Annotated in this window: 51 protein-coding genes (2 of these 51 only partly in view); 22 read left to right on the top strand and 29 right to left on the bottom strand. The window is 69.8% G+C overall.

Annotation, left to right across the window (positions count from 1 at the left end; genetic code table 11):
* Positions 1-802, bottom strand: the 5' portion of a protein-coding gene (locus ACIBO2_RS14935) for an ROK family transcriptional regulator (RefSeq protein ID WP_358539468.1). 374 nt of this gene lie to the left of the window's left edge; only the first 802 of its 1,176 coding nucleotides appear in the window; the start codon lies at positions 800-802; the stop codon falls past the left edge of the window.
* Between the two features lie 107 nt (positions 803-909).
* Between ACIBO2_RS14935 and ACIBO2_RS14940 the strand changes: the two genes are divergently transcribed.
* From ACIBO2_RS14940 to ACIBO2_RS14960, 5 genes are read left to right on the top strand one after another with little or no spacing between them, the layout of a single operon-like run.
* Positions 910-2,004 (top strand): sugar ABC transporter substrate-binding protein, encoded by a 1,095-nt coding sequence (locus ACIBO2_RS14940; RefSeq protein WP_358539465.1) that lies wholly within the window; start codon positions 910-912, stop codon positions 2,002-2,004.
* Positions 2,004-2,723, top strand: coding sequence for an ATP-binding cassette domain-containing protein (locus ACIBO2_RS14945; protein ID WP_357950274.1), 720 nt, complete (start codon positions 2,004-2,006; stop codon positions 2,721-2,723). Before ACIBO2_RS14940 ends, ACIBO2_RS14945 begins: the two co-directional genes overlap by 1 nt.
* Positions 2,720-3,904, top strand: coding sequence for a sugar ABC transporter permease (locus tag ACIBO2_RS14950; protein WP_363995534.1), 1,185 nt, complete (start codon positions 2,720-2,722; stop codon positions 3,902-3,904). The genes ACIBO2_RS14945 and ACIBO2_RS14950 overlap by 4 nt, the downstream gene beginning before the upstream one ends.
* On the top strand, positions 3,901-4,776 hold the full coding sequence (locus ACIBO2_RS14955; protein ID WP_358539459.1) for an ROK family protein: 876 nt from the start codon (positions 3,901-3,903) through the stop codon (positions 4,774-4,776). Before ACIBO2_RS14950 ends, ACIBO2_RS14955 begins: the two co-directional genes overlap by 4 nt.
* Before the next feature lie 29 nt (positions 4,777-4,805).
* A complete protein-coding gene (locus tag ACIBO2_RS14960; RefSeq protein WP_397297373.1) occupies positions 4,806-5,615 on the top strand; it encodes a class I SAM-dependent methyltransferase in 810 nt (269 codons plus the stop codon).
* A gap of 546 nt (positions 5,616-6,161) precedes the next feature.
* Here ACIBO2_RS14960 and serA read toward each other — a convergent pair.
* The gene (gene serA / locus ACIBO2_RS14965) at positions 6,162-7,751 is read right to left on the bottom strand and encodes a phosphoglycerate dehydrogenase (protein ID WP_357950263.1); all 1,590 of its coding nucleotides are present in this window, start codon (positions 7,749-7,751) and stop codon (positions 6,162-6,164) included.
* Between the two features lie 241 nt (positions 7,752-7,992).
* On the opposite strand from serA, the gene ACIBO2_RS14970 reads away from it, so the two are divergent.
* Positions 7,993-8,847 (top strand): hypothetical protein, encoded by an 855-nt coding sequence (locus tag ACIBO2_RS14970; RefSeq protein ID WP_358428958.1) that lies wholly within the window; start codon positions 7,993-7,995, stop codon positions 8,845-8,847.
* 60 nt (positions 8,848-8,907) lie between these two features.
* On the opposite strand, the gene ACIBO2_RS14975 is transcribed toward ACIBO2_RS14970, so the two are convergent.
* From ACIBO2_RS14975 to ACIBO2_RS14985, 3 genes are read right to left on the bottom strand one after another with little or no spacing between them, the layout of a single operon-like run.
* On the bottom strand, positions 8,908-11,466 hold the full coding sequence (locus tag ACIBO2_RS14975) for an ABC transporter permease (protein WP_397297376.1): 2,559 nt from the start codon (positions 11,464-11,466) through the stop codon (positions 8,908-8,910).
* Positions 11,463-12,143: an ABC transporter ATP-binding protein gene (locus tag ACIBO2_RS14980; protein WP_357950254.1), complete on the bottom strand. Its 681-nt coding sequence runs from the start codon at positions 12,141-12,143 to the stop codon at positions 11,463-11,465. Before ACIBO2_RS14980 ends, ACIBO2_RS14975 begins: the two co-directional genes overlap by 4 nt.
* Complete coding sequence (locus ACIBO2_RS14985) at positions 12,140-12,652, bottom strand: PadR family transcriptional regulator (protein WP_358539446.1); 513 nt, start codon at positions 12,650-12,652, stop codon at positions 12,140-12,142. The genes ACIBO2_RS14980 and ACIBO2_RS14985 overlap by 4 nt, the downstream gene beginning before the upstream one ends.
* A gap of 88 nt (positions 12,653-12,740) precedes the next feature.
* On the opposite strand from ACIBO2_RS14985, the gene ACIBO2_RS14990 reads away from it, so the two are divergent.
* The 4 genes from ACIBO2_RS14990 (at position 12,741) to ACIBO2_RS15005 (ending at position 16,685) form a co-directional block, all read left to right on the top strand.
* Positions 12,741-13,289 carry an FHA domain-containing protein gene (locus ACIBO2_RS14990; RefSeq protein WP_397297379.1) on the top strand — a complete coding sequence of 183 codons (549 nt, stop codon included), beginning with the start codon at positions 12,741-12,743 and terminating at the stop codon, positions 13,287-13,289.
* A gap of 143 nt (positions 13,290-13,432) precedes the next feature.
* Entirely contained in the window at positions 13,433-14,977 is a 1,545-nt protein-coding gene (gene dacB, locus ACIBO2_RS14995) for a D-alanyl-D-alanine carboxypeptidase/D-alanyl-D-alanine-endopeptidase (RefSeq protein ID WP_397297381.1), read from the top strand.
* A 379-nt stretch (positions 14,978-15,356) separates the two neighbouring features.
* On the top strand, positions 15,357-16,091 hold the full coding sequence (locus ACIBO2_RS15000) for a CAP domain-containing protein (protein WP_358539438.1): 735 nt from the start codon (positions 15,357-15,359) through the stop codon (positions 16,089-16,091).
* Positions 16,092-16,286: 195 nt separating this feature from the next.
* A complete protein-coding gene (locus tag ACIBO2_RS15005) occupies positions 16,287-16,685 on the top strand; it encodes a hypothetical protein (protein WP_358539436.1) in 399 nt (132 codons plus the stop codon).
* 13 nt (positions 16,686-16,698) lie between these two features.
* On the opposite strand, the gene ACIBO2_RS15010 is transcribed toward ACIBO2_RS15005, so the two are convergent.
* The 4 genes from ACIBO2_RS15010 to ACIBO2_RS15025 are packed head-to-tail and all read right to left on the bottom strand — an operon-like array spanning position 16,699 to position 20,022.
* On the bottom strand, positions 16,699-17,478 hold the full coding sequence (locus tag ACIBO2_RS15010) for an ABC transporter permease subunit (RefSeq protein WP_358539433.1): 780 nt from the start codon (positions 17,476-17,478) through the stop codon (positions 16,699-16,701).
* A complete protein-coding gene (locus tag ACIBO2_RS15015) occupies positions 17,475-18,233 on the bottom strand; it encodes an ABC transporter permease subunit (protein WP_358539431.1) in 759 nt (252 codons plus the stop codon). The genes ACIBO2_RS15010 and ACIBO2_RS15015 overlap by 4 nt, the downstream gene beginning before the upstream one ends.
* Positions 18,230-18,982: an ABC transporter ATP-binding protein gene (locus ACIBO2_RS15020; RefSeq protein ID WP_397297384.1), complete on the bottom strand. Its 753-nt coding sequence runs from the start codon at positions 18,980-18,982 to the stop codon at positions 18,230-18,232. The genes ACIBO2_RS15015 and ACIBO2_RS15020 overlap by 4 nt, the downstream gene beginning before the upstream one ends.
* Positions 18,979-20,022, bottom strand: coding sequence for an ABC transporter substrate-binding protein (locus ACIBO2_RS15025; RefSeq protein WP_358539426.1), 1,044 nt, complete (start codon positions 20,020-20,022; stop codon positions 18,979-18,981). The genes ACIBO2_RS15020 and ACIBO2_RS15025 overlap by 4 nt, the downstream gene beginning before the upstream one ends.
* Before the next feature lie 218 nt (positions 20,023-20,240).
* Between ACIBO2_RS15025 and ACIBO2_RS15030 the strand changes: the two genes are divergently transcribed.
* Complete coding sequence (locus ACIBO2_RS15030) at positions 20,241-21,422, top strand: amidohydrolase family protein (protein ID WP_397297387.1); 1,182 nt, start codon at positions 20,241-20,243, stop codon at positions 21,420-21,422.
* A gap of 20 nt (positions 21,423-21,442) precedes the next feature.
* Here ACIBO2_RS15030 and ACIBO2_RS15035 read toward each other — a convergent pair whose 3' ends face one another.
* Positions 21,443-22,588 carry a helix-turn-helix domain-containing protein gene (locus tag ACIBO2_RS15035; RefSeq protein WP_358539421.1) on the bottom strand — a complete coding sequence of 382 codons (1,146 nt, stop codon included), beginning with the start codon at positions 22,586-22,588 and terminating at the stop codon, positions 21,443-21,445.
* An 88-nt stretch (positions 22,589-22,676) separates the two neighbouring features.
* On the opposite strand from ACIBO2_RS15035, the gene ACIBO2_RS15040 reads away from it, so the two are divergent.
* Positions 22,677-23,615 (top strand): adenosine deaminase, encoded by a 939-nt coding sequence (locus tag ACIBO2_RS15040; RefSeq protein ID WP_358539418.1) that lies wholly within the window; start codon positions 22,677-22,679, stop codon positions 23,613-23,615.
* A 126-nt stretch (positions 23,616-23,741) separates the two neighbouring features.
* A complete protein-coding gene (locus ACIBO2_RS15045) occupies positions 23,742-24,326 on the top strand; it encodes a class I SAM-dependent methyltransferase (protein WP_358539415.1) in 585 nt (194 codons plus the stop codon).
* 53 nt (positions 24,327-24,379) lie between these two features.
* Here the strand turns inward: ACIBO2_RS15045 and ACIBO2_RS15050 are convergent, their stop codons facing one another.
* On the bottom strand, positions 24,380-24,937 hold the full coding sequence (locus ACIBO2_RS15050) for a peroxiredoxin-like family protein (protein WP_358539412.1): 558 nt from the start codon (positions 24,935-24,937) through the stop codon (positions 24,380-24,382).
* Positions 24,938-25,005: 68 nt separating this feature from the next.
* On the opposite strand from ACIBO2_RS15050, the gene ACIBO2_RS15055 reads away from it, so the two are divergent.
* A complete protein-coding gene (locus tag ACIBO2_RS15055) occupies positions 25,006-25,629 on the top strand; it encodes a TetR/AcrR family transcriptional regulator C-terminal domain-containing protein (RefSeq protein WP_358539409.1) in 624 nt (207 codons plus the stop codon).
* Between the two features lie 20 nt (positions 25,630-25,649).
* Here ACIBO2_RS15055 and ACIBO2_RS15060 read toward each other — a convergent pair whose 3' ends face one another.
* The 8 genes from ACIBO2_RS15060 to ACIBO2_RS15095 all read right to left on the bottom strand — a co-directional run bounded on the left by ACIBO2_RS15060 (position 25,650) and on the right by ACIBO2_RS15095 (position 35,486).
* Positions 25,650-26,837, bottom strand: coding sequence for a low temperature requirement protein A (locus ACIBO2_RS15060; RefSeq protein WP_358539406.1), 1,188 nt, complete (start codon positions 26,835-26,837; stop codon positions 25,650-25,652).
* A 106-nt stretch (positions 26,838-26,943) separates the two neighbouring features.
* On the bottom strand, positions 26,944-27,156 hold the full coding sequence (locus tag ACIBO2_RS15065; protein WP_358539403.1) for a hypothetical protein: 213 nt from the start codon (positions 27,154-27,156) through the stop codon (positions 26,944-26,946).
* Positions 27,157-27,337: 181 nt separating this feature from the next.
* On the bottom strand, positions 27,338-27,574 hold the full coding sequence (locus tag ACIBO2_RS15070) for a hypothetical protein (protein WP_358539400.1): 237 nt from the start codon (positions 27,572-27,574) through the stop codon (positions 27,338-27,340).
* Between the two features lie 666 nt (positions 27,575-28,240).
* Positions 28,241-29,224 (bottom strand): ketol-acid reductoisomerase, encoded by a 984-nt coding sequence (ilvC, locus tag ACIBO2_RS15075; RefSeq protein ID WP_357950756.1) that lies wholly within the window; start codon positions 29,222-29,224, stop codon positions 28,241-28,243.
* Positions 29,225-29,246: 22 nt separating this feature from the next.
* Positions 29,247-29,771, bottom strand: a complete 525-nt coding sequence (ilvN, locus tag ACIBO2_RS15080) for an acetolactate synthase small subunit (RefSeq protein WP_225292071.1) — start codon at positions 29,769-29,771, stop codon at positions 29,247-29,249.
* Positions 29,768-31,504, bottom strand: coding sequence for an acetolactate synthase large subunit (locus tag ACIBO2_RS15085; protein ID WP_358539397.1), 1,737 nt, complete (start codon positions 31,502-31,504; stop codon positions 29,768-29,770). Before ACIBO2_RS15085 ends, ilvN begins: the two co-directional genes overlap by 4 nt.
* A gap of 202 nt (positions 31,505-31,706) precedes the next feature.
* Entirely contained in the window at positions 31,707-34,340 is a 2,634-nt protein-coding gene (locus ACIBO2_RS15090; protein WP_358539394.1) for an EAL domain-containing protein, read from the bottom strand.
* Positions 34,341-34,577: 237 nt separating this feature from the next.
* Positions 34,578-35,486: a 2-hydroxyacid dehydrogenase gene (locus tag ACIBO2_RS15095; RefSeq protein WP_358539391.1), complete on the bottom strand. Its 909-nt coding sequence runs from the start codon at positions 35,484-35,486 to the stop codon at positions 34,578-34,580.
* A gap of 29 nt (positions 35,487-35,515) precedes the next feature.
* Between ACIBO2_RS15095 and ACIBO2_RS15100 the strand changes: the two genes are divergently transcribed.
* Complete coding sequence (locus ACIBO2_RS15100; protein WP_397297393.1) at positions 35,516-36,610, top strand: PQQ-dependent sugar dehydrogenase; 1,095 nt, start codon at positions 35,516-35,518, stop codon at positions 36,608-36,610.
* A gap of 22 nt (positions 36,611-36,632) precedes the next feature.
* Here ACIBO2_RS15100 and ACIBO2_RS15105 read toward each other — a convergent pair whose 3' ends face one another.
* From ACIBO2_RS15105 to ACIBO2_RS15115, 3 genes are all read right to left on the bottom strand, one after another.
* Complete coding sequence (locus ACIBO2_RS15105; protein ID WP_358539386.1) at positions 36,633-38,426, bottom strand: VanW family protein; 1,794 nt, start codon at positions 38,424-38,426, stop codon at positions 36,633-36,635.
* 327 nt (positions 38,427-38,753) lie between these two features.
* Positions 38,754-39,416 carry a response regulator gene (locus ACIBO2_RS15110; protein ID WP_358539383.1) on the bottom strand — a complete coding sequence of 221 codons (663 nt, stop codon included), beginning with the start codon at positions 39,414-39,416 and terminating at the stop codon, positions 38,754-38,756.
* Positions 39,413-40,987 carry a sensor histidine kinase gene (locus tag ACIBO2_RS15115; RefSeq protein ID WP_358539380.1) on the bottom strand — a complete coding sequence of 525 codons (1,575 nt, stop codon included), beginning with the start codon at positions 40,985-40,987 and terminating at the stop codon, positions 39,413-39,415. Before ACIBO2_RS15115 ends, ACIBO2_RS15110 begins: the two co-directional genes overlap by 4 nt.
* Positions 40,988-41,176: 189 nt before the next feature.
* Here ACIBO2_RS15115 and ACIBO2_RS15120 point away from each other — a divergent pair, with 189 nt between their 5' ends.
* The 4 genes from ACIBO2_RS15120 to ACIBO2_RS15135 all read left to right on the top strand — a co-directional run bounded on the left by ACIBO2_RS15120 (position 41,177) and on the right by ACIBO2_RS15135 (position 44,735).
* The gene (locus ACIBO2_RS15120; RefSeq protein ID WP_358539377.1) at positions 41,177-42,151 is read left to right on the top strand and encodes a tripartite tricarboxylate transporter substrate binding protein; all 975 of its coding nucleotides are present in this window, start codon (positions 41,177-41,179) and stop codon (positions 42,149-42,151) included.
* The gene (locus ACIBO2_RS15125) at positions 42,151-42,663 is read left to right on the top strand and encodes a tripartite tricarboxylate transporter TctB family protein (protein WP_357950184.1); all 513 of its coding nucleotides are present in this window, start codon (positions 42,151-42,153) and stop codon (positions 42,661-42,663) included. Before ACIBO2_RS15120 ends, ACIBO2_RS15125 begins: the two co-directional genes overlap by 1 nt.
* Positions 42,664-44,190, top strand: a complete 1,527-nt coding sequence (locus ACIBO2_RS15130) for a tripartite tricarboxylate transporter permease (RefSeq protein WP_358539374.1) — start codon at positions 42,664-42,666, stop codon at positions 44,188-44,190.
* A 95-nt stretch (positions 44,191-44,285) separates the two neighbouring features.
* Positions 44,286-44,735 (top strand): VOC family protein, encoded by a 450-nt coding sequence (locus tag ACIBO2_RS15135; protein WP_358539370.1) that lies wholly within the window; start codon positions 44,286-44,288, stop codon positions 44,733-44,735.
* A 154-nt stretch (positions 44,736-44,889) separates the two neighbouring features.
* Here the strand turns inward: ACIBO2_RS15135 and ACIBO2_RS15140 are convergent, their stop codons facing one another.
* Both ACIBO2_RS15140 and ACIBO2_RS15145 read right to left on the bottom strand, forming a co-directional pair.
* Positions 44,890-45,222 carry a hypothetical protein gene (locus ACIBO2_RS15140; RefSeq protein WP_358539366.1) on the bottom strand — a complete coding sequence of 111 codons (333 nt, stop codon included), beginning with the start codon at positions 45,220-45,222 and terminating at the stop codon, positions 44,890-44,892.
* A 135-nt stretch (positions 45,223-45,357) separates the two neighbouring features.
* The gene (locus ACIBO2_RS15145) at positions 45,358-46,599 is read right to left on the bottom strand and encodes a helix-turn-helix transcriptional regulator (protein ID WP_358539363.1); all 1,242 of its coding nucleotides are present in this window, start codon (positions 46,597-46,599) and stop codon (positions 45,358-45,360) included.
* 894 nt (positions 46,600-47,493) lie between these two features.
* Between ACIBO2_RS15145 and ACIBO2_RS15150 the strand changes: the two genes are divergently transcribed.
* Both ACIBO2_RS15150 and ACIBO2_RS15155 read left to right on the top strand, forming a co-directional pair.
* Positions 47,494-49,074: an IS200/IS605 family accessory protein TnpB-related protein gene (locus ACIBO2_RS15150; RefSeq protein ID WP_397297398.1), complete on the top strand. Its 1,581-nt coding sequence runs from the start codon at positions 47,494-47,496 to the stop codon at positions 49,072-49,074.
* A 75-nt stretch (positions 49,075-49,149) separates the two neighbouring features.
* Positions 49,150-50,286, top strand: a complete 1,137-nt coding sequence (locus ACIBO2_RS15155) for a hypothetical protein (protein WP_358539356.1) — start codon at positions 49,150-49,152, stop codon at positions 50,284-50,286.
* A gap of 25 nt (positions 50,287-50,311) precedes the next feature.
* On the opposite strand, the gene ACIBO2_RS15160 is transcribed toward ACIBO2_RS15155, so the two are convergent.
* Entirely contained in the window at positions 50,312-51,226 is a 915-nt protein-coding gene (locus ACIBO2_RS15160; RefSeq protein ID WP_397297400.1) for a TIGR03564 family F420-dependent LLM class oxidoreductase, read from the bottom strand.
* Between the two features lie 93 nt (positions 51,227-51,319).
* On the opposite strand from ACIBO2_RS15160, the gene ACIBO2_RS15165 reads away from it, so the two are divergent.
* Positions 51,320-51,979 carry a TetR/AcrR family transcriptional regulator gene (locus tag ACIBO2_RS15165; RefSeq protein ID WP_397297402.1) on the top strand — a complete coding sequence of 220 codons (660 nt, stop codon included), beginning with the start codon at positions 51,320-51,322 and terminating at the stop codon, positions 51,977-51,979.
* Positions 51,980-51,997: 18 nt separating this feature from the next.
* Here the strand turns inward: ACIBO2_RS15165 and gatB are convergent, their stop codons facing one another.
* From gatB to gatA, 4 genes are all read right to left on the bottom strand, one after another.
* Positions 51,998-53,503 carry an Asp-tRNA(Asn)/Glu-tRNA(Gln) amidotransferase subunit GatB gene (gene gatB, locus ACIBO2_RS15170; protein WP_358539349.1) on the bottom strand — a complete coding sequence of 502 codons (1,506 nt, stop codon included), beginning with the start codon at positions 53,501-53,503 and terminating at the stop codon, positions 51,998-52,000.
* 50 nt (positions 53,504-53,553) lie between these two features.
* A complete protein-coding gene (locus ACIBO2_RS15175; RefSeq protein WP_397297405.1) occupies positions 53,554-54,153 on the bottom strand; it encodes a DUF4276 family protein in 600 nt (199 codons plus the stop codon).
* Entirely contained in the window at positions 54,150-55,157 is a 1,008-nt protein-coding gene (locus ACIBO2_RS15180; protein ID WP_358539344.1) for an ATP-binding protein, read from the bottom strand. Before ACIBO2_RS15180 ends, ACIBO2_RS15175 begins: the two co-directional genes overlap by 4 nt.
* 92 nt (positions 55,158-55,249) lie before the next feature.
* Positions 55,250-56,260: the 3' portion of an Asp-tRNA(Asn)/Glu-tRNA(Gln) amidotransferase subunit GatA gene (gene gatA / locus ACIBO2_RS15185; protein ID WP_397297407.1), read on the bottom strand. Its footprint extends 480 nt past the window's final position; only the last 1,011 of its 1,491 coding nucleotides appear in the window; its start codon lies beyond the right edge, outside the window; it ends in the stop codon at positions 55,250-55,252.

Genomic DNA, 56,260 nt, shown 5'->3' on the forward strand with positions numbered 1-56,260 from the left:
TCACCGTCTCCGTGGCACCGTGGGCCAGGGCGTCGTCCGTAAAGGGTGGGACGTAAGGGGGCGAGTCCGTGGGGACATAGGAAACCTCTCCCGCCGCTCCCCTGGCTCCGACATACAGCTCGCCGTTGATGACGATGCCCATCCCGACGCCCGTACCGATGGAGACCAGGGCGAAGTTGGCCTTGCCGCGCCCCTCCCCGTACGTGTGCTCGCCGACCGCCGCCAAGTTGATGTCGTTCTCGATGGTCAGCTCCACGTCGAGCGCCGACCGGAGGCGACCCGCCAGGTCGGGCGGGCCCGGCAGGTTGGGCGCGAAGTCCAGGCGGCCCCGGGCCGGGTCGTAGACGCCGGGCGAGCCGACCACCGCGCAGGCGATCACCGACCAGTCGAGCTCGGCCTCCCTGGCCGCGGCGCGGCACAGGTCGCCCACGAGGACCGCGAGCTCGGCGGAGTCGCGGGCGGTGTTGCGCCCGTCGGTCCGGCCCGCGAACGTGCCGCGCAGGTCGGCCACGGCGACGCGGATCCAGTCGCGGCCGATGTCGATGCCCGCCACGTGGGTGGAGGCCGCGTTCATGTCGTAGAGCGAGGTCACCGGGCCCGGCCGGCCCGACACCTCGCCGACCAGGTGCACCAGCCCGTCTTCCTCCAGCCCGGCGAGCGCCGCCGAGACCGTCGGCTTCGACAGCCCGGTGATCTTGGCCAGATCGGCCCGTGACGCCGGGCCGTTCGCGTGGAGCTGGTCGAGCAGCCGACGCTCGTTCAGCACCCGTAGCAGTCGCGGATTTCCCAGCCCACCTCGCATCTTCAGCCCTCCTCGCGCCAAACTCTAGCCAACGACCCTGGTAGTAAACTAGCTTTCTTACCAACCAACGAACAGCCGGGCGGGCCCACTCGAGAGGACGATGTGCGATGGACCGAGCATGGCGACTGATTCCGGCCGCGGCGCTCTTGCTGACCGCCGCCGCCTGCGGAAACTCCGCCGGCACCGGCGGCAGCACGGCGAGCGCGAGCGCCGGGGTGGCATCCAAGACGATCGCCCTCTTCCTGCCCGAGTCCAAGACCACGCGCTATGAAGCGTTCGACCGCCCGCTGTTCGAGGCGAAGGTGAAGTCGCTCTGCGCCGACTGCAAGATCCTCTACAGCAACGCCGAGCAGGACGCGGCCAAGCAGCAGCAACAGGTCGAGGCGGCCCTCACCCAGGGCGCGAACGTCCTGGTGCTGGACGCCGTCGACGCCAACGCGGTGGCACCGCTGGTCAACCAGGCCAAGCAGAAGAAGATCCCGGTGATCGCCTACGACCGGCTGATCTCCGGCATCGACTACGCGTACTACGTCTCGTTCAACAACGTCCGGGTCGGCGAGATGCAGGGCCAGGCCCTGCTCGACGCGATGAACGCCAAGGGCACGACGGCCAAGGGACAGATCGTGGAGATCCACGGCGCCCCGACCGACCCCAGCTCGGCCGACTACAAGAAGGGCGCCAAGAGCGTCCTGGACGGCAAGGTCAAGGTCGGCAGGGAGTTCGACACGCCCGACTGGAGTCCCGACAAGGCCCAGCAGCAGATGGAGCAGGCGATCACCGCCATCGGCCGGGACAACATCGTGGGCGTGCTGTCGGCCAACGACGGCATGGCGGGCGGCGCCATCGCGGCCATGAAGCGCGCGGGCTACAAGCAGCTGCCGCCGATCACCGGGCAGGACGCCGAGCTGGCCGCCGTGCAGCGCATCCTCACCGGCGAGCAGTACATGACCATATATCTGGACATCAGGGCTGAGGCGGAGAAGTCCGCCGAGCTGGCCGTGGCCGTGGCCAAGGGCGAGCAGCCCGCCGCGACCAGCAAGGTCAACAACGGCACCGTGGACATCCCCGCCTTCCTCCTCGACCCCATCGCCGTCACCGCGGACAAGGTCAAGGACACGATCGTGAAGGACAAGTTCTACACGGCCGACCAGATCTGCACCGCCGAGGTCAAGGCGGCCTGCGCGAAGGCGGGCATCCAGTAGTGCTCTCCGCGACAGGCATCTCCAAGCGCTACGGCGCGGTCCAGGCCCTCGACGGCGCGAGCCTCCACCTGCGTCCCGGCGAGGTCACCGCCCTCATGGGCGACAACGGCGCGGGCAAGTCCACGCTGGTCAAGGCCATCTCGGGGGTGGTCGTCCCGGACGAGGGCACGATCACGCTCGACGGCACGCCGGTCAAGATCGCCAACCCGCACGACGCGCAGGCGCTCGGCGTCTCGACCGTCTACCAGGACCTCGCGCTCTGCGAGAACCTGGACGTGGTGGCCAACCTGTTCCTCGGTACGGAACGCCGCCGCTGGTCGCTGCTGCGTCACATCGCGATGGAACGCGCCACCCGCGACCTGCTTCAGCAACTTGACGTACGCATCAGGGACATCAGGGTGCCTGTCGCCATGCTGTCGGGCGGTCAGCGCCAGTCCGTGGCGATCGCCAGGGCGCTGATCGGCGAGCCGCGCCTGGTCATCCTGGACGAGCCCACCGCCGCGCTGGGCGTGGAGCAGACCGCCCAGGTGCTCGCGCTGATCGGCCGGCTGCGCGATCGCGGGCTCGCGGTCCTGGTCATCTCGCACAACCTGGCCGACGTCCGGGAGGTGAGCGACCGCGTGGTGGTGCTGCGTCTGGGACGCAACGCCGGCGACTTCGGTACGGCAGACACCACGCAGGAGGAGATCGTGGCCGCGATCACGGGGGCAGGGCGATGACCGACACGCTGGCGCGCAAGCCTTACACGCCGAAGGTCGCCGTCGAGCGGCTGAGACAGGGCGACGTCGGCGCGTGGCCGGTCGTCGGCGGGCTGGTGGCGATCGCGATCGTCTTCAGCGCGCTCAACGACCGCTTCCTCGCGCCGGAGAACCTGACGAACCTGGCCCTGCAGATGGCCGCGACCGGCACGATCTCGCTGGGCATCATCATGGTGCTGCTGCTCGGCGAGATCGACCTGTCGGCCGGCTCGGTCAGCGGCCTGTGCGCGACGATCATGACCATCATGCACGTCAAGCAGGGCTGGAACCCGCTGGCGGCCATCTTGATCGCCCTCGCCGCAGGGGCGGGGATCGGGCTGATCCACGGGCTGATGTTCACCAAGCTGCGGATGCCGTCGTTCGTGGTCACGCTGGCCGGGCTGATGGGCTGGCTCGGGCTGCTGCTCTTCCTGCTGCGGCAGGGCGGCACGATCAACCTGCCGTTCACCGGGTTCATCTCGAAGCTGAGCGACACCTGGTTGCCGTCCTGGCTGTCGTGGCTGCTGGTGGCGGCTCTGGTGCTCGTCTCGGGCGGCGCGGCGCTGCTCACCCGGCGTCTCAGGCTGGCCGCCGGGCTGCCCGTCACCCCGCTGTGGTGGCTGCTGGTCAGAACGGGCGGCCTGGCCGTCCTGCTCGCGGCGGGCGTGGTCATCATGTCGGCCGACCGGGGCGTGCCGCTGCTGCTCATCATCTTCGGCGCGCTGGTGGTGGTGTTCGATCTCGTGCTCAGGCATACCGCGTTCGGCAGGCATGTGTACGCCGTGGGGGGCAACGCGGAGGCGGCCAGGCGGGCCGGGATCAACGTGACGCGCATCAGGATCCTGGCGTTCATGCTGGCCTCCACGCTGGCGGCGGCCGGGGGCATCCTGGCGGCCAGCCGGCTGTCGGCGGTCAACCAGCAGTCGGGCGGCAGCGACATCCTGCTCATGGCGATCGCCGCGGCGGTCATCGGGGGCACCTCGCTGTTCGGCGGGCGGGGGCGGGCCTATGACGCGCTGCTCGGGGTGCTGGTGATCCAGTCGATCACCAGCGGCATGTACCTGCTCAGCGTCGACTCCTCCGTACGTTTCATGGTGACGGCCGCGGTGCTGGCCCTGGCCGTGGCGATCGACTCGCTGGCCCGCCGGGGAGCCGCCCAGTGAGCCGCGTGCTGGGCATCGATGTGGGCGGCACGAAAGTCGCCGTCGGCGTGTCCAGCTCCGACGGGCCGGAGATCGTCGAGCGGATCCGGCTCGACACCGGCGCCGGCACCCTGGAACGGGCCCTGGCGGCGGCCCGGGACCTGGACGGCGCGCCGGCCGCCGTGGGCTTCTCGACCTGCGGCGTCATCCGCGACGGCCGGATCTGGCTGGCCCCCAACGTGCCCGGCTGGGAGGGGCTGGAGCTGCCCAGGCTGCTGCGCGAGGAGTACGGCGCGATCCCGGTGGCGATCGACAACGACGTGAAGGCGGCCGCGGCGGCCGAGCTGCGCTGGGGAGCGCTGCGCGGCGTGTCGGCGGGCGTCTACCTGAACCTGGGCACCGGGCTGGCGGCGGCGCTGGTGGTGAACGGCCAGGTGGTGTCCGGGGCGCACGGCGCGGCCGGCGAGATCGGCTACCTGCAGGCCGTTCCGGGAGAGCCCGCTTTCGCCGACGGGCACGTTCCCCTGGAGGAGCGGGTCTCGGGCGGCGCGCTCGCGGCCCGGGGCACCGCCCTGCTGGGCCGCGAGACCACGGCGGCCGACCTGTTCGCCCTGTCCGCCTCGGCCCCCGGCTCGGCGGTCGCGGAGCTGGTGGACGAGGCGCTCGGGCTGCTGGCCATGAACGCGGCGAACCTGTGCGCGACCTTCGACCCCGAGTGCCTGGTGGTCGGTGGCGGCATGATGGGCGCGGCCGACCTGATCATGCCACGCCTGACAGCCGAGCTGCGGCGGGCCGTACCCTTCCCGCCCGAGGTACGCCCGGCGCGGTTCGCCGACGACGCCCCGCTGCTCGGCGCGCTGGCCCTCGCCCATGCCGCTTCACAGTCTTCATAAGTTCGTGAAACGGGTGTAGCTTCGACGGCATGGCTCCTGAAAAGGTGCGGCTGACCGCCGAGAAGGCCACGCTCCTCGCCACCCTGTACGGCAGGGCACTGGACGCCCGCTCACCGCGTCCCATACTCGACGACCGCCTGGCGGCCGCGACCGTCGAGCGCATCGACCACGACTTCAGCGACACCGGCATGGACCAGCGCATGGCCGGCTCGGTCGCGATCCGGGCCCGCTTTCTGGACGGCTGGGCCAGGGAGTTCCTCGCCCGGCACGCCGAGGCGACCGTGCTGCATCTGGGCTGCGGTCTCGACACGCGGGCCCACCGCCTGGACCCGCCGCCGAGCATCGACTGGTACGACGTGGACTATCCAGACGTCATCGACCTACGGCGACGGCTGTATCCGGAGGAGCATCGGACGATCGGCACCTCGGTCACCGACCTCGGCTGGCTGGACCAGGTGCCCGCGGGCAAGCCGGTGCTGGTCATCGCCGAGGGCCTGTTCTACTACCTCGACCCGGCGGAGGGCCGCGCGCTGGTCAGGGCGATCGTCGACCGGTTTCCCAGCGGCCAGTTCGTCTTCGACGCGCTCAGCCCCTTCGGGCTGCGTCTGCAGAAGCTCAACAAACCGGTCAGGAAGGCCGAGGCCACGATGCACTGGGGCATGGACGGCCCGGCCGACCTGCTGTCGATCAGTCCGAAGCTACGCCTGGTCACCGCGATGAGCGCCTTCGACCTGCCCGGCTACGGCAGCCTGTCGGCGTCGCACCGGATCTCGGTCGGGCTCGCCAAGGTCGTGCCCGGATTCAGGAGGATGGCGGCCTTCTACCGGCTGGAGTTCTGAGGGCAACCGGCCAGAGTGGTGAGGGCTTCCGGCCGGACTTCTGAGAGCAACCGGCCGGAGTTCTGCGGGCTTCCGGCCGGAATTGGCGAGTTAGCGGCCGGTGTTCTGCGGGGCGCCGCCGTTGTCCCTGCGGTCCAGGGCGGTCTGCAGGGCCTCGGTCGCCTCGTCAGCGGTCTCGTCGGTGGAGTTCCAGGCATACATCTCGTACATGTGTGTCTCATCTCATTTCGCGGGGCGTCGTGTGCTGTGCGGTCGGACTCCGGTCACGAATCCGACCGGGCCTGAGCTCGTGGGGTCCGGATCGCGGACCGGACGATGGGGCTTACCGGTCGACGCAACGCCGCACACCACGGCGGGTCGTCGACCTGCCCTAACAGGCCCCGCCGCGGCAGGTAATAAGTACGAGAACCTGGCGCATCATCCGAAAGAATACCTGGCGGTAGTTTGGCTGTCTCGTTGGACGTCCTACTATCTCGCATCCTGAGACAGAAAAACGGCTGCCGCGGACGCGACAGCCGTTGATCCTGGAACGCTCTGAAGAAGGGGTCAGTCCTCCAGGTCAACCGAGCGGCCGCTCTCGGCGCCGATCTCGGTGCCGATCTGCTCGACCACGTCGGCCGGGATGGCGGAGTCGACCGTCAGCGCGATCAGCGCCTTGCCACCCTTGGCGTCACGGGCCACCTGCATCGAGGCGATGTTGACGCCGTGCTCACCGAGCAGGCGGCCGACGACGCCGACGATGCCGGGCCGGTCGGTGTAGGTGAAGAACGACAGGTGCGCGGTCGGCTCGATCTCCATCTCGTAGCCGTTGACCTCGACGATCTTCGTGATCTGGCGCGGGCCCGACAGCGTGCCCGAGACCGAGACGCGGCGGCCGTCGGCGAGCACGCCGCGCACGGTGACCACGTTGCGCCAGTCGGGGCTGTCGGAGCTGGTCACCAGATTGACGGAGATCCCGCGGTCCTTGGCGAGGAGCGGCGCGTTCACGTACGTGACCGAGTCCTCGACCACGTCGGCGAAGATGCCCTTGAGCGCGGCCAGCTCGATCACCCGGACGTCCTGCGAGGCGATCTCGCCGCGCACCTCGACGTCGAGCTTCGTGGCGACCTCGCCCGCCAGCGCGGTGAAGACGCGGCCCAGCTTCTCGGCCAGCGGCAGGCCCGGCTTGACGTCCTCGGCGACCGCGCCGCCCTGGACGTTGACCGCGTCGGGCACGAACTCGCCGGCGAGGGCGAGCTTGACACTCCGCGCGACCTGGGTGCCGGCCTTCTCCTGGGCCTCGTGCGTGGAGGCGCCCAGGTGCGGCGTGACAACGACCTGGTCGAGCTCGAACAGCGGGCTGTCGGTGCAGGGCTCCTTGGAGAACACGTCGATGCCCGCCCCGGCGACACGGCCCTCCTTGATCGCCGAGTAGAGCGCGGCCTCGTCGACGATGCCGCCGCGGGCCACGTTGACGATCCGCACCGACGGCTTGACCTCGTGCAGCTCCTTGTCACCGATCAGCCCGAGCGTCTCCTTGGACTTGGGCAGGTGCACGGTGATGAAGTCGGCCTGCTTGATGACCTCTTCGAGGCTGACCAGCTTGACGCCCATCTGGTCGGCGCGGGCCGGCGGCAGGTAGGGGTCGTAGGCGATCAGCTCGACGCCGAACGGCTGCAGGCGCTGGGCCACGAGCTGACCGATCTTGCCCAGGCCGAGGATGCCGACGACCTTCTCGTCGAGCTCGACACCGGTGTACTTGGACCGCTTCCACTCGCCGTTCTTCAGCGCGGCGTGCGCCTGGGCCGTGTTGCGGGCGCTGGCCAGGATGAGCGCGACGGTCTGCTCGGCGGCGCTGGTGATGTTGGAGGTCGGGGCGTTGACCACCATCACACCGGCCTTGGTGGCCGCCTCGACGTCGACGTTGTCGAGCCCGACGCCGGCCCGTGCGACCACACGCAGCTTCGGCGCCGCGGCGATGGCCTCGGCGTCGACCTGCGTGGCGGAGCGGACGATGAGCGCGTCCACGTCGGCGAGCGCGGGCAGCAGCTGCGAGCGGTCGGCGCCGTCGGTGTGGCGGACCTCGAAATCGTTGGCGAGTACGGCGAGGCCTGCCTCGGACAGCTCCTCTGCGACCAGTACGACGGGCTTGCTCATGGAAGTGGATCCTTAGGGGCAGCTGGGCGGGCATTGAGGGACACGTCTCCGGGACCCTCGGATCGCCTCCGAGTCTATCCGCGCTTGTGAATGTGTTCACGAGTGACCCAGGATCTGAGACGGCTGGCGCCATACCCCGTGTCCCGCAAACTCATCCAGACTGCTCCCATCTTTGTCTTGATCGGGGGATTTCTTGGCTATTAGCCTGATAAGCCGTGACCGACTACCTATGGTTCGTCATATGAGCATCGGGAATCCTGCGCTTGCCGACGTGCTCGCCCAGCATGGCAATCCACATCGCCTGCTGGCGGCGCTCGCTGATGGTGGGGTTCTGGTGGCAGTGCGACCAGACCGATCAGTCGTCCTGGGTACGACCCAGGCCGGCGACAGAGTGCTGCTCGGATACACGGGCGCGGCTACGTACGCCCGGCACCGCGGCAGTCACTCCCTCTCCGCCTGCGATCCGGACACGATCCTCGACATCCAGCGCGTCACGGGTGTGCGGGAGATCGTGATCGACGCGGCGGGGCCCGCAGCGGCGGCCGTGCCCATCGACGACCTCCAGCGCTTCCTCGCTTCCACGCGATCGGGGCCTCATCCAGTGCTGTCGGGCGCCGTCCCCGCCGCGTACGCGACGGGCGCGATGGCCACGGTGTCACGGGGAGCCGCGCTCGCCCAGGTGGCGCCGCCCTCGCCGGACGCGCCCGCGCTGCCGTGGATACCGGCGCCGCGACCGCACCTGTCGGGGCCCATGCAGCAGGTCGACCCCGGTTACCGGCGGTGCACGCACCCGATCCTGCCCGCCCTGCGGCGGGCCATCGGGAACCTGCTCATGGACTACCCGCTCGTGCACCACGTCTGGATCTCCGAGGCGCGCACCGCCTCGGGGGCGCCGGGGATCATGCTGCACGTGAAGGTGCACATGTCGGCCGCCGAGGACGTGGTCCGCGACCTGCACCGAGGGGCCCGCGCCCGGTTGCCGCAGTTCGCGGCGAGCGGGGCGCCCATCCTGATGGCCCGGGTGGCGGACTCGCGCAGCGAACGCCGGATGATCGAGATCGGCGCGCACGTGGTCTGCGCCGACGTGATCGACTAACCGTGCTCGTGACCGGGGCCCGCATCGAGCGGACCGCGGTCACGAGCACGCGCGTACGCCTTACGTCAGGCGGCGAGCCAGCTCCAGCCGCGTCCCGGCGAACGCCCAGGCCACCAGCGCCGCCAGCAGCGGCAGTCCCACCACGAACGCGAGGAGGAACAGCCAGGGGATGGAGATCGTCGTGGGCCCGGGAGTGAACCAACTCGCCCCCTGGACCCCGTTGTGGCGGCTCATCGGCCACGACAGCGCGATTCCACCCACGACCCCGGCCACGACGCCGACCAGCGCGCCCAGCCCGGCTATGTAACCCGCCTGACCAGCCACCACCAGCCGCCGGACGCGCGGCGGCGCGCCGACCGCCGACATGGTGTTCAGGTCGTGGCGCATGTCGGCCGCGGCGAGCCCGGTGGCCGCGAACGTGCCGCCGAGCACCAGCCCCATGGCGGCGCCCAGCAGGATCCAGAACACCTGCGTGAACGAGCCTTCCCTGGGACTCTCGACGTAGAGGTCGGCCTCGTTCCCGACCACCGAGAGGTACTGTCTCAAGCGGGCCTGATCCGTCGGCTGGTACATGGCGTACAGCCGCCGCTCCTTCACCTGCGCTCCGATGGTCCGCAGGACCGCCGGTGGAACGACCCCGCCACTGACTCGCGGATCGGCGGCGCTCGCCAGCACGGCGGGAACCTGCTTGCGGCCGATCTTGCCATCCTCCCCGTAGGACTTCAGGGTGGCCAGGCCGTCCTTGATCAGCGCCGGATCGAACACCACGATCTTGCCCGCGGCCAGGGCCGCGGCGGCCTGCGGGTCCCGACGTCCCTGGATGAAGGCGAGCAATCGCGCGTCACCGACCGGAAGCTCACCTCCGTAAGAGGACTCCCCGCACCGCCCATCGCAGCGCCGGTCGAGGTCGATCCACGCCCGACGGCCCTGGGAGTCCACCGGACTCAGGGCCGGAAGCAGCTGGATCTTCGGCAGCTCGCGCTCGACCGCCGCCCGCACCCTGGCCCAGCCGCTGTCGTCCAGCTTGACGGCTTCGATCTTGATGCTGCCCGTCGGGGCGTAGGGATGGTAGGCGGCGTCGTAGGCCGCGTCGGAGCTGGCGAGCCCGGTGCCGAACGCGACCGCCGCCGTGGTGGCCGCCATGACGGCGGCCATCGCGGAGGCCGTACGGGACCGGTGGCGCGAGGCGTCGCGGACCGACAGGCGCAGCGGGAGCGGCAGCCGGGCGGCGAACCGGCTCGTCCGGCGCACCAGCCACGGCATCAACGCGACCAGCCCCAGCACGACCAGCCCCAAGGCCGCGACGAGCGGCAACTCCTGGCCGCGCGTACTCAGCCTGACCAGGGCCAGCCAGAGGAGGACCAGTCCGGCCACCACCAGCAGCAGACCGAGCACCGGACGACCCGCACGGTCGCGGAGCTCGCCTTCACGGCCCGCCAGCACCTGGGCAGGGCTCTGCCGCGCGGCCTGAAAGGCGGGCACCAGAGCGGCGATCAGCCCGCTCACCACGCCCAGCGCGGCTACGCCCGCGACACTCGCCCACGGCACCTCACGCGGGCCGAGCGAACCGAGCAGCCCCTCGGCCAACGGCACCGTCGCCAAGGCGCCTCCGACGCCGATGACCGTCCCGGCCAGCGCCGCCGCGCCGCCGAGCACCAGCCCGTCGGCGAGCACGATGGCCCGCAGGTGCGCCCCCGAACCGCCCTGTGCCGCGATCACGGCCAGTTCCCGCCGGCGGCGCCGCAGTCCCACGGCGAACGCGGGTCCGGCCAGCAGGACCGTCTCCATGACGATGAAGACGACGGCGAGCGCGATCGCGATCAGCTGGTCTCTGTCCAGGGCACCTTGGGGGGCATCGGCGGGCGGATCCTCGATGACGGCTCTCGACTGGACCAGCAGCCCTTGGGCGTTCAGCGCCTCCACCCGCGACCAGCCGAACGGCGTGGCGGTGTCGGCGAGCCAGCCGGTGCCGTTGCCGTTGTTCTTGTCCGCCAGGAGCGCACCTTGGAGTCCGACGAACTCCCGCACACCCGGCCAGTTCGGAAACTCGATCACGCCGACCACGCGCACCCGCTTGTTCGCCCGGATCACATTGACGGTGTCGCCGACCTTGACTCCCTGCTCCACGACCGCGGGTGTCACCACGACCTCGCCGGAAGCGGCCGGGAGCCTGCCCTCCGTCAGGCGCCGCATCCCCCGCGTCATCGGGTCCCGCAGGTCCACCTCACTGGCGTCCCCCCACTGATAGCCATCCTTGCCCACGAACACCACGGTGCCTTTGTCGTACGGGATGAGCCGGCCGTCGACCAGCGCGGCCACCCTTGCGGTCGTCCACGGCGGAGACTTGGGCGGCTCTCCGTCGCTAGACCAGCTCTTGCCCGAGACGTCCTGCTCGATCCGGCTCTGCCCCGCCGACGAGGTGGCGATCCGCGCGTCCGCGCTGCCCAGCTCGGCGGTCAGTCCCTCCCGCATGTCCACGTGGAGCGTGGCGTACCCCGTGAGCACGCCGGTGATGAGCAGCACCGGCAGGCCGATCATCACCATGATCAGCGCGGTCCGGCCCTTGAACCGCAGCGCGTCCCTGCGGGAGATCCGCAGCGCGGCGGTGAACGCGCTCATCGGGCGCTCTCCAGAGGTACGGCCGTCGAGTCGGCGATCTCCCCGTCGCGCAGGAACACCACGCGGTCGGCCCACCCGGCGTAGCGGGGCTCGTGGGTGACCAGCAGCACCGCCGCGCCCTCGTCGCAGCGCTCGCGCAGCAGCCGCAGGATCTCGTCGCCGCTCGCCGTGTCGAGCGCCCCCGTGGGCTCGTCGGCCAGCACCAGGCGCCGCTCACCGACCAGCGCCCTGGCGATCGCCACACGCTGCCGCTGCCCGCCGGACAGCTCCCCGGGGAAGCGGTCGGCGACATGGTCCACCCCCACCGAGGCCAGTACGGCCAGCGCCTCCTCGCGGGCCTGCCGCGAGCGGACGCCGTCGAGCTCCCTCGGCAGCATCACGTTCTCGGCGGCCGTGAGTGACGGGATCAGGTTCAGGTCCTGGAAGACGTACCCGACGCTGCCGCGCCGCAGCGCCGCCAGGTCCGTCACGCCGGCCAGGTCCGTGCCCTCGATCGTCACGCTGCCCGAGGTCGGCCGGTCGAGGCCGCCCGCTAAGTTGAGCAGGGTCGACTTGCCAGAGCCCGATGGGCCCATGACGGCGACCAGCTCGCCGCTGGAGACCTCGAGGCTCACCCCTTTGAGCGCGTGCACCTGACCGTGCACGCGCGTCACCTCGTCCAGTCTCAGCACAGTCATGTGTTCTTCTCCTTGAGTACGGCCTCGCAGTGGTCCAGCCAGCGCTGTTCCGCCTCGGCCTGAAAGATCAATGAATCGAGGACGAGCCGCTGCGCGAGCCCTTCGGTGTTCGCCCGTTTCGCCTTGGTCAGCTCCTGCAGCGCGCGCATGGTGGCGGTGCGCTGGGCCAGAATCACCGCTGACACGTCGACGTCCCCTGCGGCGACGGCCATGGCGAGTTTGATGACCAGTTCGTCCCGAGGCCGGTCGGTCTGGTCGACGGGGGTGCTGAACCATCGCTCCAGTTCGGCCCGACCGGCCTCGGTGACCGTGTAGACGGCCCTCCCCTGTTCGTCGGCCCCCCCGGGCTCGACGAGGCCGTCACGTTCCATCCGGGCGAGCGTCGTGTAGACCTGGCCGATATTGAGCGGCCAGGTCGCCCCTGTCGACGCCTCGAATTCCACCCGGAGCTGGTAGCCGTAACGCGGCCCCCTGCTCAGCAACGCGAGCAGTCCGTGTCTGATCGACATGGATACTGAGTATGCATACTGAGTATGCTCAACGCAACTGATTCGCATATTCTGGACAGGGAACGCCGTTCAGGCCGATACTCGGGGCATGAGCTCGACGCATCCACCGTTCCGCGCGTCCGACGGGGAACGCGATCGCGCGATCGACGAGCTCCGCGACCGCGCCGTCGAAGGCCGGATCTCCCACGACACCTTCGTCGGCCGGGTGGATCAGGCCCTGCGGGCGCGCAACCGCCACGAGCTCGACGAACTGGTCGCCGATCTGCCCCGCCGCCGGACGTTCCGCCAGCGAGTGACCGACGCGGTGTCGAACGTCTCCGACTTCACCACCCGCCTCCAGGCGGCCTGGCGCCGGCCGCGCCTGCCCAGGCTGGCCCTGCCCGACGACCACCGCATCCGCTACGTGGTCGGTCGCGGGTCGGCCTGCGACCTGGTGCTGTCCGATCTGACGGTCTCGCGGGTGCACGCCGAGCTGCGGCGCGAGGACGACGGCGGATGGATGCTGGTCGACCTGGGCTCGCTCAACGGCACGCGGCTGAACGGCTGGCGGCTGGTGGGACCCGCCAAGATCAAGTCGGGCGACGAGGTCTCTTTCGGCGACTGCGGCTTCATGGTGAGCGCCGGCCAGCTCTCCTGAGTACTTTCCTGGGTACGGGCCCGCCGTCGTGACGGCATGCCCGCCGTACGACCGACCCAAGAAATACGGATATTTGCGGATTACAGGCTGCGTGCGCTGCCGCATGATCCCAAGCGAGACCCCCAGTCCTCATTGGAGACCCCATGCGGCGTACTTCAGCATCCCTCGTCGCGGGCGCGCTCGTCGCGGCCCTCGCCTGGGCGTCCAGCCCCTCCTCCCCCGCCGTCGCGCTCGAACCCACGGCGGGCGTCGCGGACCTGACCCAGGACATCAACCAGATACTCGCCGACTCGCGGCTCACGGTCGGGCGGGCCGGCGTGGTCGTCAAGAGCGCGGCCAACGGCGACGAGCTGTACGCCACGGACGCCGGCAAGCTGATGATCCCGGCCTCCAACACCAAGCTGTTCACCTCCGCCGCCGCCGTCGACACGCTCGGCCTGGACTACCGCTTCCCCACCACCGTGCTGAGCGGCGGGCGCAAGCTCGGCTCCGTGCTGACCGGCGACCTGATCCTGCGCGGCACCGGCGACCCGACGATGCTGGCCGAGGACTACGACGCGCTGGCCGCCAAGGTCGCCGCCTCGGGCGTCAAGCTGGTCGCGGGCAAGATGGTCGCCGACGACACGTGGTTCGACTCCGTACGGCTCGGCAACGACTGGACCTGGGACGACGAGACGGCCTACTACGCGGCGCAGATCTCCGCGCTGACCGCCTCCCCGGACCGGGACTACGACGCCGGTTCGGTGATCGTCTCCGTGGCGGCGGCCGGCAACGAGGTCAAGGTGTCGACGACGCCCGAGACCGACTACCTGAAGATCGTCAACAAGGCCACCGTGGGCACCACGACCGACGTGCTCATCGAACGGCAGCACTCCACGAACACCGTGGTCATCACCGGCACCGTGGCCGACCCGTACCAGGAGTGGGTGGCCGTGGACGACCCCACCCGCTATGTGGCGTCGCTGTTCCGCAAGTCGCTGGCCAAGCACGGCGTCCGCGTGGCGGGCCCGACCGTCACCGGTGCGGCCCCGTCCGGCGCGACCACGCTGGCCGAGCATCAGTCGATGCCGCTGAGCGAGCTGCTGGTGCCCTTCCTCAAGCTGAGCAACAACATCCACGCCGAGATCCTGACCAAGGCGATGGGCCGCAAGGTCTCCGGCCAGGGCACCTGGGCGGCCGGGCTCAAGGTGAGCACCGACTTCGCCAAGGCCAACGGCGTGCAGGTGCTCAACATGCGGGACGGCTCCGGCCTCTCGCGCCGTGACGGCTTCGCCCCGGGCTCGATCGTCCAGCTGCTCGGCGCCGTACGCGCCAAGCCGTGGTTCAAGACCTGGTACGACGCGCTGCCCATCGCGGGCAACGCCGACCGGTTCACCGGTGGCACGCTGCGCAGCCGGATGCGCAACACCGCCGCCGCCAACAACGTGCACGCCAAGACCGGGTCGCTGACCGGCGTCACGTCGCTGTCGGGCTACGTGAACAGCGCCGAGGGCGAGCCGCTGGTGTTCTCCATCATGCTCAACCAGTACCTGTCGGGCTCGCCGAAGGACATCGAGGACAAGATCGCCATCCGGCTCGCCCAGTTCTCGCGGACCGCGCCGGTGGACGCCGTGTCGCAGCTCCGCGCGGCGGATGACAGCGCGACCGGCGACCTCGAGTGCTCCTGGCTCAAGCCCGCCGCCTGCTGACGCCTTCCGCTCCGGCGGGAAGCTGACACTTCCTGTCCCGCCTGGGACCTGACGTCTCCCGTCCTGCCTGGGAGCTGACGCCTCGCGCCTCGACTCCCAGGCATCCGCCCCCCGACTTCCACCCCTGGCCGTGCGGCATTTCACCGCACGGCCCTATTTTTTTCGCACAAGACGCGCAGGTGACAGAGAAGGTTTACCGAGGTCGATGGGGCAATCGTTACGATTAGGTCACCTGGTGCTCCAGATATAGAGGTGTTTTTCGGGACATGGCCGTTGCGGGCACACCAGAATGCGGGATCGACGCCGTATCTAGCAGCAGCGGAGGGACAGGATGCGCAGGCAACTCCAGGCACTCGTTTGCCTCGGAAGTCTGGCCGCGTTGAGCATCCCCACGCCCGCCGCCCAGGCGGCGACCACCACGAAGGCCCCGTGCCGGGTCGTGGCCGCCAAGCCGTCCCTGTCCAAGGGCGTGATCGTCGGCTCGGCGAGCAGGATCGGCTGCGACACCAAGGCCACGCTCAGAGTCCGGATCGTCCGGGACATGGTCGGTCGTCCCGACCGTACGCTGAAGAGCGGCGCCAAGCTCGTGCTGAACGGCCGGATCAGCGTCCGCGCCGGCTGCGCGGCTCCCGGGCGCTACTACGTCCTGGCCATGGACTACCAGGGCAAGCCGAGCCGGTCACGGCCCGTGGCCCTGTCCTGCGACGCCCGGACACCGGCGAAGACCGGCGCCGCCTCGGCCACCGAGGACCAGGTCGTCAGCCTTACCAACCAGGCGCGGGCCAAGAAGGGCTGCCGCCCGCTCACCCACGATCCCAAGCTCCACGCGGCGGCCGAGCGGCACTCCGCCGACATGGCCGCCCGCGACTACTTCGACCACGACTCCAAGGACGGCCGGACTCCGGGTGACCGCATATCGACGGCCGGCTTCGCGCCGGTCAGCACCTGGGGCGAGAACATCGCCATGGGCCAGCCGACGGCCGCCGCGGTCGTACGGGCCTGGCTCGACAGCCCCGGACACCGCGCCAACATCATGAACTGCTCCTTCACCCATATCGGCGTCGGCCAGTCCACGAAGGGCCCCTACTGGACCCAGGACTTCGCCGCCCACTAGACCACAGAACCCACCCAGCCAGGGAGCGTCGGGCCTCCACCAGGCGCGCCACCGCGCCGGTTCCCACCGCAACGCCACGGCGCTCCCATCCGGCGGGCCCGGTCGCGCCTCCCCCCGCACAGCGGACCGCGACCGGGCCCGCACCCTTTTAACGGGGAATGAGCCTGTATAGGGCAACAGACCTGTGGGGATCTCATGCACTGGCACGCGTACACGTGGGTGGGCAGCGGCGAGGAGCGGGAAAGGGAGGACGAGCGGCGTCCGGGTTCGCCCGGGTTCGCCGGTTCACTCCTTCCGCCGATGCGCACCGGCGACTGGCTGGCCCGACCGGCCTCCCGGATCCGCGCCACCTTCGACGACCCTGGCCGAGCGGTGGAGTGGCTGGCCGTCCAGTACGCGCAGATCAGGGGCGCGTTCCCGCACCCGGACCGCGTCGGGCTGACGGCCCGGCTCGACGGCGCCGCCGACGCACTACCCCGTGGGGTGGACGTGCAGTGGGGCGAGTGGCTGACCGGGGGCAGGTTCGCCACGATCAGCGTGATCTGCTGCCCGAACAGACACGTCACACACCCCTGCCCCATCCGCCGCCCCTGACTCCCGGGAGCGGTCAGTCCCGGTTGTCCGAGAAGCGGGCCAGGACCAGGGACTCGACGACGCCCACGGCCGCGTACGCCAGGATCGACACGGCGGTGACCACCACGATGTCCGCCCACACCTCGTCATACCGGAACCCGCCGATGGCCCGCAGGATCCCGGCGCCGATCCCCTGCCCGGTCGCCAGCCATTCGGCGATGAGCGCGCCGATGATCGAGGCGGGCACGGAGATCCGCATGGAGGCGAACACCGAGGGCATCGCCGTCGGCACGGCCACCTTGCGCAGCACGGTCAGCCGTCCGCCCCCGTACGCCATGATCAGGTCGGTGGCCTGCGGTGAGGCGGAGCGCAGCCCGAAGGCGACGTTGACCAGGGCGGGGAAGAACACCACGATGCCGCCGATGACCGCGACGCCGACGAGTTCGCGGCCGAAGACGAGCGTGATCAGCGGCGTCATCACCACGAGCGGCACCGAGCGCAGCAGCATCGCGACCGGCATGAACGTCTGCTCGACGGTCCTGAACAGCACGAACGCCATCGCCACGACCACCGCCGCGACCATCCCGCTGACGAAGCCGATGGCCGCGTCCCTGATCGTGATGCCCAAGGCGGCGAAGACCGCGTCGCGATGGGCCGGGGACGAGCCGAAGAGGTACTCCCAGACCTGCGGGGGACGCTTGCCCACCAACGGGCTGATGCCGAAAGCCTCCAGGGACAGCCACCAGAGAGCCACCACGATGACCACGGAGGGAAGCAGCGGGCCGACGACGCGCAACACGATGCGGCCGATCATGAGGAGGACCTCGCTCTGCCGTACGACCAGGGTGTCACCACACGGGAGACCAGCGCGACGATCGCGTAGCCGAGGCCCGCGACCAGACCGGCCACGAGCGCCAGCCCCCACGTGCGCGGGACCTGGAACTGCTGCTGAGAGATCATCAGGGAGACGCCGAGGCCCTGGTCGTTGCTGCCGAGGTATTCGCCGATGATCGCGCCGAGCAGTGCGCCGGGGGCCGAGATCTTCAGCCCGGCGAACGTGCTCGGCAGCGCCGCGATGACCTGGACGTGCCGGAGCTTGGCCAGGCGGCCGCCGCCGTACACGGCGATGAGGTCGAGGCTGGTCCGGTCGGCGGAGCGCAGCCCGAGCAGCGCGCCGATGAGCGTGGTGAAGAAGACGGAGACGGCGGCCAGGAACACCACGGCGGCCTCACCGCCGAAGACGACCAGGACGATCGGGCCGATGGCCAGCAGCGGGATGCAGTAGCTGATCACCGCGAGCTGGGTCGCCACCGCCTCCAGGCGCGGGACGAGCAGGACGATCAGCGCCACCCCGATGGCCAGGCCGTTGCCCCAGAGGAAGCCCTGGAGCGCGGCGCTGACAGTGGCGGTCGTGTTGGGGCCGTAGAAGCCCCAGCCGTCGTGGCCCATCCCGGCCAGGACCGCCCACGGCGTCGGGACCGCGCCACCGTCCGCGAAGACCGTCACGGCGAGCAGCCACCACAGGGCGATCAGGGCGACGACGCCGAGCAGCCCGTGGATCCGCTTCACGAGCCGTGCCCGAACAGCAGGTCGCTGAGGTGGTCGTGGATGGCGTGGAACTCCGGTGTACGCATCATCTCGGGCACCCGGGGGCGCGGCAGGTCGATCGGGACCACCTCTTCGATGCGGCCAGGGCGCGGGCTCATGACGGCCACCACGTCCGACAGGAAGATCGCCTCGCCGATGCCGTGGGTGACCATCAGCGTGGTGGCGGGCTTCTCGGTCCAGATGCGCAGGAGCTCCAGGTTGAGCCGCTGGCGGGTCATGTCGTCCAGCGCGCCGAACGGCTCGTCGAGCAGCAGCACGCTGGGCTTGACCACAAGCGCGCGGGCGATCGACACGCGCTGCCGCATGCCGCCCGACAGCTCGGCGGGCCGCGCCTTCTCGAAGCCCTGCAGCCCGACCAGCTTGATCAGGTCGTCGATCACGCCGGGCTCCGGCCTGATCCCCGCGACCTCCAGCGGCAGCCGGATGTTGGCCGCGACGCTGCGCCAGGCCAGCAGCGCCGAGTCCTGGAAGGCGATGCCGAGGTGGTGACTCCTGCGGAGCTCCTCGGGGGTCTCGCCGTTCACCTGGATCTCGCCGGTGGTGGGCTTCTCAAGCCCGGCCAGGATGCGCAGCACGGTCGACTTGCCGCAGCCCGAGGGGCCGAGCAGGGACAGGAAGGAGCCCTTCGGCGTCTCCAGGTCGACGTTCTCGACCGCGGTCAGCCCGCTGCCGAACGTCTTGCTCAGCCCCGTGATGCCGATGCCGGTCATGAGAGCTTGAGGCTCGCGTCGGCCTTGTAGATCTCGTCCAGGATCGACAGGTCGAAGAGGTTCTCGGCCTTGACGGTCAGCCCGGCCTTGGCGAGGGAGGCGATGTTCTGCTCGATCAGCTCGGAGGTCATCGTGAACAGGCCGTTGGCCTTGGCGTCGGGGGTGACGACGAGTTCGTTCTGCATCTTGGCCTCCTCGGTCTGCTCGGCGACGTCGAGGTTCTGATCCTTGCCGTACGTCTTCGCGGCCAGTTCGGCGGCCTTGGCCGGGTCCGCGACGGCGTCCTTCCAGCCCTTGATCTCCGCCGTGAGGAACGCCTTGAGCTTGTCGCGTTCCTTGTCGATGGTCTCCTGCGTCACCGTGAACGTCTCGGCGACCAGCGGCAGCCCGTGGTCGGCGAACAGCATGTGCGCCGCGTCCACGCCCTGCATCTTCAGCCGCACCGGGCCGCTGGTGACGAAGCCGACGTAGCCATCGAGCTGGCCGGAGGTCAGCATCGACGGGTCGGACTGGAACGGCACCCGTGTCACGCTCGACGGGTCGATGCCGTTGGACTTGAGCAGCGCGTTCCAGACCAGCTCGTTGGAGTCCTGGACGCCGATCTTCTTACCGGCCAGGTCCTTGGGGTCCTTGATCGGGTTCTTGCCGAGGGAGACGATGGCGAAGGGGTTCTTCTGGAAGGTCGCGCCCACGATCTTGAGCGGGGCGCCCTGGAGCACGGCGGGCGCGGTGATCGTCGGCGTCGACAGGCCGATCCAGCAGCGGCCGGTGGTCAGGCCCGACTCGACCGAGGTGCCGGAGCCGCCGCCCGACAGCAGCTCCACCTGGGAGAACCCGGCGGCCTTGTAGTAGCCCTTGCTGTCGGCGAAGTACTCGCCGGCGAACTCGACGTTCTTCTTCCAGGAGAGCTGGATCTTGACCGCGCCGAACCCGCTTCCGCCCGCGCCGGACGTCCCGCTGTCGCCACAGGCGGCCAGGCCGAGCGCCAGTCCGGCCATTCCCGTCGTCCGCAGGAACGCGCGACGGTCGAGGGTAGCCATAATTCTCCTTGGAAGAGCGGTGAACCTGCAGGTCAGGAAGCTATACACTGATTATTACCATCGTGTGACGAAAAATCGGACATCGCATGGGGTGCGGGGCCCGGATGTGGAAAAGCCCAGCACCGGCGCTTCAGACCCTGTAGGTCCCTACGAGAGCGCTCGGCGAGGTCCGTAGATCCCTCCAGCGGCGGAAGGCGTCCGGTAGCGTTTTCGCTGACATGAAACTGGACGGAATCCCCCTTTGGGACGGCACCGAATTCCGCGGCCCGGTCGAGCTGAGCTGGGAACCGGACCGGATCGGCGAGGTGCGGCCCGCCGCGCAGCGGTATGACGACCTGTGCGTGCTCCCCGGCCTGGTCGACACGCACGTGCACCTGATCGGCTACGCCGGTACGGGCCCGATGCCCGACTTCGCCACCTGGCCGCTCGTCACGACCCGCGACGAGCAGGTGCTGCACGGTGTCGCCCACGCCCAGCGGGCCATGCGCCACGGCGTGACGACCCTGCGCGACCTGGCCGGGGACGAGGCGCAGATCGCCCTGCGCCGGGCCTTCGACGCGGGCGTGCTGCCCGGCCCGCGCGTCCAGGTCCACGGCGTGGTCGGCATGACCGCCGGGCACAACGACCTGTTCGTGCCACCGGCGATCCCGCAGCGCAAGCCCACCGCTGACGGACCCGACGAGTGCCGCAAGCTGGTACGTACCTGGGCCCGCGCCGGGATGGACGGCATCAAGCTCACCACCAGCGGCGGCGTGCTGTCGATCGGCGACAAGAACGGCTGGCGCAACTACACGCGCGAGGAGATCAGCGCCGTCGTCGACGAGGCGCACGCGCTCGGCATGCTGGTGGCCTCCCACGCCCACTCCGAGGAGGGCATCCGCGTCGCCGTCGAGGAGCGCGTCGACTCGATCGAGCACGGCACGCTGCTGAGCGCGGATCTCGCCGAGGTGCTCGCGGCCCGCCGTACGCCCGTCGCGCCGACCCTCCTGATCAACGAGGCCATCGCCGAAGGCCGGGTCCCGGTCACCGCGGAGTCGATGGCCAAGGCCGCCGAGCTCGTGGCCACGCGTAACGTGCTGCTCGCCGAGGCGGCGCGGCTGGGTGTCCGCTTTGTCCTGGGCACCGATGCCAACGGGCACCACGTCCAGTTCGGCGACCAGCTCGCTGAGGTGGTCCACATGACCGAGATCCTGGGCATGTCCGCCTCGGAGGCGCTGCGCGCGGCCACCTCGGACGCCGCCGACTCGATCGGCGTGCCGGTGGGCCGGATCGAGCCCGGACTCGGGGCGGACTTCATCGTGCTGCGCGGGCGTCCGTGGGAGCGGATCGCGGACCTGGCCGTGGAGAACATCGTCGCCGTGGTCTCACGAGGACGTCTCGTCGCGGGCGAGCTGCCCTGACCCGTCAAGACGGGACCCCTTCAGGCAGGGTCCCCTTCGGACGGCTGAGCTGACCTGAGGGCCAGATAGAGGTCCGTACGGTCGCGCATCGACGACATCCGCCGCCCGGTCAGCTCCTCGATCCGCTGCATGCGGTAGCGCAGCGTGTTGACGTGCACATACAGCTCGTCGGCCGTCCGCTGCCAGGAGCCGCACGTCTCCAGGAAGACGTCGAGCGTGCGCAGCAGCTCGGAGCCGTGCCGCGCGTCGTACTCGATGATCGGCCCGAGCAGGTGCTCCCTGAACGAGCGCCGCACGCTCACGGGCAGCTGGGCCAGCAGGAGTTCGTGGCTGTCCACGTCGGCGACCGACATGACCGACACCGGCCCCTCGCCGTAGCGGGCCGACTCCATGCCCCGCCGCGCGGACTCCAGCGCCTCGCCCAGCTGCGACACGCTGGCGGTCGCGTCGCTGATCCCGACCGCCACCCGCATCCCTGGCCGGTTGGTCACCAGCGCGCGCAACTCGTCGGTCAGCGCCTGGCGCGACACCTTGCCGTTGACCAGCACGATCCCCTCGTCGGACCGTCCGCCGACGACCAGCTGCCGCCCTCTCCTGGCCAGCGCGTACATGATCGCGGGTACGTCGTCGTCGTCCGACCCGCCGGTCCTGGCCACCACCATGGCCGTGGTCGGCAGCCCCGGATCGGCGCCGAGCAGCCGCAGGTGGGCCGAGACCTCACCGGGCGCGATCCGCTGCGTGCCCAGGAGGTCGAGCAGCGTCTGCGCCCGAGCCCGCTCATCCCGGCGCCGCTCGGCCGCGAACGCCTCCTCGATCACCACCTCGGTGATCGCGCCGAACGACTGGTCGGGCGCGGCCAGGAGCAGCGGCAACCGGCGGCGTTCGCACGCCTTGACCAGCGCTTCCGGCAGCTCCCCCAGCACTACCAGCCCGACGATCAACCCGGCGGCGTCGCTCGTCCACAGCGCGTCGGCGAACGTCTCGCAGTCGGACGGCTGGGTGTACCAGACCCCGCTGGTCAGGACGAGGTCGCCGGGGCGCAGGTAGCGTCGTGGGTCGGGCAGATCCGTCGGATAGGCTCGCCCCACCTCCCTGCCGAGCCCGTCATGTCCGGTCACCGGCACGAGACTCAGGTCTTCGCGCGCCACCAGATCCGCCAGCCTCATGAATGTGATGTTATGCCAGGTCATCGGGCGAGAGTTCGGAGGTTCGCACGATACCGTGGCCGGTGTCTTGTCAGGTTTACTCGATCACATGCGTCCCAAAGCCGAACTCCATCTGCACATCGAAGGCACCCTCGAACCCGAGCTCGTCGTCGAGCTGGCCAGGCGCAACGGGATCGACCTGCCGACCTTCGACGCGGAGGCCATCAGGGCGCGCTACGACTTCGCCGATCTCCAGTCGTTCCTGGACATCTACTACGAGAACATGGCGGTCCTCCGCACCGACCGGGACTTCTACGACCTTGCCACCGCCTACCTGGGGCGGGCCCGGGCGCAGGGCGTACGGCATGCCGAGATCTTCTTCGACCCGCAGGCGCATCTGAGCAGGGGCGTGTCGCTGGAGGCGGTGTTCGGCGGGCTGTCGGCCGCCCTCAAGGACAGCGACGTCTCGGCGGCCCTGATCATGTGCTTCCTGCGTGACCGGGGGGCCGAGGAGGCCGAGCAGGTGCTGCGGGCCGCGCTGCCGTACCGGGACCACTTCATCGGCGTCGGGCTGGACTCGGCGGAGGTCGGTCATCCGCCGGCACTGTACCGCCGGGTGTTCGACATGGCGGCCGCGGAGGGCCTGCGCCGGGTCGCGCACGCCGGCGAGGAGGGCGGCCCCGACTACGTGTGGGAGGCCCTGGACGTGCTCAAGGTGGAGCGGGTGGACCACGGCATCCGCGCCATGGAGGACCCCTCGCTGGTCGCCCGCCTGCGGGAGGAGCGGATCCCGCTGACGGTGTGCCCGCTGTCGAACGTCCGGCTGCGCACGGTGCCGTCGCTGCGGGACCACATCCTGCCCGCGATGCTGGACGAGGGCCTGATGGTGACGGTCAACTCCGATGATCCGGCGTACTTCGGCGGCTATGTCGAGGACAACTACCGGGCGCTGCGCGACGAGCTGGGCATGACGGACGCGCAACTGGACCAGATCGCCCGCAACTCCTTCGAGGCGTCGTTCGTCGAGGTCCCGTCAGCCGGTCAATGAGGCGTGGAGCGTCCGGAGGAGCCGGTTGAGTTCGGCCCGCGGGCGATCGGGGACCCAAAACCGCGGGGCGGATGACGGCGTCGGATGGGCTGACTCTAGGTTCGGAAGGAGACGGAAGGACATCCGGTGAACACATCCTTGGCCGACTACCTCGACAGCCTCTACCAGCTGGGCCGCGACCACGACGCGCCCCTGGCCGACCGGCTGCTGCGGCTGCGCAACATGACCCCTGGCGCGGCGGGCCTCGTCGCGCTGCTGATCCGCGTCCAGGGGAGCCGGCGGGTGCTGGAGATCGGTACGTCCAACGGCTATTCGGCCATCTGGTTCGGCGACGCCGTACGGGACACCGGCGGACATCTGGAGACGGTGGAGATCGACGCCTCACGGGTCGCCCAGGCGCGGGCCAACATCGCGGCGGCCGAAGTGGCCGACCACGTGACCGTGATCCACGCGGATGGCGGGGAGGTGCTGGCGGCCAGCCCGGACGGGTCGGTCGACCTGGTGGTGCTCGACGCGGAACGGCCCGCGTACGTGGGTTACTGGCCGCAGTTGCAGCGGGTGCTCACCCCTCGGGGTGTCGTCGCCGTGGACAACGCGCTCAGCCATCAGGAGCAGGTGGCGGCCTTTCGTGACCTGGTGACGGCGGACGGGCAGTTCGCCGTACAGCTGCACGAGGTCGGCGACGGGGTGCTCACGGTGGTGCGGCTGTAGCAGGCCGTGGCGCCTTGACCGAGCTACTGCTGGACGGGGGCGCCTTGACCAGGCTACTTCTGTACGGGTTTCGGCGCGTGGGACGCCTGGTCGAGGATCTCGTCGACCGACCACTGGTCGTAGGCGTGCTCGCCGTACTTGGCGGCGAGCACCCGGCCGTCCCGCCCGATCAGGAAGTCGGCGGGCAGGCCCAACCGGCCGCCGTGCGGCTTGGCCGCCGGGGCGCGTTCGCGGCCCCGCAGGACCCGCCACGTGGTCACGGCGACCACGCGGAGGATCGTCCCCCACACGCGCGGGTCGAGCAACGAGCGGGCCGCCGACTCCACGCCGAACTCGACGTACAGCAGCTTGTCCGGGTCGGCGATCACCGGGAACGGCAGATCGGGCGTGTGCTCGGCCAGCTCTTCTGCCGGTGAGTGGAAGACCACGACCTCGCGGACGCCCGCCGCCTCGATCTCGTCGTGCCTGCGCACGATGGAGCGCAGGTGCAGATTGCAGACCGGACACCCGGCGAACCGCCGGAATTGCAGGTGGACCAGCCGCTCCGGGTCAGGGATGGCGACCGCCTCACCGGACACTGCGCTCAGCTCTCTGGCATCGACGACACGCATGTGAACCTCCTATAGGCGTACGGCATACGCTTACGATGATAGGCGTATGCCGTACGCTGTCAACTGTCATGCCGCGACCCCGTTCACTCACTCCCGACCAACTGGCCACGGCCGCCCTCGCCGTCATCGACCGCGACGGACTGGCCGGGCTGTCGATGCGCGCGGTCGCGCAGGAGATCGGCATGAGCACCATGGGCCTCTACCGCTACGTCGACGACCGCGGTGAGCTCGAACAACTCGTCATCGACCGCGTCCTCGACACCGTCGACACCGTGCCGCCCGACAAGGACCGGCCCTGGTACGAGCGGATCGAGATCATGGTCGAGCGGCTGCGCGGCGTGGTGAGCTCCCACCCGTGGCTCGTGCCGCTGATCATCACCCATCGGCACCGGTCGGTGGCCATACTGCGCTGGTCAGAGCCGTTGGCCGCCATCCTCGCCGAGGCCGGGCTGGACGGAGGCGAGCGGGTGATCGCGCTGCGCTCGCTGCTCGCGTACGTGGTGGGGGCGATCCAGCTCGAACAGCTCGGACCGCTGGCCGGAGCGGGCACCCAGGTCATCGCGGACCGGGCCGAGCTCCCCTACCTGTCCGAGACCGCCAGGCACGCCCACGACGTCACCACGGACGAGGAGTTCCGGGGCGGGCTCGCCCTCCTGCTGCGCGGCATAGGCGGGGGCGCGGACGTGCGCTAAGGCGGCGGCGCGGACGTGCGCTAAGGCGGCGGTGCGGGAAGCGACCGGCGTCCTTCGCGCGCGAGTGTCGTCACGAGCAGGAGTACGAGCACCGCGGCGATGGCGGTGAGTCCCGCGGCCACACCCACGCTGGGCGCGGCGAACACGGTGAGCGCCACGAGCACCACCGCCACGCCGATCGACTCCGGCCGCACGACGGTCCTGCTCACCAAGGGTGCATGCAGCGCCCACAGCAGGACGAGCATGACGACGACCGGAATGGCGACCGAGGCCACCACGGCCCGCGCGCCCGCCGCGATGTGGTGCTCCCCCTCCCCTGCCGACGCCACCGCGACCTCGAGACCCGCACCGAGCGCGGCCAGCGCCGCGAAGATCAGATAGTGCCCGTATCCCCAGACGAAGGACTGTTCCCGTCGCTCCTCAAGCCCGTCGCCGGCCGGCTCGGAGAAGTAGATCCACCACAGCGCGAAAAGGATGACCAGGCCGGTCATCGCGATGACGACGAGTTCGACGCTCAGCCCGTGGGCGACCGCGCCCTGCACCGCGTTCGTCGCCGCGAGCACGCTCTCGCCGAGCAGGATGATGGTGAACAGCCCGTAGCGCTCGGCGATGTGGTGCGGGTGCCAGCTCGTCGAGCCCGTACGCTCCGCGATCGGCGGCACCGCGAGGTCGAGGACCGCGCACACGATGAACAACCAGACCGGCCCGCCCCCCGGCAGCGCGAGCTTGGACACCCAGAGCACCTGCACGAACGAGATGCCGATCGCGTAGCGCAGCGCCGTCGCCCGTCCCTCGGGGTGCGCGACCGCCGCGCGCAGCCACAGGCTCACGAGCCCGACGCGCATGACGAGGTAGCCGATCGTCACGACGGTGAAGTCGCCCTCGAACGCCGCGGGCACCCCGGCCGCGAGCACCAGCACGCCGGCCATCTGCAGGAGCGTCATGACGCGGTACGGGACGTCGTCGGTGTCGTACGCGGAGGCGAACCAGGTGAAGTTCATCCACGCCCACCAGATGGCGAAGAAGACCATGAGGAAGGGCCCGACCGCTTCGAGGCCGTGCCCCTGCTCGGTGGCGTGGGCGAGCCGGCCCACGATCTGGGACACCGCGGCGACGAAGGTGAGATCGAAGAGCAGCTCGAGCGGGCTCGAGACGCGATGCGGCTCGGTCAGATCGCGAGCGGCCATGCGGGTCCGGAGCGGCGACATGTGCCTACCCTATTGACCCGCGCCTGCCTCGCTGACAGGCGCCTGCCTTGCCAAACGGCGGCGAACGAGTGCCGGTCCCCGGCGAGTAGGGGACCGGCACTCGGGCCTACTTGAGCCAGAGGACCCAGGCGCCGGGTATTTCGGTGCACTTGTACGCGTTGAAGTTCTCACGCACATACTGCTGGCCTGCGTCGACACACTTCTTCTTGGTGGGGAACTGCCCGTAGGACACCCAGTCGGCCGCTTGGGCGGGCAAGCCGAGTCCGACGACCGCCAGGACGGCGATTCCCGCGCCCGCTATTGCAGTCCGTACACGCATTCTTGACTCCCTTTCACCACTGGGGCAATGCACAGAGATCATCGCAGCGGCGAACGAGCCGGGTGAGCGGCAAGACATATCAAGTGATCTAGTCAATATCAGCAGCTATCGCCCTTGCGGCCGACCTCTCCCGCATGACACAAAGGAAGGTCCGGCCCCAGAGCATGGACCGGCGGTCGCGTTAGATCGTGGCCCAGAGCGCCCAGAACGGGCTGTCCCACAGGCAGTCCCAGTACTCGCCGTCTCCGGAGTACCTTTTGCCCGCCTTCTCGCACTCCGCGAGGGTCCTGTGCGTGCTGATGATGTGGGCCTTCTTTGTCGTGGCCACATCCGCGCTCGCGGACACGCTGGTGCAGAGTGTCGCCGCCATCGTCAGGGCGGCCGCTGACACCACCACGCTCACGACCTTGTTCCGCATGGAGAACCTGCCTTCGCTCGGTTACGCGAAGAGCGTCGCAGACAAGGCTTCCGTAACTCTTCTCAAGAACTTCCGGCAAAGCACAGGCCGAGCCACACACTCGTCCGCCTCACTGATGCGCGAAGGCCAAGCGCGCTTTCCTGCTTGGCGTCGACCACGCCCGCCCTCCCGCTTCCGGCCGTGCTCGCTCAGCGCGGACGAGTGACGGAACATGAAAGAGACATCGCCATTAGGTGGTGAGGTTTTCTCAGGCTGGACCGCCACGCCATTCGGTCGGGCGCGCATCCATCCCCGTCGTTACTGCGGTTTCGTCGTTCCGATCATTGGCTGCGTTCCACCTATGGCCGTTGGCCGTCGCGTCCGGGTGGATGCGATGAACCCCTTTGGGGGTACCGGACTCGGTACGTGTCGCCCGACACACGCGAGGGACCTCATCGGCTCGGCCAGGATGGAGGCCCAAGCAGCCGCACCTCGCGACAGCGCGAGGGCGCAGCCCTCGCCTCGGGCAAACGCCCGAGCGTAGCGAGGACCACGCCCTTGTGGGGGGGTGGGGGGCGCCGAGCCCCCCACAAAACACAGCCCGAGCCATTGGGCGAAGCCCCCAAAACGAGGACCTCGCCTGTAGCCCCAAAGAAAGCACAGCCCGAGCGTAGCGAGGCCCTTTGGTTATGCCTTGAGCCAGCTCATCATCGGGCGCAGCTTGGCGCCGGTCTTCTCGATCGGGTTCTCGGCCAGCTCCTCGCGGTGCCGCGTGAACTCCTTCTGGCCGCCGTCGAACTCCTCCACCAGCTGCCGGGCGAACGTCCCGTCCTGGATCTCGCCCAGGATGCGGCGCATCTCGGCGCGGGTCTCGTCGGTGATGACGCGCGGGCCACGGGTGTAGCCGCCGTACTCCGCGGTGTCGGAGACGGACCAGTACATCTTCGAGATGCCGCCCTCGTACATGAGGTCGACGATCAGCTTCATCTCGTGCAGGCACTCGAAGTAGGCCACCTCGGGCTGGTAGCCCGCCTCGATCAGCGTCTCGAACCCGGCCTTGATCAGCTCCGACACACCGCCGCACAGCACGGCCTGCTCACCGAACAGGTCGGTCTCGGTCTCCTCGGTGAACGTGGTGCGCAGCGCCCCGGCCCGGGTGCCACCGATGCCCTTGGCGTACGACAGAGCCAGATCCAGCGCCTTGCCCGAGGCGTCCTTCTCCACCGCCACCAGAACCGGCACCCCGCGCCCGGCCTCGAACTGGCGCCGCACCAGATGACCCGGACCCTTGGGGGCGACCATGCAGACGTCGACACCCTCGGGGGCCTCGATGAGGCCGTAGCGGATGTTCAGGCCGTGGCCGAAGAACAGCGCGTCACCCTCGACCAGGTTCGGCGCGACGTGCTCGGCGTACAGGTGACGCTGGATGTGGTCCGGCGCCAGGATCATCGTGAGGTTCGCCTCCTCGACCGCCTCCGAAGGCGTCAGGACACGCAGACCGTCGTTCTCGGCCTTCTCCCGGCTCTTGGAACCCTCCGGCAGGCCGACGCGCACGTCGACACCCGAGTCACGCAAGGAGAGCGCGTGGGCGTGGCCCTGGCTGCCGTACCCCAGCACGGCCACGTGACGCCCCTGGATGATCGAGAGGTCGGCCTGGTCGTCGTAGTAAATCTCGGTCACTTGCATAAACCTTTCAGGCGGTACGGTCCAGTGCCCTGAGGGACCGGTCGGTGATGGAACGGGCGCCGCGGCCGATGGCCACCATGCCCGATTGGACGAGCTCCTTGATCCCGAACGGTTCGAGCACCTTGACGAAGGCCTCGAGCTTGTCGGGAGTGCCGGTGACCTCGATGGTCACGGCGTCGGCCGCCACGTCGATGCAGCGGGCGCGGAAGAGCTGGACGAGCTCCAGCACGTGCGAGCGGCTGTCGGCGTCGGCCTTGACCTTGACCAGCATGAGCTCGCGCTGCACGGACTGGGTCGGGTCGAGCTCGACGATCTTGAGGACGTTCACCAGCTTGTTGAGCTGCTTGGTGACCTGCTCCAGCGGCAGCTCCTCGACGCTCACGACGATGGTCATGCGTGAGATGTCGTCGTGCTCGGTCTGCCCGACGGCCAGCGAGTCGATGTTGAAGCCACGCCTGCTGAACAGCGCGGACACGCGCGCGAGCACGCCCGGCTTGTTCTCGACAAGCACAGAAAGCGTATGCCTGCTCATTCTTCGCTCTCCCACTTCGGCGCCATGTCACGGGCGATCTTGATGCTGTCGTTGCTCGTGCCCGCCGCGACCATCGGCCAGACCATCGCGTCCTGGTGGACCACGAAGTCGACCACGACGGGCACGTCGTTGATCTCCATGGCCTTCTTGATGGTCTCGTCGACGTCTTCCGGCCGCTCGCAACGCAGACCGACACAACCGTATGCCTCCGCCAGCTTGACGAAGTCGGGGATGCGACGCGTCGACTGGAGGTTGGTGTTGGAGTAGCGCTGGTCGTAGAAGAGCGTCTGCCATTGGCGGACCATGCCGAGGTTACCGTTGTTGATGACCGCGACCTTGATCGGCACCCCCTCCAGGGCGCAGGTGGCGAGCTCCTGGTTGGTCATCTGGAAGCAGCCGTCTCCGTCGATGGCCCACACGGTGCTGTCCGGCTGCCCCATCTTGGCGCCCATCGCGGCCGGCACGGCGAACCCCATCGTGCCGAGGCCGCCGGAGTTGATGAACGTGCCGGGGTTCTCGTAGTCGATGAACTGCGAGGCCCACATCTGGTGCTGCCCCACGCCCGCCACGTAGTAGGTGTCGGGCCCGGCGATGGCGCTGAGCCGCTCCATGACGTACTGGGGAGCCAGCGACCCGTCCTCGAACTCCTCGTAGCCGAGCGGGTAGGTCTCCTTCATGCCGTTGAGCAGCTTCCACCAGTCGGCGTAGTCGCCTTGCTGGCCACTGGCCTCGACAGCGGCGATCAGGTCGGTGATGACCTCCTTGCAGTCGCCCACGATCGGCACGTCCGCGTGGCGGTTCTTGGAGATCTCCGCCGGGTCGATGTCGGCGTGGACGACCTTCGCGTGCGGCGCGAACGTCGAGAGCTGGCCGGTCACCCGGTCGTCGAAGCGCACGCCCAGGCCGATGAGCAGGTCCGCCTTCTGCAGCGCGCCGACGGCCGTGACGCTGCCGTGCATGCCCGGCATGCCCATGTGCTGGGGATGGCTGTCGGGGAACGTCCCGCGCGCCATCAGCGTGGTGACGACCGGGATGTTGGCGAGCTCGGCCAGCCTGAGGAGTTCGGGCGAGGCGCCCGCCTTGTGCACGCCGCCGCCCACGTAGAGCACCGGACGCCTGGCCTCGGCGATCAGCTTCGCGGCCTCGCGGATCTGCTTGGAGTGCGGCCTGGTCACCGGCCGGTAGCCGGGCAGCTGCATGATCGGCGGCCAGCTGAAGGTGGTGTCGGCCTGCAGCGCGTCCTTGGAGATGTCGACCAGCACCGGACCGGGACGGCCCGTGGAGGCGATGTGGAAGGCCTCCATGATCGTGCGGGGGATGTCCAGCGGATCGGTGACCAGGAAGTTGTGCTTGGTGATCGGCATGGTGATGCCGGAGATGTCGGCTTCCTGGAAGGCGTCCGTGCCGATCGCCGCGCTGGCCACCTGGCCGGTGATCGCCACGATCGGCACCGAGTCCATGTAGGCGTCGGCGATGGGCGTGACCAGGTTCGTCGCACCCGGTCCGCTGGTCGCCATGCAGACCCCGACCCTGCCCGTGGCCTGCGCGTATCCCTCGGCCGCGTGGCCCGCGCCCTGCTCGTGCCGTACGAGCACGTGCCGGACCTTGGTCGAGTCGTACAGGGGATCGTAGGCGGGCAGGATGGCGCCGCCGGGGATCCCGAACACAGTGTCGACTCCCACGTGCTCCAGCGCCCTGACCAGGGCCTGTGCACCTGTCATCCGTTCGGTCATCGGCTCGTTCCTTGCGTGGCTACACCTTAAGGACATAAAAAATGCCCCATCCACCCGAGGGTGGGAGTGGGGCGGCGCGCAGGCTGTAGTGCTTCGCTATCGGCCTGCGCGCCGGCGAAGTACTACGAGGATCTCACTGCGAAGCATGGCCACACCTTAGCCCCTGTGGAGGCCCTGATGTCAACTTCTTGGGACAGATGTCTCAAACCGTGAGACTGGTCCTCATCAGCGAGTCCACTCCGCGAGCCGCCATCGGGCGCGCCACCAGGAAACCCTGGCCCCTGGTGCAGCCCATTTCCCGCAGGAGTTCGAGCTGCTCAGGGCGTTCGATGCCCTCGGCCACCACGATGAGACCCAGGTCGTGGCCGAGCCGGACGATCGTGCGGGTGAGCAGGGTCAGGGTTTCGTCACGGCCCAGCCCGGACACGAACGACGGATCGATCTTGATCATGTCGACCGGGAGCTGCCTGAGGAAGGCCAGCGAGGCGTAGCCGGTGCCGAAGTCGTCGATGGCCAGGCGTACGCCCAGAGCGCGCAGCTCGGACAACCGCTTGACCGTCTCCTCGGCGTCCTCGACGAGCATCTCCTCGATCACCTCAAGGGTGAGGGCGGAGGCGGGCAGCCCGCTCTCGGCGAGCGCCTCCTCGACCGTCTCGACGAAGCGCGGCGCGGTGATCTGGCGGGCCGACAGGTTGAGCGACAGCCCGATGTCCCAGGAGGAGGCCCGCCAGGCGGCCACCTCGCGGCACGCCTCGTGCAGGATCCACTCGCCCAGCGGCACGATCAGGCCGGTGTCCTCGGCCGGGCCGAGGAACTGGTCCGGCGGGACGAACTCCGAGCCGCGCCACCACCGCACCAGCGCCTCCACCGCGGTCACCCGGGAGGTGGCCAGGTCGACGACCGGCTGGTATTCGATGGCGAACTGGTGCTCGATCAGCGCCCGCTGCAGGTCGGCCGCCAGCTCCAGCCTGCGCACCACGTCGGCGTGCATCTGCGCGGCGAACACCTCCACTCGGCGCCCGCCCAGCTCCTTGGCCCTGGCCATGGCCACGTCGGCGTTGCGGATGAGATCGCCCGAGGGCATGTCCTCCTCGACGAAGGCCACCCCCACGCTCGCGGTCAGCGCCACGTCGCGGTCGGCCACCCGGAACGGCTCCTGCGAGACCGCCCTGACCAACCGCTCGGCCAGGTCGACCGCCGGTTGCGCCTCACCGCCGGTCTCCAGCAGCACCGCGAACTCGTCGCCGCCCCACCGGGCGAGCGTGTCGTCGGGGCGTACGGCCCCGCGCAGCCTACGCGCGGCCTGCCCGAGCAGGTAGTCGCCGCTGGCATGGCCGACGGAGTCGTTGACCGAGGTGAACCCGTCGAGGTCGAGGAAGATCACCGCCACGTGGCCGGACATCCGGCCGGACAGCACCTCGCGCGTGCGCTCCTCGAAGTAGGAGCGGTTGGGCAGCCCGGTGACGCCGTCGTGGAAGGTCAGGTGGACGACCTGGTTGCGCAGGGCCTCCTCGTCGCTCACGTCCCGGGTGGTCACCAGCAGCTGGTCCTCACCGCCCACGTGGCGGGTGGCGACGGACTCGGTGGGCCGCCAGGTGCCGTCGGCCGCGCGCACGCGGCAGGCGATCAGGCAGGCGCCGGACGTGGCGCCCTCGTCGTCGAGGCCCATCGCGTTCAGCGCGGCCTGGATGCCGGGGACGTCTTCTGGGTGGATGTAGTCGAAGATCGACCCGCCGACGAGATCTTCGGGGCGGTAGCCGTAGGTGACCTGCATCCCGGCGCCGATCTCGTACATGAGGCCGTCGTAGTCGCAGATGAACACCACGTCGCCCGTGCTCTCGGCCAGCTCCCTGAGCTGCCGGTCGCCGAGCGAGACCTTCCTGCGCAGCCGGATGTTGGCGGCGGCGAGCACGAACAGGCGTACGACCAGCAGCAGGACCACCGAGGCGATGAGCACGACGACGCCGGTGACCGGTGTCTGCGGCTGGCCGCCCACCAGGTGCACCAGCAGCGTGCAGGTCGCGACCGCGACCAGCGCCATCGGCACCGTCGCGATCAGGTTGCCGATGCCGCTGCCACTCGCGCGGGTCTGCGGCTCGGCTGGGCGCGGCCCCCAGGGCACGGCGGCCAGGAGCAGGAACGCGACGGGCGCGATCATGATGCTCCACGTCGGCGGCACACCGCCGGTGAGGCGCGCGGTCGCGGCCGCCACCCCGGCGACCGAGGTGGTGGCGAGCACGCCGGTGCCCGCGAGGCCGAGCGGCCAGGCCGCGGTCCTGCTGGTGATCACGGAGGGGATCACGGCGCAGGTCACCAACAGCGCGATCATCGGTGGCAGCATGGCAAAGGTGAACATCGCCGGGTCGGCGGCCTCGGCGTAGACCTGCCGCAGCGCCACCACCCAGGCGATCACGAAGAGTGAGGCGGCGCACAGGTAGGCGCCGGTAACGTGGCGCAGCACCACGGTGGCGGGCAGCCTGCGCCGGGCCGCGATGAGGACGCCGCCCGCGGTGAGCACCACGCCGAGCAGCACGAGCAGGTCCGCGAAACTCACCGCGACGCTGGAGGTGTCGGCGATCGGACGCACCCCGACTCCGGCGGCCCAGATGATGGCGCCGCTGCCCATCCAGCGGGCGCCCATCGCGGTCGAGCGGTGCTCGTCCAGTTTGACCGAGGCGACGAGCAGGGAGATCGCGGCGAGCAGCGCCGCGAGGAGTCCGGAGATCGCGCCGGTGAGCAGAGCCGGGCCGCCCGCAAGGAGCGCAGCCGCGAACCCCGCCGCACCGAACGCCGCCGCGGCGGTCAGCGGTGCCCGTGGATCACGCCAGCGGATCACAGTCGTTAGCCCATCCCGTCTCGAACGCTGTCCAGTGATCGCCGAAGTCCGGTCGATCACATCGCCAGTGTGTGCGTTTGCGGGTGTGCGGGTGGTGACAACGGCGATGTCGTCACCGATCTGATAACCACACAGACCAATTGCCCCGAAGATTCACTTGACAGCGAGTCAGGAATCCTCAGTTAGAGGCAACCGTACGCACCGAAGGTCACGGGCCAGCCACGTTCCGGAATCCTCTCAATACGTGTCGGTGATGATGTTGTTCAGCTGCTCACCGGACAGGTAGCGGAGGAGCTGCGAGCGCATCAGGCGCAGCATGCGCCGCCCGGACGCGGGGGTGCTGCCCGCGATGTGCGGGGTGATCAACAAGCCGGGCGCGCTCCACAGGGGATGGCCCGCCGGCAGGGGTTCGGGGGCGGTCACGTCCAGGGCCGCCCGCAGCCGGCCGGTCTTCAGCTCCGCGACGAGGGCGTCGGTGTCGACGACGCCGCCGCGCGCCGCGTTGACCAGCACCGCGCCGTCCTTCATCCGGGCCAGGAACCCGGCGTCGACCATCCCGGCGGTCTCCGACGTGGCGGGCACGAGCAGCACCACGACGTCGGCGGCCGGGAGCAGCGCGGGCAACTCGTCGAGGGGGTGCACGCCGTCACGCGCGCTCCTGGCCACCCGGACGACCTCGACCTCGAAGCCGCCGAGCCGCCGCTCCAGCGCCGCGCCGATGGAGCCGTAGCCCACGATCAGCACGGTGGAATCGGCCAGTACGTCCGTGTGGTGGTAGGTCCACTCCCCCTGCCGCTGCGCGTCGACGAACCCCGGGAACTCCCGCAGCACCGCGATCATCGCGCCGACCGCCCACTCGGCGGTCCCGGCGTCGTGCACGCCGCGCGCGTTGCACAGCACCGCGCCGTCCGGCATGTGGGGCCGGTACGGTTCCACGCCCGCGCTCACGGTCTGTACGAGGCGCAGCGAGGTCATCGCGGCCAGCAGGCCCGGCACGTCCGGAACGGTGATCAGCGGCGGGATCCACACCTCCACCTGGCCTACGCCATCGGGAACCGGCCCCGTACCGTCATAAACGTCGCACTCCGCTCCGGGGAGATCGGTCAAAACCCCGGCAACGGCATCAGACGGGACCCAGATCTTCATGCCGAGAACCTTACGGCTAGGGAGGAAGTATGGAACACATGGGAAAGCTCATGACTCTGATGCTGCTCGCTGTGCTGACCGCCTGCTCCAGTGCCGGAGGGGCGGTGCCGGACGCGGCCGTCGCCGCCGCGCCGCCGCCCGGTGAGCCGAAGACGGTGGCGCGTGATCTGGCGGTGCCGTGGGGGATCGCCTTCGTCCCCGGCGGCGGCGCGCTGGTGACCGAGCGCGACACGGCCAGGCTGCTGCGCGTGACGCCGACGGGCAAGGTCACCGAGGTGGGCCGCATCGCCGGGGTCACCCCGGACGGCGAGGGCGGGCTGATGGGCGTGGCGGTCAAGGGGGATCAGGTCTTCGTCTACTTCACCGCCGCCGACGACAACCGGATCGTCCGCTACCGCTTCACCGGCGACACCGTGTCCGACCCGAAGGTCATCCTGCGCGGCATCCCCAAGGGCGCCATCCACAACGGCGGCCGGCTGGCGTTCGGGCCCGACGGCTTCCTGTACGCCACCACGGGCGAGACGGGCGACCGGCGGCTCGCCCAGCGGCGTGACTCCCTCGGCGGCAAGATCCTGCGCATGACGGTGGACGGCGCCCCAGCGCCCGGCAACCCGTTCGGCACGCTCGTCTACAGCCTCGGCCACCGCAACGTCCAGGGCCTGGCCTGGGACCCGGCGGGCCGGTTGTACGCCTCGGAGTTCGGCCAGAACGCCTTCGACGAGGTCAACCTCATCAAGCCGGGCGCCAACTACGGCTGGCCCGAGGTGGAGGGCAAGGGCGACGACCCGAGGTTCGTCAACCCGATCATCACCTGGCCCACGTCGGAGGCCTCACCGTCCGGCGCGGCCTACGCGGCCGGCTCGCTCTGGGTGGCCGCGCTGCGCGGAGAGCGCCTGTGGCAGATCCCTCTCAGCCAGGACGGCTCGGCCGGCACGCCGGTCGCCTGTGGCAGATCCCTCTCAGCCAGGACGGCTCGGCCGGCACGCCGGTCGCCCACTTCACCGACACGTACGGCCGGCTCCGCGGCCTGGCCACGGCCCCCGACGGCACGCTGTGGCTGTCCACCAGCAACAAGGACGGCCGGGGCGACCCCAGGGACGGCGACGACCGCATCCTGTCCGTGAACCCAAGCCGCTCCTAGCCGCGCTAGTTACCGGCGACGCACGTGGTCTGCGCCTGCGGCCGGTACTTGGTGGTCAGCTTCTTGTCCCGCTTGAGTTCCTTGCCGTCCTTGATGAACACGCGGGTCACGTCGATCGTGAAGCCCTGCTCGCCGACCGTGGCCATGCACCCGGGGGCGGAGCTGGTCTCGCGGCGGAACGGGGTGAAGTCTCGTTTCTCCGACTCGACCGCGTCGATCTTGTCGTACCGCTTGGTGCTCCACAGCTGCACGGAGACCGAGGTCCCGGTAGACGCCGTCTTGATCAGCACGCCGAAGTCGGAGTCGTTGCGCCACTTGAGGTCCAGGTCCGGGTACAGCAGGGCGGCGTCGCGACCGGCCGGGTAGCGGGCGGCGTGGTAGTCCATCGGCGTGTGGGAGACGTCATCGAACCCGCCGAAGAAGGCCGCGTTGTACATCGTGGTGGCGAACTGCGAGACACCGCCGCCCACGATGGGCACCATCCGGCCGCCGACGATCTGCCCCGCTTGGACGTAGCCGCCCTCGACGGTGCGCTCGCCCACGGCCTCGTTGAGCGAGAACGTCTCCCCCGGCTTCACCAGGTAGCCGTCGACCTGGGCGGCCATCCGCTGGATGTTCGTCACGCGGGGCAGGCAGCAGTCGAAGGTCGTGGTGAACTCGGCGATGTTCGTCTTGATGCCGAGCCCCGTCACCTCTTCGGTGGTCACCTTCGGCGGGACCACCGACAGGGTCACGGGGATGATCCGCGCGCCGTTGCCGCTGACCACCTTGGCCACGTCGCGGGCCAGCTGCTTGGCGTCGATCCCCCTGCCGCGGTGGGCGGGGACCAGCACCGGCTTGCCGTTGACGATCTGGTAGGTGGCGTCCTGCGGCGCCTGCGCCGCGTCGACGAGCTTGCTCTCCACCGAGGAGAGCGCCGCCGCGGCGTTGAACTGCGGGGTCAGCCCGCCGTCGTCATCGGAGACGAAGGTCAGGTTGGCGGCGATCACGGCCGGGAGCAGCTGGGCCTGCTTGGCGCCGAGCTTCAGCGTGAGGGGCGCGGCGACCGCCCGCTTGGCGGCGGCCTCGGCCTGCTTGAGGGCGGTCGGCGTGGTGTCGGGCTTGGCGGGCCTGAGCGTGAGGACGGCGGAGTCGCGGCCGCGCAGGAAGGCGTCGGTGATCACCCGGACGGCGTCGGGCCGGTCGATCACCACACCGTCGCGCGGCTCCGACGAGACCGGCTGCCCGTTCTTGAAGGCCACCCGGCCGTCGCGCGGCTTCTTGTCGTAGGTCTCCGCCAGGCCCTCGACGGTCCTGGCCAGCTGGGAGGAGTCGATGGTCATCTTCGGCTGGAGCTCGGTGGTGCCGGTCAGCCCCTTCCAGACCTCGACCGGGCCGGGGAAGCCACTGGGCGCCTGCCCGATCGTGCTCACCACGTCAAGCTCCAGGCCGGCCTCGTCGGCCTGGATGGTCTCCTTGCGCCCGGCGATGTCGACGACGACGGGCTTGTTCATCTTGGCCGCGAGCTCGGTGCGGAGCTTGTCCGCCGCCTGCGTCACGGTGAGCCCGCCGATGTCCACACCGGCCACGCGCGTGCCCCGCAGTACGGACCCCGACATGAGTACGGCCGGTACCAGGTACGCCAGCACCGCCAGGATCACCACGAGCAGCACCAACGCGGGCAGAAGGCGACGGCGGCGGGGCGGCTCCGGGTCGATGAAGGCGGGCAGCCGCTCAGAGCCGGAAACACCGAACACGGGGGCGGGCGGTTCCTGCCAGCGCCCCTCGTTCACCGGCCACGGCTGGGGCGGAGGCGCCACCGGCGGCAGGGCGCCGCTGCCGTTCGGGCCATTCTGGGCGTTCTGCCCGTTGGAGCCGTTCGCAACGCTCGGAGCCGCCGGCCGGGGTTCCGGCTGACCGGGCGGCCCGAAGATGTCACGGGAAACTCCCGGGGGCAAGCCCTCGACCCGTGGCTTCTTGCTACCGCCTGACATGGGCAGAGGCACTGAAGCGAAAGGGTCGGTCGGCGATTCGATCGGTCCGGCGTTACGCACGCCTCAATCTCCTCCCGCTCCGCAGCCACATTCTCAGGCAACAGTAAGGCACGCGCATTGGGATATGTCACGAGAAATGACTACGGAAGTGTGTCAACCTAGCCACCGGTAGCGATGTTCGGGGCGTCCGGCCATACCGTACCGGGGCCTGAGTTCGGCATGCCCGGCGACGCAGAGGTATTCGAGGTAACGGCGGGCGCTGACGCGGGACAGTCCCGCGAGCGAGGCGGCCTCGGCCGCCGACAGGTCGCGGCCGCAGGTCCGGAGCGTGTCGGCGACCAGCGCGCACGTCGCCGACGACAGGCCCTTGGGCAGCGGCGCCGCGACGGGCTGCGTGCCGAAGAGCCGGTCGACGTCGTCCTGGCGGGCCTCCGCGCCGATGGCGGTGAGCTGCTTGCGGGTGTCGACGTACTGCTGGAGCCGCTCGGTCAGCGCGGCGGCGGTGAACGGCTTGATCAAATAGTTGACCGCGCCGCCGCGCATCGCCTCCTTGACCGTGGACACGTCGCGGGCGGCGCTGATCATGAGGACGTCCACGTCCTGCAGCGCCTTGAGCACCTCAAGTCCCGACATGTCCGGTAGATAGATGTCGAGCAGGACGAGGTCGGGCCGGAGCTCGGCGGCCATGGCGAGCGCGGCGGCCCCCGTGTGCGCGGCGGCCACCACCCGGAAGCCGGGCACCCGCGCCACGTAGCCGCTGTGGATGCGCGCCACCATGAAGTCGTCATCCACGACCAGCACCCGGATCTCGCTCATCGCACCCGCTCGCGAACCGGGGCCGGCAGCAGGGCGGTGAACACCGCGCCGTCCGCGTTGCCCACCTTCACCCAGCCGCCCCTGCGCAGGCACGCCTGCCGGGTCAGCGCCAGGCCGAGCCCACGTGGCCCCGAATGGGCGGCCTTGGTGGTGAACCCCTCCCTGAAAACCTCTTCGACCAGATCCGCAGCGATACCGGGACCGGAGTCCCCGACCCGGACGTGCAGCCCGTCGGCGTCGGTCAGCACCGACACCTCTATCGTGCCCGTGGCCCCGTCGAGCGCGTCGATCGCGTTGGCCACCAGGTTGCCGACCACCAGGACCGCGTCCTGCGGATCGCCCAGCGCGCCCTGCTCCACGGCGGAGTCCTCGGACAGGACCAGCAGGACGCCGCGCTCGGCCGCCTCCGCCGACTTGGCCAGCAGCAGCGCGGCCAGCGTCGGGCACTGGACGCGCTCGCGCAGGTCGGTGATGTACGTGCCGCGGGTGGTGCTGGTGATGAAACCGATCGCGGCCTCGTGCTCGCCCAGTTCGAGCAGGCCGACGACGGTGTGCATGCGGTTGGCGAACTCGTGCGCCTGCGCCCTGAGCGCCCCGGTGGCACTGCTGGTGTCGTCCAGCTCGCGGGCCAGCCGGACCAGCTCGGTGCGATCCCTGAGGGTGACCACCCAGCCGCGGTGCTGGCCGCGTACGGAGACCGGTGTGCGGTTGAGTACCAGCACCCGCTCGCCGTGCAGCACGATCCGGTCCTCCCCCGGGTCGGCGCCGCCGAGCACGTCGCGCATCCGCTCGGAGACCGGCATCTGGGTGAGGTCCTCGCCCACCTCGCCGAGCAGTTCGCGGGCGGAGTCGTTGACGAGCGTCACCCGGCCCGCGAGGTCGAGCGCGAGCACGCCCTCCTTGACTCCGTGCAACACGCCCTCGCGCTGCTCCAGCAGCGCGGCGATCTCGCGCGGCTCCAGGCCGAACGTCTGGCGGCGCACCCGCGCGGTGATCAGCGCCGCGGCCGCGAGCCCGGCCAGCAGGACGGCCAGCGCGGTCCATATCAGCGGCGGCAGCGCGCCCGCCAGCTGGCCGGTGACCGTGGTCTGGAGCACGCCGACGGAGACCAGGCCGATGACGTCGCCGTACTCGTCGAAGATCGGCGCCTTGCCCCTGACCGTGGTGCCGATCGTGCCGGTTTCGGTGCCGACCCAGCTCTTGCCGGTGTTCAGCACCGTGGTGCCGTCGGTGGACAGCCGCTTGCCGATCAGCGCGGCGTTGGGGTGGGCGTACCGCGTCTGCTCGCGGTTGGCGATCACCACATAATCGGCGCCGGTCGACTGCTGCACGCTCAGCGCGAGCGGCTGCAGCACATTTTGCGGATCCTTGACATTGAACGCGGCCCGGACCTGAGGCAGGCCCGCCACGGATTGGGCGATCGCCAGCGCTCGCTGCTGGTGCAGCGAGTCCAGTTGCGCGCGCGTGTGCTCGGCCCACACGCCTCCGGTGCCTCCGACGGCTAGCAGCACGATGACCATTTGGAGCACGAACAGCTGGGTTCCGAGGGAGGCGTCACGTACCCGTCTCACCGCCCCATGGAAACATGCCGAGGTCACAGGGGGGTTGCAAGGGGGTGCGAGGGGGGTTGCCAGGCGGTGCGAGGGGGGTTGCGACCAATACGACCTATATGACGGCTATCGTGAAAAGGGTCGACTCCATCGGCAGCGGACTTCACCATCCAGTATTCCGTAACGTGAAATCCCCCCTTTGGAGTGATCATGCGTCTCCGCATACTCGCCGCCGTCGCGGCGCTCTCCGTCGCCGCGGTGTCCGGCTGCGGCGCCGGCTCTGGTTCTGAGGGCGGCGGCACGAGCGCGCTGCGCATCATGGCTCCCGCCTCACCGGGCGGCGGCTGGGACCAGACCTCCCGTACGGCCGAGCAGGCGCTCAAGTCCGTCGACCCGAAGCGCAAGGTCGAGGTGTTCAACGTGCCCGGCGCGGGCGGCACCATCGGCCTGGCCCAGCTGGCGGGCGAGAAGGGCAACGGCAACCTGCTGATGACCATGGGCCTGGTCATGGTGGGCGCCATCGAGCAGAACAAGTCCAAGGTCACCCTGGCCCAGACGACGCCGATCGCCAAGCTGACCGAGGAGTACGAGATCATCGTGGTCCCGGCGGCCTCCCCGTTCAAGTCGGTGGCCGACCTGGTCGCGGCCTGGAAGGCCGACCCGAAGAAGGTGTCCATCTCGGGCGGCTCGGCCGGCGGCACCGACCACATCGCGGCCGGGCTGATGGCCAAGGCCGCGGGCGTGGACCCGAAGCAGGTCAACTACATCGCCCACTCGGGCGGCGGCGAGGCCCTGAACGAGCTGCTCGGCAACAAGGTGAGCGCCGGCATCTCGGGCGTCAGTGAGTTCGCCGAGCACGTGAAGTCCGGCAAGCTGCGCGCGCTGGCCGTGACCTCGGCCCAGCGGCTGCCCGACCTCGACGCGCCCACGCTCAAGGAGGCCGGGCTGAACGTGGAGCTGACCAACTGGCGCGGCTTCGTGGCGCCCGGAGGGCTCGACGAGGCGGCCAAGAAGTCGCTGACCGACCAGGTGACCAAGATGCACGACTCGCAGGTGTGGAAGGACGCGGTGGCCAAGAACGGCTGGATCGACTCCTTCCAGACCGGTCAGCAGTTCGCCGACTACCTCAACGCCGAGCAGACCAAGGTCAAGGCCATCATCGCCGAGCTGGGTGTCGTCTCCTGATGTCCGCTGACAACACTGGCCAGAAGCAGCGCTGGCGGTGGCGGCCCGAGCTGGGGTTGGCCGTCATCGTGCTGGCGCTCGGCGTGTTCGTCGTGCTCGGGACGCTCGACGTGTCCGCCGCCGCCTCGCAGCTCGGCATCGGGCCGCGCTTCTTCCCGATGCTGGTGGGCTGCTCCATGATCGCCATCGGCCTGTTCTACGTGGCCGACGTGCTCAGGGGCGGCAGCGGCGACCCCGAGGAGAGCGAGGACGTCGACGTGGACGCCCCCGCCGACTGGCGCAGCGTCGGGCTGGTGAGCGGGATCTTCCTGGCGTTCACCGCGGTGCTGAACGTGCTCGGCTGGATCATCGCCGCGAGCCTGCTGTTCTTCGGGCTCTCGGTGGTGCTCGGCGCGGAGCACAAGCTGCGCGCGGCGGGCGTCGGGGTGGTCCTGGGGATCGCCACGTACCTGCTGTTCGTCAAGGGCCTGGGCGTGTCGTTGCCGGGCGGGCTGCTGCGGGGGGTGATCTAGGTGGATTCGTTCCAGCTGCTGCTCGACGGGTTCGCCGGGGCGCTGACGCCGATCAACCTCATGTACGCGCTCATCGGCGTCACCCTCGGCACCCTCGTCGGCGTACTGCCCGGCATCGGGCCCGCCATGACCGTGGCACTGCTCCTGCCCATCACCTTCACCGTGCCGCCGACCAGCGCGTTCATCATGTTCGCCGGGATCTACTACGGCGGCATGTACGGCGGCTCCACCACCTCCATCCTGCTCAACACCCCCGGTGAGTCGTCCTCGATGATCACCGCGCTGGAGGGCAACAAGATGGCCCGGCGCGGCCGGGCGGCACAGGCGCTGGCCACAGCGGCCATCGGCTCGTTCGTGGCGGGCACGATCGCGACCGCGCTGCTGGTCGTGGCGGCCCCCGCCGTGGTGAGCTTCGCCATCTCCTTCGGGCCCGAGGACTACTTCGCGCTGGCCATCCTGGCCTTCACCGCCGTGTCGTCTGTGCTGTCGCGTTCGGTTGTCCGCGGGCTGGCCTCTCTCGGATTCGGCCTGGTGATCGGCCTGATCGGCATCGACCAGCAGACCGGCCAGGCCCGGCTCACGCTCGGCCTGGACCAGCTGCTCGACGGCGTGGACGTGGTGGTCGTAGCCGTCGGACTGTTCGCGCTGGGCGAGGCGCTGTACGTGGCCTCACGGCTGCGCCACTCGCTGCCCGAAGTCGTACCGGTCGGGCGGGCCTGGATGGGACGTACCGACTGGCGCCGCTCGTGGCTGCCCTGGCTGCGCGGCACCGCGTTCGGCTTCCCGTTCGGCGCGCTGCCCGGCGGCGGCGCCGAGATCCCGACCTTCCTGTCGTACGCGGCAGAAAAGCGACTGGCGCGCGGCGTGGCCAAGGAGGAGTTCGGCAAGGGCGCCATCGAAGGCGTCGCCGGCCCCGAGGCCGCCAACAACGCCTCGGCCGCCGGGACCCTGGTGCCGCTGCTGACACTGGGCCTGCCCACGTCCGCGACGGCCGCGATCCTGCTGGCCGCCTTCCAGCAGTACGGCCTGCAGCCCGGGCCGCAGCTGTTCGACCACAACCCGGCCCTGGTGTGGGGCATGATCGCGTCGCTGTTCATCGGCAACACGATGCTCCTCGTGCTGAACCTGCCGCTGGCGCCGCTGTGGGCTCGGGTGCTGCGCATCCCCCGGCCGTACTTGTACGCGGGGATCGTGCTGTTCGCCGCGCTCGGCGTGTACGCGCTGAACGGCTCGGTGGTGGACCTGGTCGTGCTCTTCCTGCTGGGCCTGCTGGGGTACGCGATGCGGCGCTTCGGCCTGCCGGTCGCCCCGGCGGTGATCGGCCTGATCCTGGGACCGATGGCGGAGATCCAACTGCGCCGGGCATTGGCCATCGGCGCGGGCGACGTGACCACGCTGGTGCGCAGTCCCATCGCGGTGATCCTGCTGCTGCTCGCCCTGGCCGCGCTGACCGCACCGCTGTTCAGGAAGCTGATGGAACGGCACCACGTCGAACCGGCGACGCCCGCGTCCCGGGAGGAGGACTAGGCGGCGGTCCTGTGGGTTTTCCTCCGGGGCTCCACCGGTCTGTCCGAACCGGTGGAGCCCCGTTTATGTCGTACCGGCCGGGCATCATGGCAGGCATGGCCGTGAAGATACAGGTGTCGTTCGACTGCGCCGACCCCGACAAGCTGGCCCGGTTCTGGGCCGAGGCGCTGCACTACCGGCTGGAAGAGCCCCCGCAGGGCTTCGCCACCTGGCAGGACTACTGGCGCGCCCGAGGGCTGCCCGAGGAGGAGCTGACGGGCGACGGCGGCTACGACTCGGTCATCGATCCGGCCGGGGTGGGCCCACGGCTGTGGTTCCAGAAGGTCCCCGAGGGCAAGGTGGTCAAGAACCGCCTCCACCTGGACCTGTCTGTCACCTCCGGGGATCGGCCGGTGGAGGTCCGCCGGGCCCAGCTCGACGCGGAGGCCGAGCGGCTGGTCGGGCTGGGGGCGACGCTGTCGAAGGTGCTCGTGGTGGAGGGCCTGCCCGACTACTACGCGATCACCCTGCTCGACCCAGAGGGCAACGAGTTCTGCATCAGCTAGGACCGCAACACATGCGGTGGAATGCGGGCTCCGGCTGGTGGAGGGTGGCCCCGCGCCGTCCCTCCGGCCGCAGACATCGGGACTGCAAGCCAACGAGTCACGGGGCCACCAACCCGGCCCGCCACGACGGGGGCGACGCGGCGGGCCGGGCAGTTCATGTGCCGAACATGTTGTGTGCTCGGCAGTTGTGCACGAGAGCCGACTGCCAAGCCAGCGTTGCCGCGAGCGCAATCGCATCCGGCTGCCGGACGCACTGCACCACCCCCGCCGCCACCATTTCGACGGTGACCGCCTTGCGCAGCTCGGCTGTCCACCACATCTGGCCCGACACAGAGCGCCCGAAGTCGATCTCCCACCCGGGGTAGGTGCTGCACAGCACCGAAAGCTGACGGCCTCTCAAGTCCAGCAGGACCGCCGCCTGCGCCATTACCTCTCGGGCGCTCTCGCTGGTGGTGCGAAGGAGGGCGAGTAGCTCGTCGTCGGTCATTGCTCCTCCGACCAACCCGCCCTTATCGACTATCGGACTGCGGACTTCCGTCATGCACGCACCGTATGCGCGCCAACACCGAGCAGCGGTGCCGTCCGCACCCGTCGCCGCAGGGGTGCGCTCCGCACCCCTGATCTACAGGGGCAGTCCGAGCTCCTGGGCGAAGCCGCGGGCCCGACGCTCGATCAGCGGGCCACCCTGATCGACCGCGTCGGAGGCCATCAGCCGGCCGGTCGGGCTGAAGTGCACCGAGTCGTGGGAAATGGCGTACGCCTGTTGCAGCCAGTCGAGCATGGACGACCAGTCGCGCCGCTGGTGGTAGGTGCGGGCGATCTCGACGTGGAGCCGGGCCCGCCGCTCCCGAGAGGGGATGCTGTCAGGGTCGATCCGCTCGGCGCGGTCCTTCGCGCTGGCCGACTTGGTCAGGTCAGCGCCGATCGACACCGCGTGCAAGGCGACGTTCGAGCCGCCGAATTGGGTCCACGAATGGTGGTAGCCGGTGGGCAGACGGCGAGCGACGGCCTCGGCCTCGTCCCAGAACCGCCAGGCGTCGCCCTCCCTGCCCGCGCGGGCCGCCGTGGTGGCGGCGTGCAGTTGCATCGCACCGTACAGGGCGCGAAGTTCTTCGTCGCCGTCGTCGAGCCGGTCGCGAAGCAGACCGGCCGCGTCGAGGGCAAGCGTGAGGGCGGCGTCGGTGTCGCCTCCCGAGCGTTGCACGATGGCGTACGTCCAGGCGGCTCCGGCCAGCGCGGCGGGCTGGTCGGCCTCCTGGGCGGCGGCCATGGCCCGGTCGGCGACAACCCAGATCAGCTCTGGCTCGCTGGCCCACACGATGACGTGCTGTACGAGCGCCCACAGGTCAGCGAGCACGGCGTGAGCGTCGCGTCGTTCCTGGCCGCTCGTCTGGCGGGTGGAGGCGCGCACGTCGCGGATGAGGGAGGGCAGGACGCGGCCGACGTCGGTTCGGTGGGTGCGGGAGGTGTGCCAGAGCTGCCAGGCGTCGGCCGTGCGCTGGCGCAGCGCTGCGACCTGTTGCGGCTGCTCGGCGATCGTGAGCATGGGAGCCCGGATGGCCTCGCGGATGGCAGGCACCGCTTCGTGCGGTATCCGGGCGAACGCGCTGATTGGGATGGTGGTGTTCCCGCCGAGGTCCATGTCGCTTCCGGCAAGGACGGCGACGTCGCCCACGGCGAGCACTTCGGCGAGGCGGATGAGCACAGGCAGGCGGGGCGGCAGTCGTCGGCCGGACTCGATCCCTTTCAGCCACTCGGCGGAGTAGCCGACGAGCCCGGCCAGTACTGACCGGCTCATCCCTTTGCGTTCCCGGATCGTCTGGATCCGCTCGCCTGTGGGTTTCCCTTCGAGGTCGTCGAGCATCAGGGCTACTCTCGATTCGTTCCGTATCCACTGCCAGGCTACGCCTGAGGGCTGTGGCCAGGGCGGGGAACGTGCGCACCGCCGGTCGTGCAAACTCCTGCGGGGGTTGACGCTCCAACTCCTGCCCATCACGAAGGCGCGCTACTGGGGGATCAACACCCAAGGCACAGGGTCGGACGTGCTGCGCCTCACCTCGCCGAGCAGGGGCATGCGTCGGCTGACGATCCGGCACAGCGGCGAATCTAACTTCATCGTCTGGGCGCTCGACAACCGCGGTGACCAGCCGGTAGCTAGGACTCCGTTCTGGGTGTCCGGCCGTACCGTACCGGGGCCTGAGTTCGGCGTGCCCGGCGACGCACAGGTATTCGGGGTAACGACTCGATGGCCTCCGGGCCGCGGTGCACAGCAAGCGCGCGGCTGGGGCCAAGCAGGTGGAGCCCTTCCCGCCAGCCGCCGGCAAGGTGGCCAACATGGACTACTGGTGGGAAGACCAGATCCTGGCGTGGGCTCAACGAACCGGGCGCACAGCGGACTCGGCCAGGTAGTACGGCAACACCTCGCGTTTTCCACGTTTCTCGTTGTGCTTCGATCTTCGTGTGAACATGACGATGGGTATGCACGAGGTGGGTCCGCTCACATGTTCGACCCGGCAGTTAAACTTCTGGTAGCGTAACGGTCACTGTCAGTGAAGATCCGGAGTGGGTTGCGGGGTGATCCGGGTGTATCGGTGGAGTGATGGCGTGGATGTGCCGACCTCGTGGTGCGGTCGCCACCGTGGTCACCGTTGTGGTCGCCGGCTGGTGGGTTTGTTGGCTTGTTTGGCGCTTGGGGCGGGGCATGGCTGAGCGGTTGCGGCCGATTCGGGCATCGTTTGTGGCTGCGGGGCCGTGCGGGGTGGCTGTCCGTGACCGGCTCAAGGGTTTGACGGCGCGCGATGAGCAGGTGTTGCGCCGGGTGGGTGCGCATCTGGGTGTGCTGGCGTCGCGGGATCTGGCGGTGCGTTGTCGTGCGGGGCTGGAGCATTCCGCTCAGGCGTGGGCGGACCGCAAGCGGGAGCTGACGCCTGAGTCGTCGTCACGCTGGGCGGGGGCGATCACCAAGGCCTCCCATGATCAGTGGGCGCTGGCCCGCCGCTGCCAGGCGGCCCACATCCTCTCGCTCGAGGCGGGCATCACAGCGATCGCGCACCGGCTGGCTCAGCCGATCGGCGCCAAAGGCTCCAAGAAGGTGCCGGGCGGCTACCGCAGCAGGCAGGAGTGGCACGCCAAGAAGCGCCGCTTGCACGTGCTGAGCGACCGACTGGAGCGGGAACGGACCGACTACGAGGCCGGGCGGGTGCGAGTGGTTCGGGGTGGCACGCGGCTGGCCCGCGCCCGTCACCACCTAGCCGCCGCCCAGCTCAGCGAAGAACAGTGGCGGGAGCGGTGGCAGGCCGAGCGGTGGTTCCTGCAGGCCGATGGCGAGGCGGGCAAGCGCTACGGCAACGAAACCATCCGCCTCACCCCCGACGGCCAGGTAAGCATCAAGCTCCCGGCGCCGCTGGCTCATCTGGCCAACGCCGCCCACGGCCGCTACGTCCTGTCGGCGCGGGTGCGTTTCGCGCACCGCGGCCAGGAGTGGGCCGACCGCATCGACGCCGACCGGGCCGTCGCCTACCGCATCCACCTGGACATCCAGCCGGGCGTGGCCCGTAGCCGACGAGACAGCGGCCGCTGGTATCTGACCGCCTCCTGGCAGCATCAAACGACCGCGATCATCCCACTGCGGGCGGCGCTGGCCAGCGGGGTGATCGGAGTGGATACCAACGCCGATCACCTGGCCGCCTGGCGGCTGGACGTGCACGGCAATCCGATCGGCAACCCACGTCACTTCGGCTACGACCTGACCGGCACCGCCGGGCACCGCGACGCTCAGGTCCGGCACGCCCTGACCCGTCTGCTGCACTGGGCCCGGAAGTGCGGGTTGCGCGCCATCGCGGTGGAAGACCTCGACTTCGCCGCAGAGAAGACCCGCGAGAAACACGGCCGCAACAAGCGGTTCCGGCGGCTCATCTCCGGCAAGCCGACCGGCAAGCTGAAAGCCCGCCTCACCTCCATGGCCCAGGCGGCCGGTATCAGCGTCATCGCAGTGGATCCCGCCTACACCTCCCGGTGGGGAGCCCAGCACTGGCAGCACCCCCTGACCAACCCCAAGCGCCCAACCAGCCGCCACGACGCCGCCGCCGTGGCCATCGCACGACGCGCCCAGCAGCACCCGATCCGGCGACGGACGACACCGCCCCCGCACGACCAGAGCGATCGTATGGGGCATCGGACCGTCCAGGCCGAACCGTGTGCCGCCGGGCGTGAGGAAACCCGCCACCGCACACCGGACCACGCACACGATGCGCCGGGCCCGGATACGGCCAGAACGCGGGCAACCAGCGCGCCCAACACCGTTCGGGGCGCGCCAGTGCAACTCATGTTCACTGGTTAGGAACGGTCTCATGGCCGATCTCGCTCCAATCGGCTCGCCGACGCCAGACAACAGCGCGGGTGGTCTCAGGAGACCTTGGCCGCACTGCTACGCGGCAAAGGACTGGGCACCACCCGCAAGACCGTCACCGCAACAGAGACATGGGATCAGCAAGGCACGGTCAACGCACTCGACGACGTCGCGAAAGGGGCGCTCGTGGATCGCCGAGAGTTCCTCATCCTCACGGGGGCCGAACTACTGCTCCCCGTCTACGAATGGCGGATCAACCCCGAGCCCTGGATCGCCGCTCAGCAACGCGGTCGCCACGTCGGCGCCGCCCTCGTCGCCGAGCTTCAACAGCTCATCGCCGCCCGTCGGCGGATGGACGATGAGCACGGCGGGGCGGTGCTGCTCGACGCGCTGCACGCCGACTTCCGGTTCGTCACCGAGCTGCTGAAGAACGGCACCTACTCGGCGGACGTCGGCCGTGGCCTGTACGGCACGACCGCGGAGATAGCCCGCCTCGCCGGGTGGGCCGCGTTCGACTCGGGCCAGCATGCCGCCGCCCAGGCGTACTACCTCGCCGCGCTCCGCTCCGCGTCTGCGATCGGTGACCGGGCACTCGGCGTGAACATCGTCGGATTCATGGGCATCCAGGCGTACGCGACCGGACGCCTCACCGACGCGACCAAGCTCATGGACACCGCCGCGGCGGAGGCGGCCCGGATTCCGGAGGTCGTGCAGGCGATGACCTGGGCCCGGGTCGGCCGGGCGTACGCGAAGATCGACGACCCGGTGACCGCGCGGGCCGCGCTCACCCGGGCCGATGCCTTGCTCAACCGCGCGGTGCCGGGGGACTCCCCACCGTGGGCGTACTGGCTGGACGAGGCGCGTATCACGGCGCAGCTCGGCAGCGCGCTGTACGACCTGGGGGACTACGCGGGCAGCGAGCGCGAGCTGGTCGCCGCGGCCACCTCATGCGGGGATCGCTACCCGCGCGACCGGGCGACATGGCTCGGCCGGGTGGCCACGGCCCAACTTCGACGCGGGCGGATGGATGAAGGGTGCGCAACCGCGCGGACCGTGGTCGACCTGCTCGCGGACCAGGCGGACACCGACCGTGGCATGGGGCTGCTCCGGACGTTCCGCGCGGAGCTGGCCGCACGCGGACCCTCGACAACCGCCCGGGAGTTCGGCGACTACGCCGCCCGTCGTCTCGCTCCCGCTTCGTAGCTTTGGCCCCGGCCGGGCGGTCGCCCTAGGCCCCCGTGGCGAGGGCGGCGACCGCCTGGATGGTGCGGTGCTGCTCCTCGGGGGTGCCGAACGGAGCGGCGAGGTACTCCGTGACACCCGCGTCCGCCAGCCTGCCGATCCCCTCGGCCACGGTCGCCTCGTCGCCCACGATGACCACGTCCTGCGGTCCGGCCACGCCCTCGCGGTCGAGCATGGCGCGATATTCCGGCACCTGACCCGCCAGCGCGAACTGCTCCGCGACGCGCCCGCGCACCCCGGCCTCGTCGTCCGTCACGCACACCACCAGCCCGGCGATCACCCGAGGTGCGGGGCGTCCGGCGGACTCGGCCGCCTTCGTGACAGACGGCACGATGTGCCCGGCCAGCGTGCGCGGGCCGGTCATCCACGTCACCACGCCATCGGCGAGCTCTCCCGCCAGGGACAGCATGGCCGGACCCATCGCCGCCAGCAGCACCTGAGGCGGCTGCGCGCCGGGCACGGCGGCCGTGCCCGAGGCGGTGAGCAGTTCGCCGTGGTGCGCCACGGTTTCGCCCCGCAGGAGGGGTCTCAGCACGGACAGGTATTCGCGCATCCGCCGTACGGGCTTGTCGGCGGGCAGGCCGTACATCGACTCGACCATCATCGCGATCCCCGCGCCGATCCCGAGCGTGAGGCGGTTGCCCGTGGCGGCCTGAACGCTGAGCGCCTGACCGGCCAGCACAAGCGGATGGCGTTGCGGCACCGGGACGACGGCCGTACCGAGCGGGATGCCCGGCACCCGCCCGCCCACGGCGGTCAGCGCGGTGAGCGCGTCCCAGCCGAGCGCCTGGCTTGCCCAGGCGGTGCTGTAACCGAGCTCGGCGGCGGTCCTGACCTGCTCGGTCAGGTCCTCCAGCGTCGCGGGACCGCGTACGTCGCCGACGGCGATTCCGATCTTCACGTGGTCAACTCCCTTTAGCGGAGAAGTTCTCCGGTTCGATATGCTTCGATACGATAGGGAGAACCTCTCCACTTAGCAACCAGGAGCCGTCTGATGATGCGGGCCGACGCGCTGCGCAACCGCGAGCGGATCGTACGAGTGGCCAGGGCCGTCTTCACCGAACACGGCCCCGAGGCCTCGCTCAACCAGGTGGCGCAACAGGCCGAGGTCGGGCCGGGCACCCTCTACCGGCACTTCCCGACGCTGCAGGACCTGCTGGTGGCAGTGATCAGAGACGACGTGGCGGCACTTTGCGCACGGGGACAAGCCCTGCTCTCCGAGGCGTCTGCGCTTCCCGAGACATCGACACCGTCCGGGGCCTCAGCGCAGTCCAGGGCCTCGGCGGACAGGGCGTTGAGGGCGTGGCTGCGGGCGGTGGCCGTACACGCGACGGCCATGCGCGGACTGGTGGCGACGCAGCTGGCCTCCTGGCCCGCCGACGGTGCGCTGGCGGCCTGCCACGAGGAGATCACCGCCACCGGCGCCGCGCTGCTCGACCACGCCCACCGCGCCGGCTCCGCACCCGAGGGGTTGGACATCACGGACCTCCTCCGGCTGGCCAACGCGATCGGCTGGGCCAGCGAGCAGTCCCCCGACGACGAAGACCTCATCGACCGCCTGCTCGCCCTGGTGACGACCACCTCAGCCCCCGCCACAGGGAGGAGCCCCACGGCAGAGAGAAGCCCCGCCACCTCACTCGGTGACGGGGCATGAGTCGATCAATCGATCGCCCTACTCGGAGACGCCCAGCTTCTCCAGGATCAGCTCGCGGGCCCGAGCGGCGTCGGCCTTGCCGCGGCTGGCCTTCATCACGCCGCCCACCAGCGCACCTGCCGCGGCGATCTTCCCGGAGCGGACCTTCTCGGCCGCGTCGGCGTTGCCCGCGATGACCTGGTCGACGATCGCCGACAGCTCACCCTCGTCGTTGACGATCTTCAGCCCGCGCCGCTCGACCACCTCGTCGGGCGTACCTTCTCCGGCCAGCACGCCTTCGAGCACCTCGCGCGCCAGCTTGTCGTTGAGCGACCCCGAGGCCACCAGCTCGGTGACGCGGGCGATCTGCGCGGGCGTGATGGGCAGGTCCGCCAGGGCCACAGCGGACTCGTTGGCGCGCCGCGCCAGCTCGCCCATCCACCACTTGCGGGCGTCGGCGGCCGGCGCGCCCGCCGCGACCGTGGCCTCGACCAGGTCGAACGCGTCAGCGTTGTGCATGGCCTGCATGTCGAGGTCGGAGACCCCCCACTCGGCCTGCAGCCGCTTGCGCCGGACCGACGGCAGCTCGGGCAGCGCGTCCTTGAGCGTGGCCACCCATGCCGGGTCGGGCGCGATCGGCACCAGGTCGGGCTCGGGGAAGTAGCGGTAGTCCTGCGCCTCCTCCTTGGACCTGCCGGGCGTGGTGACGCCGGTGTCCTCGTGGAAGTGCCTGGTCTCCTGGTGGATCCGGCCGCCCTCGGCGAGGATCGCCGCCTGCCGCTCGATCTCGCTCCGCACGGAACGCTCGACGCTGCGCAGCGAGTTGACGTTCTTGGTCTCGGTACGGGTGCCCCATTCGGACGAGCCGCGGGGCATGAGCGAGACGTTGACGTCGCAGCGCATCGAGCCCTCCTCCATGCGCACGTCGGAGACGCCCAGGGAGCGCATGATCTCGCGGAGCTCGGTCGCGTACGCCTTGGCCACCTCGGGCGCCAGGCTGTCCGTGCCCTCGATCGGCTTGGTGACGATCTCCACCAGCGGGATGCCGGCGCGGTTGTAGTCGACGATCGAGTAGTCGGCGCCCTGGATGCGGCCGGTCGCCCCGCCCACGTGGGTGGACTTGCCGGTGTCCTCCTCCAGGTGCACCCGCTCGATCTCGACACGCACGGTCTGCCCGTCGACCTCGACGTCGAGGTAGCCGTCGAAGCAGAGCGGCTCGTCGTACTGGGAGATCTGGTAGTTCTTCGGCATGTCCGGATAGAAGTAGTTCTTCCGGGCGAACCTGCACCACTCGGCGATCGAGCAGTTCAGCGCCAGGCCGATGCGGATCGTCGACTCGATCGCGACGGCGTTGGCCGTCGGCAGCGAACCGGGAAACGCCAGACAGGTCGGGCAGACCTGGGTGTTGGGCGGGGCACCGAAGGTCGTCTTGCACCCGCAGAACATCTTCGACGCGGTGCCGAGCTCGACGTGCGTCTCCAGCCCGAGCACCGGCTCGAACCGGGCGAGGGCTTCGTCGTACGGCATGTGCGTACCGACAGTCATGATGAAGTCCTTAGTTCAGATCGTCGCATTTCACGCTATCAATCAGGCGCTCAGAGGAATCCACGGCTCCCCAGCGCCTCAGTGGTCGCATCCACCCATTCGCGATAAGCCGGAAGCCTGGCCAGCACGGCCAGATCGACCTGATCACCGGCGAAGGCGAAGTACTCGTTCACCTCGCGGTAGGCGATGCCGGTCAACATGGCCTTCAGTACGGCCTTGGGGTCGGCCACTTTCTCGGCGTCTTTCGGTTTGCGGGGCGCCAGGCTCGTGTCGGCGCCTGGCACGCGGTCCCAGACCGCCGCGTCGGCGAGCAGCCAGGACTCTGTCTCCTTCACGGGCACGAGCGGGATGAGCGGCCGAGTGACCCCCTTGCCCGCGAGGTAGGTCGTCAGGCGGTCAGCCTTGCCCCGCTCACGGTGGTCACTGTGCAGGAAGATCAAATGGCAATCGTCCGCCAGTTCCTCGACAGCCTGTCCGATCCGGCTGTCGTCCTTTGTCATCCGGCAGGCCGCGTACTGGACACTCTGCACGTCCACGGGACGAGGAGAGAGATCCGTCAACGCACGCAACTGCCGTGAGATGACCGCGCCGAGGAAGTGCTCGTCCGTCTCTCCCTCCGCGACCAGCCCTGGTACGAGGGGACGACTCATGAGACCTGCCCCACTGTGCTCAGGTAGGAGCGGACCTGACGCGGGGAAACGAAGGTGCCCGGCTCGCCCTCCGCACGGACCGGCTTGGCCACGGTCACCCGGGATCGCGGGTGACCGCCTCCGGTACGCCAGGCCGAGTCGAGGAAGACGAGTGATTCCGGAGCCGTCCGATACAGGCTCGATACCGCCACGGGCGAGTGGCTCGTGAGGATCACCTGCCGCCAGGAGTCCCAGTCCCCGCTGACACCGACACGCTGCACGATCCTCTGCAACAGCTCCCCGAGCCTGCTCGGGTGGAGGCCGTTTTCGATCTCCTCCACCATCAGCAGACCTGACGAGGTCCTGTCATAGAGTGCCGCGAGCAGTGCGAGCACTCTGAGCGTGCCGTCTGACGCCAGCCTGCCCGGCGTCGGCTCGTGGTCCACGAGAATGTCAAAGGACCACTCTTCCTGCCGCTCGTCGAGCACAGGACGGACACCGGTCACATCGGGCACGAGCGCCGCCAGGTCGATCATCAGGTCGTCGAGCTCGCCGGTATCGGACATCCGGCCCAGCACTGCGGCCAGATTTCCCCCATTCTCCGCCAGCGGCCTGCGGTCGAGCGCCGTAACCGGCTTCCGGATGGCCGCTGGATCAGGCAGATGGAAGTGCCACGAGCTTGCTTCTCGCGGCCAGCTCTTGTCCAGAGTCCGCTCAGGCACAGCTGCCAGAGACCAGTCGGCAGAATCCCTGCTCGCCGTGACAGTGGCACAGGTCTTTTCTCGTCCGCCCGACGGCCGCATGTCCGCTTCCACGCCAATCGTGAACCTGGAGACGGAATCGGCCCCCACTGGCCGGTGAAACAGCTCCTGCGGCTTGCCCCGGCGCGCTTCCAGCAGCGGGTCGTTCGACGCGCTCAGTCCTGGCCCACGTGCCAGAAGTGCCGCGCGAGCGAAGCCCAACGCGTCCAGCAGGTTGGACTTACCACTCGAATTCGGACCGACCAGAGCCAGGAACGGCGGCACGGCGAGCTCGAAGTCCAGGAAGGACTTGAACCCGTCGATCTCAATGCGCGTGAGCACGCCGCCGTCCCCTCTCCCTACAAAATCAAAATTCCCTACAGAGCCGGCGCCTTGGACAGCAGGCTGCCGCCCCAGCGGCTTTCCAGGGCCTGCTCGACCGCGGCACCGACCCGGTAGCAGCGGTCGTCGCCCAGCACCGGGGCCATGATCTGCAGGCCGACCGGCAGCGCGTCCTCGTCAGCCAGGCCGCACGGGACCGAGATGGCCGCGTTGCCCGACAGGTTGGACGGGATGGTGCACAGGTCGGCGAGGTACATGGCCATCGGGTCGTCGGCGCGCTCGCCGATCGGGAACGCCGTCGTCGGCGTCGTCGGCGACACCAGCACGTCCACCTGGTGGTAGGCGGCCTCGAACTCGCGCGAGATGACCGTGCGGACCTTCTGCGCCTGGCCGTAGTAGGCGTCGTAGTAGCCGCTCGACAGCGCGTAGGTGCCGAGCATGATGCGCCGCTTGACCTCAGGCCCGAAGCCGGCGGCCCTGGTCAGCGCCATGACCTCCTCGGCGCTGCGGGTGCCGTCGTCGCCGACGCGCAGGCCGTAGCGCATGGCGTCGAAGCGCGCCAGGTTGGAGGAGCACTCCGACGGCGCGATCAGGTAGTAGGCGGGCAGCGCGGTCGAGAACGACGGGCAGGAGACCTCGACGACCTTGGCGCCGAGCGATTCGAGCAGCTCGACGGCCTCGTGGAAGCGGGCCAGCACGCCGGGCTGGTAGCCGTCGCCGCCGAACTCCTTGACCACGCCGATGCGCATGCCGGAGATGTCGGCCTGCCGGGCGGCCTCGACCACGGACGGCACGGGCGCGTCGATCGAGGTGGAGTCCATCGGGTCGTGCCCGGAGAACGCCTCGTGCAGCAGCGCCGCGTCGAGCACGTTGCGGGCGAACGGGCCCGGCGTGTCCAGCGAGCTGGCGAACGCGATCAGGCCGTAACGCGACGAACCGCCGTAGGTGGGCTTCATGCCCACGATGCCGGTCACGGACGCGGGCTGCCGGATCGAGCCGCCGGTGTCGGTGCCGGTGGACAGCGGCGCCTCGTACGCGGCGACGGC

Source organism: Nonomuraea sp. NPDC050022 (assembly GCF_044460705.1).
Lineage (GTDB): Bacteria > Actinomycetota > Actinomycetes > Streptosporangiales > Streptosporangiaceae > Nonomuraea.

What these genes read in the sequence shown, in the direction of transcription:
- ACIBO2_RS15070 (WP_358539400.1), bottom strand. Translation starts at nt 27,574, where the DNA reads ATGCGGAACAAGGTCGTGAGCGTGGTGGTGTCAGCGGCCGCCCTGACG.
- ACIBO2_RS15100 (WP_397297393.1), top strand. Translation starts at nt 35,516, where the DNA reads ATGGAACACATGGGAAAGCTCATGACTCTGATGCTGCTCGCTGTGCTG.
- ACIBO2_RS15135 (WP_358539370.1), top strand. Translation starts at nt 44,286, where the DNA reads ATGGCCGTGAAGATACAGGTGTCGTTCGACTGCGCCGACCCCGACAAG.
- ACIBO2_RS14950 (WP_363995534.1), top strand. Translation starts at nt 2,720, where the DNA reads ATGACCGACACGCTGGCGCGCAAGCCTTACACGCCGAAGGTCGCCGTC.
- ACIBO2_RS15145 (WP_358539363.1), bottom strand. Translation starts at nt 46,599, where the DNA reads ATGCTCGACGACCTCGAAGGGAAACCCACAGGCGAGCGGATCCAGACG.
- serA (WP_357950263.1), bottom strand. Translation starts at nt 7,751, where the DNA reads ATGAGCAAGCCCGTCGTACTGGTCGCAGAGGAGCTGTCCGAGGCAGGC.
- ACIBO2_RS15035 (WP_358539421.1), bottom strand. Translation starts at nt 22,588, where the DNA reads ATGAGGCTGGCGGATCTGGTGGCGCGCGAAGACCTGAGTCTCGTGCCG.
- ACIBO2_RS15055 (WP_358539409.1), top strand. Translation starts at nt 25,006, where the DNA reads ATGCCGCGACCCCGTTCACTCACTCCCGACCAACTGGCCACGGCCGCC.
- ACIBO2_RS14940 (WP_358539465.1), top strand. Translation starts at nt 910, where the DNA reads ATGGACCGAGCATGGCGACTGATTCCGGCCGCGGCGCTCTTGCTGACC.
- ACIBO2_RS14990 (WP_397297379.1), top strand. Translation starts at nt 12,741, where the DNA reads ATGAGCTCGACGCATCCACCGTTCCGCGCGTCCGACGGGGAACGCGAT.
- ACIBO2_RS15020 (WP_397297384.1), bottom strand. Translation starts at nt 18,982, where the DNA reads ATGACCGGCATCGGCATCACGGGGCTGAGCAAGACGTTCGGCAGCGGG.
- ACIBO2_RS15010 (WP_358539433.1), bottom strand. Translation starts at nt 17,478, where the DNA reads ATGATCGGCCGCATCGTGTTGCGCGTCGTCGGCCCGCTGCTTCCCTCC.
- ACIBO2_RS14970 (WP_358428958.1), top strand. Translation starts at nt 7,993, where the DNA reads ATGAGCATCGGGAATCCTGCGCTTGCCGACGTGCTCGCCCAGCATGGC.
- ACIBO2_RS14985 (WP_358539446.1), bottom strand. Translation starts at nt 12,652, where the DNA reads ATGTCGATCAGACACGGACTGCTCGCGTTGCTGAGCAGGGGGCCGCGT.
- gatB (WP_358539349.1), bottom strand. Translation starts at nt 53,503, where the DNA reads ATGACTGTCGGTACGCACATGCCGTACGACGAAGCCCTCGCCCGGTTC.
- ACIBO2_RS15050 (WP_358539412.1), bottom strand. Translation starts at nt 24,937, where the DNA reads ATGCGTGTCGTCGATGCCAGAGAGCTGAGCGCAGTGTCCGGTGAGGCG.
- ACIBO2_RS15110 (WP_358539383.1), bottom strand. Translation starts at nt 39,416, where the DNA reads ATGAGCGAGATCCGGGTGCTGGTCGTGGATGACGACTTCATGGTGGCG.
- ilvN (WP_225292071.1), bottom strand. Translation starts at nt 29,771, where the DNA reads ATGAGCAGGCATACGCTTTCTGTGCTTGTCGAGAACAAGCCGGGCGTG.
- ACIBO2_RS15025 (WP_358539426.1), bottom strand. Translation starts at nt 20,022, where the DNA reads ATGGCTACCCTCGACCGTCGCGCGTTCCTGCGGACGACGGGAATGGCC.
- ACIBO2_RS15030 (WP_397297387.1), top strand. Translation starts at nt 20,241, where the DNA reads ATGAAACTGGACGGAATCCCCCTTTGGGACGGCACCGAATTCCGCGGC.
- ACIBO2_RS14960 (WP_397297373.1), top strand. Translation starts at nt 4,806, where the DNA reads ATGGCTCCTGAAAAGGTGCGGCTGACCGCCGAGAAGGCCACGCTCCTC.
- ACIBO2_RS15165 (WP_397297402.1), top strand. Translation starts at nt 51,320, where the DNA reads ATGATGCGGGCCGACGCGCTGCGCAACCGCGAGCGGATCGTACGAGTG.
- ACIBO2_RS15140 (WP_358539366.1), bottom strand. Translation starts at nt 45,222, where the DNA reads ATGACCGACGACGAGCTACTCGCCCTCCTTCGCACCACCAGCGAGAGC.
- ACIBO2_RS15040 (WP_358539418.1), top strand. Translation starts at nt 22,677, where the DNA reads ATGCGTCCCAAAGCCGAACTCCATCTGCACATCGAAGGCACCCTCGAA.
- dacB (WP_397297381.1), top strand. Translation starts at nt 13,433, where the DNA reads ATGCGGCGTACTTCAGCATCCCTCGTCGCGGGCGCGCTCGTCGCGGCC.
- ACIBO2_RS15005 (WP_358539436.1), top strand. Translation starts at nt 16,287, where the DNA reads ATGCACTGGCACGCGTACACGTGGGTGGGCAGCGGCGAGGAGCGGGAA.
- ACIBO2_RS15120 (WP_358539377.1), top strand. Translation starts at nt 41,177, where the DNA reads ATGCGTCTCCGCATACTCGCCGCCGTCGCGGCGCTCTCCGTCGCCGCG.
- ACIBO2_RS15125 (WP_357950184.1), top strand. Translation starts at nt 42,151, where the DNA reads ATGTCCGCTGACAACACTGGCCAGAAGCAGCGCTGGCGGTGGCGGCCC.
- ACIBO2_RS15095 (WP_358539391.1), bottom strand. Translation starts at nt 35,486, where the DNA reads ATGAAGATCTGGGTCCCGTCTGATGCCGTTGCCGGGGTTTTGACCGAT.
- ACIBO2_RS14975 (WP_397297376.1), bottom strand. Translation starts at nt 11,466, where the DNA reads ATGAGCGCGTTCACCGCCGCGCTGCGGATCTCCCGCAGGGACGCGCTG.
- ACIBO2_RS15085 (WP_358539397.1), bottom strand. Translation starts at nt 31,504, where the DNA reads ATGACCGAACGGATGACAGGTGCACAGGCCCTGGTCAGGGCGCTGGAG.
- ACIBO2_RS15065 (WP_358539403.1), bottom strand. Translation starts at nt 27,156, where the DNA reads ATGCGTGTACGGACTGCAATAGCGGGCGCGGGAATCGCCGTCCTGGCG.
- ACIBO2_RS15060 (WP_358539406.1), bottom strand. Translation starts at nt 26,837, where the DNA reads ATGTCGCCGCTCCGGACCCGCATGGCCGCTCGCGATCTGACCGAGCCG.
- ACIBO2_RS14980 (WP_357950254.1), bottom strand. Translation starts at nt 12,143, where the DNA reads ATGACTGTGCTGAGACTGGACGAGGTGACGCGCGTGCACGGTCAGGTG.
- ACIBO2_RS15175 (WP_397297405.1), bottom strand. Translation starts at nt 54,153, where the DNA reads ATGAGTCGTCCCCTCGTACCAGGGCTGGTCGCGGAGGGAGAGACGGAC.